The following is a 56,044-nucleotide window of genomic DNA, read 5'->3' on the forward strand; positions in this document are numbered from 1 at the left end:
ACGTCAGCCGCCGCAGGAGGCGAGGTGGGTGCCGAAGCCGCCGCGTTCGGGCAGCGCGGAGGTCGTCGGGAACGCCTCGCCGCGCGCGCCGGTGGTGGCCGTCGCCGCCGGTACGCGCTGGGCGACGGCGACGACGTCGCCGCCCCCGCCGGCGGGGCCGAGCGCGCAGTCGTCATCGTCGTCGTCGTAACCGTTGTTGCAGCCGGAGAGCGCGAGGGCCAGCGCGGTCAGCGCGCCGAGCTGCACGGAGGCCGAGCGGAGCCGGCGCCGGGGGTGTCGTCGATCCACGTGAACGTTGTAGCCGATCCGCGCCAGCCGGGGGTGCCCGGCCCAGGTCGGAGGAGGGTGCGGGCGGGCCTCGGACGTACCCGGCGGGGGTCCGGTGGTGAGCGTTACGCTCGGCTCATGCTCCGTTCCGTCATCCTCGCCGCCTCCCGGTCTTCCCAGGTGGAGCGGCTCGTCGCGACGGCCCCGTTCACCCGGGACGTCGTCCGCCGGTTCGTCGCCGGCGCCGCCACCGACGACGCGCTGCGCGCCACCCGCGAGCTGGTCGCCGACGGCCAAGCGGTCACCCTCGACTACCTGGGCGAGGACACCACCACCCCGGAGCAGGCGAACGCCACCCGGGACGAATACCTCACGCTGCTGAGTCGCCTCGCCGCCGCCGGGCTCACCCCGGGCGCCGAGGTCAGTGTGAAGCTGTCCGCGCTGGGCCAGATGTTCGACGAGCAGTTGGCGTACGACAACGCGCGGGCGATCTGCGCGGCGGCCGACGCGGCGGGCACCACAGTCACGCTGGACATGGAGGACCACACCACCACCGACTCGACGCTGGACATCCTGGCGAAGCTGCGCAAGGACCACCCGTCGACGGGCGCGGTGCTCCAGGCGTACCTGCGTCGGACCGAGTCGGACTGCCGGGAGCTGGCCTCGGCCGGGTCGCGGGTGCGGTTGTGCAAGGGCGCGTACAAGGAGCCGGAGTCGGTGGCCTACCAGTCCGCCCGCGAGGTGGACAAGTCGTACGTGCGCTGCATGAACGTGCTGATGTCCGGCGACGGCTACCCGATGCTGGCCACGCACGACCCGCGGCTGATCGCGATCGGGGAGGACCGGGCCCGCTGGTTCGACCGCGACCCGGCCCGGTTCGAGTTCCAGATGCTCTACGGCATCCGCCCGGAGGAGCAGCAGCGCCTGGTCGGCGAGGGTTACACGGTGCGGACCTACGTCCCCTACGGCGACCAGTGGTACGGCTACCTGATGCGCCGGCTCGCGGAGCGCCCGGCCAACCTGGCGTTCTTCGGCCGCGCGGTGCTGTCGAAGAAGTGAACCGGGCCTGACACCCTCGTCTGTCCCGAGACAGGCCGGCGGAGACCTCTGGTCCCGCCGGCCTGTCTTCGTCTCGGGACGGCTTCTTGACGGCTCAAGCTAATGGCATTAGCTTAATGGCTATGACAGTTAGCCAAGTGGCGCGGGACGGCGGCATCATCGCGTTCGAGGTGCACGGATCGGGGCCGCTCGTGGTCCTCGCGCACGGCATGGGGGAGAACCGGGCGGCCTTCCGGCACCTGACACCCCTTCTGGTCGCAGCCGGATACCGGGTCGCGTCGGTCGACGTACGCGGCCACGGCGACTCCAGCCCGCAATGGCCCACGTACGCCCCCGAGCAGGTCGGCGGTGACCTGCTCGCCGTGGTCCAGGCGCTCGGCGGTGAACCCGCCACACTCGTCGGCAGCTCGTCCAGCGCCGCCGCCGTGGTCTTCGCCGCCGCCGAGGCGCCGGAACTGGTCAGCGGCATCGTGCAGATCGGCGCGTTCGTCGGCTCGCCGAAGCCGAACCCCCTCATGCGTGTCGCGCAGGCGGCAGTGCTGCGCAGCCCTCGGCTGTTCGGGCTGTTCCACCGCACGCTGTTCCCGTGCGGGCGGCCGGCGGACGACGCCGCGTACCGGAAGGAACTGGTCGCCAGGCTGCGCGGCCGGATGGCCGCGGTGCGCGGGGTGATCGCACCCGCCGACCCGCACTGGACCGCGCGGGCACCCGAGGTACGCCGGCCGGTGCTGGTGCTGATGGGCACGAAGGACCCGGACTTCCCCGACCCGGGCGCCGAGGCGCGGGCCGCGCGGCGGCTGTTCGCCGTCGCCGAGGCCCGGATGGTCGCCGACTCCGGGCACTACCCGCACGCCGACCAGCCCGACGCCACCGCCACCGACCTGGTCGAGTTCCTGGCGGTGACCGCGCGTGCCTAGGGCCGGCCTGACCCCGGCGACGGTGGTGCGGGAGGCCGCCGCGCTCGCCGACGAGGTCGGCTACGAGAAGCTGACCCTTGCCGCGCTCGCGACCCGGCTCGGCGTCGCGCTGCCGAGCCTCTACAAGCACGTCCGGGGCGCGGACGCGCTGCACCAGAAGCTCGCCGTGCTCGCCACCGCCGAGATCGCCGACGTGCTCACGGCCGCCGCCGCCGGTCGCTCCGGCGGCGACGCGTTGCGCGCCGTCGCCGCCGCCTACCGGGAGTACGCGCGGCGGCACCCCGGCCGCTACCCGGCCGCCCAGCGCGCACCCGACCCGGCCGACCCCGACCACCTGGCCGCCGGGGAGCGCGCGGTCGGCGCGATCCGCGCCATCCTGCTCGGGTACGGCCTCGACGGCGACGCCGCCACCGACGCCATCCGGATGTTCCGGGCCGCCGTGCACGGCTTCGTCGCGCTGGAGGCGGCAGGCGGCTTCGGGCTGCCCCGCGACACCGACCGTTCCTTCGGCGAGCTGGTCTCCGGCCTGGACCGTGCCTACCTGTCCTGGGAGAACCGATGAGGGCGCTGCTCGGCGTGATCTTCCTGCTGGAACTGGCCCTGCTGGGCTCGGTGCCCGACCCGGCCAAGCTCGCCGTCCAGACCGCCTGCTTCCTCGCCGGCGGCGTGCTGCTCACCCTGGCCGGACATGCCGTACCCGCCGTGGCCTCGCCACCACGGCGAAGATCCCGTTGAAGACATCCACGAACAGTGGTGTGACGAGGATCACATGTGCCGGCCATTCATGCAACCTTCTCCGCTTCTGAGATTTGAATCGCTATTTATTGTAGGCAATTTCTAGCCGGGCGTATCTATGATCGACAAGTGCTCCTTGTGCGGCTCCTGAGGGCGGATCTAAATGCTTCGCCGCAGAGGCTTCGTGAGTGTCAGGAAAGGGCGGATGAATGGCGGCGGAAATATGTTCGGAAGCTGTTTCTGGGCGTTTGGTCGAGGGTGTCTTTTCGCGCGTCGGGCTCGCGCACGCGTAGGCGTGCGCGTGCGTGCGCACGCGCGTCGCGCGAGGGGCGGGTGGCATGCGCGTGTCGCGCCGGCGGGACGTTCTTGGGTTGCATTTGCTTGCACCTTGATCCATTGCGTTTCGGAGCGTTTCAGTTCGTTTCAATCGCAGCTCAGCGCTTGTAGTTGAGGGAACCTTGGGGCAAGCTTCGTTGCGGCGGCGGTCGCCTGGGGACGCGCAGGCGTCCGGCCCGCTCCCAGCGCTCAGCGTCCGCTTCAGGCGGATTTCCCGAAGCTTCTTCATTGGTCTTGGCGGCTCGGGAATGAACAAGAAAATGGCTCCCGTTCCAGCGGGGGCCATTTTTATTTGAGGGCTCCTCGTTGCGATCGTGGCCACTCCGAACGCCGGAGGTCTCGCCTTCGCCGGGTTCCCCCCGATTCGATCACTTCCGATCGTAAGAATTGGTTTCCCAAAACGGTCTGCACCGGTTCGTGCTTCAGACCGGCTTCCGTTGGGGTCAATCGTCGTGCACCATGTTCGCCAAGCGAGGTGCGCTCGGCTGGAACCGAGGGCACGGCAATTCGCTCAGGTCCATCCCGGGCCGCCAAGACCGATGGCCCGGGTGTCTCCGTTCGCGGAGGCATCCGGGCGGACATATCTACGCCGAGAAGTGGAGCTAGACATGCACCTGAGGTTTTCCTGCAAGATCCTCTGGCCGCCAGCTACCACCAGGGAGCTGCGCGAGCGCCGTCGGCGCCGGCTCCGGCTGATCGTCCTGGTCGTCGTTGGCATGACGGTCACGACCCTGGTGCTGGCCGGGTACACCGTCGCGGCGGCGGTAAGCGCCATCCTGGCGGTCGTCGGGGCCGCCACGGCCGTCAGCGTGTATCTGGGCGGTCACCGCCGCGCTGGCACGGCATGAGCGCCGCCGCCGTGACCCGGGCCCAACTCGACCAGCTGGCCGGCCGGCTCATGCTGGAGTACCGCGAGGCCGGTGAGCCACCGTACAAACTACTTACGGACAGCATGGGCGTCTCCAAGTCCACGGTATCGCGGCTGCTCAACGGCACCGGCAGGACCTTGCCGCGCTGGTGGAAGGTGGAGGCGCTGCTAACGGCGTGCGAGGTCCAGGCCGCCACGATTGAGGAGATCAAGCGCGTGTGGATCGCCATCCGCAACGTGCAGAAGCCGATCTTCCTCGACACCGAGGCGATCTGGAGCGACTGAGGCGCCAGGCGACGAGGCCCGCATCCCGTCCGCCGGGGTGTGGGCCTTGCCCGGTGGCCCTCTGGGCAGCGGACAAGACCGCGCTGACGGTGAGCCGTACCCGATCTGAGAGAAGATCTCTGACTGGAGCGGAACTGCGGCGGGATTCTTTCCCGGAACGCCCGATTGGTCGTACCCTTCGCCGGTGACCGACGGCGACGAGCAGCCTCCCGGCCGGACGACGGACGGCGACGAGCCTCGTCCCACCGACAGCAGTACCACGGGCGCTGCCCTCGTCGCCGACGTGGATGCCGCCGACGTAGACCCGCCGTCGGCGAACCGCGCCGACGCCGCACCCCCGCCCCCTGCCTCCGTTCCGGCGGGCGACGGCGACTCCGCACCTGTGCCGAGCGAGAACGCCGACAGCGCGCCCGATCTCGGCGACCCGGCAGCGGACACAAGCCCGCCGCCGCACCCCGTCGCGGACACGAGTCCCTCGCAGCCCGTCGCCGTCGTGGCGCCGTACCCCGTACCGCCGGCGCAGCCGGACCCGGCGCGAACGGTGCGGGGACGACGGCGGTGGGCGCTCTGGACCGCGCTCGGACTCGCGCTCGGCCTGGTGGCGGGCGCGGTGCCCGGCGTACTCCTGCGGGAGCCGCCACCGGACGCGGCCGGGCGGACGGCCGCGAAGGACGACCCGGGCACGGCGGCGCAGCGGCGGCTCGGCGAGCGGATGCTCGCGCTGCTGGACCGGCAGGCCACCGCCCTCGTCCGCGCGGACCGGGCCGGCTTCCTCGCGGTCGCCGAACCGGCGGCCCGGGCGGGGCTGACCCGCCGGTACGAGGCGCTGCGGGCGCTGCGCGTCACCACCTGGCGGTCGACGGCCGACGGGGTGCCGGCGGCGGTCGACGGCAAGCCGGGGGAGTGGCGGTTCGTGGTCACAGTCGGCTACTGCTTCGTGGTGCCCGACTGCGCGCCGAGCACAGTGGAACTCGGCACGCGCTGGCGGCTGACGGGGGAGGAGCCCCGGCTGGCCGCCGTGGACCCGTCGGCCACGGACCCGGCGGGCGTGCGCCCGTGGCAGGTGAGCGACCTCGCGGTGGCGGTCGGCAAGCGGGTCGTCGTGGCCACCACGCCCGCCCAGCGGCGCCGGCTGCCCGGCCTGCTCGCCCAGGCCGAGACCGCCGCCCTGGCCGCCGACCGGTACGCGATCGGCGGGACGCCGCCGGACCGGTATCTCGTCTACTACGCCGGGAAGGGCGAGTGGCAGCGCTGGTACGGCGGCGGCCGGCCGAAGTGGACCGCCGGGTACGCGGTGGGCGTCGGCGGGGGACGGCACGACGTTGTGCTCAACGCCCAGATCGTCACCCCGGCCGGCATCGACGACCTGCTCCGCCACGAGCTGACCCATGCCGCCTCGCTGCCCGACCGGGGCTACGCCGACCGCGCGGACTGGTGGCTGGTGGAAGGGCTGGCCGAGTACGCCGGGGCCGACGGCCAGCCCGTGCACCGCTACGACGGCCTGGCCGAGGTGCGGAAGCTGCTGCGCGGCGGGTGGTCCGGGCGGCTGGACGCGGTGGCGCCCGCCGACGACGCCGGCGACGACCGGGTCGGCGGTGCCTACGGCGTCAGCTACCTGGCCGTACGCCATCTGGTCGACAGGTACGGCGAACAGCGGATGCTGGACTTCTACCGGGCCGTCGTGCACCAGGGCCGGTCCCCGGCGCAGGCCGCCGACGAGGTGTTCGGCGACCCGTGGTCGATGCTGCACGACGACTGCGTGGCCTATGTGCGTGGCGTGGTCGGCTGACACGTCGACGTCTGTCGACGGGTCGTAGCATGGGCCGGGTGGCCCGCACCTCCTCGCCGCGGCTGCCCGCGGCCCGCCGCCCCCGTCTCGTCACCGCGGTGCTCGCCGTCGTCGCGCTGACCGGCACGACCGCCGCGTCCTGCGGCGACGACGCCCCGGCGGTGACAGTCGCCCAGGTCTCCCGCGCGCCGGTGAGCGAGGTGATCGACGCTCCGGCCACCGTCACCGCGCGAGCCGCGGCCACCCTCACCGCACCCGCCGACGGCACGCTGTCCCGCCTGCGGGTGCAGCCGGGACAGCGGGTGGCCCGGGGGCAGGTGCTCGCGGTGATCGACTCGCCGTCGGCCCGGGACCGCCTGGCGAAGGCGCGGGACGCGCTGCGCGCGGCGAAGCGGGCCGGGCGGGGCACCGGCACCGGCGACCTGGGCGGCAGCCGGCGCGGCACCGACCGGGCCGCCGACGAGGCGTTCGCCGCCGCCCGCACCGCCGCCGGCAGGGTCGGCGACCCGCGGGTACGCGCGGCGCTGCTGCTCCAGGTCCAGTCGGCGCAGCGACAGTACGAGTCGGCTGCCCGCGCCGCCGACCGGGCCGTCGCGCAGGTGCAGCGCGGGGTGGCCGGCCTGAACAGCGCCGTCGGCGCGCTGTCGGCCGCGCAACGACTCCAGGCCCAGCAGGCGTACGACCTGGCGAAGGCGACTGTGGACGCGCTGACGTTACGCGCCCCGATCGCCGGTGTGGTGCAGCCGGGCGGCACCCGGTCGGCGGCGCCGGCCGACCTGGCCGGGCTGCTCGGTGCGGCGGGTGGCGCCGGGGTGCCCGGTCTCGACCCGTCGGCGCTGGGCGGTGGCGGGCAGGGCGGTCCGCCGCCGGGCGTTGACGACGCGATTCCGGCCGGGGGCCGGGTCACCGCCGGCACCCCGGTGCTCACCGTCGTGGACATCGGCCGGCTCGGCCTGCTCGCCGAGGTGGACGAGACCGACGTGCTGCTGGTCCGGGCCGGGGTGCCCGCGTCGGTCGAGCTGGACGCGGTGACCGGCGCGACGTACGAGGCGACGGTGCGGTCGGTCGACGTGCTGCCGAGCAGTTCGGCCCGGGGTGGCGTCACCTACCGGGTCCGGCTCGACCTGGGCGCCGGCCGCCTCGGTGAGGCCGAGGCCGCGCCGGCGCCCCGCCCCGGCATGAACGCCGTGGTGCGGCTGCGGGTGCGGGAGGCGGCCGACGCGGTGGCGGTGCCGGCGTCGGCGGTGTTCTCCGCCGACGGGCGGGACGCGGTCTGGGTGCTGCGCGACGGCCGGGCCGACCGGGTGCCGGTGACGGTCGGCGTGCAGGGGCAGGACCTGGTGCAGATCGTCGACGGCGTACGGGCCGGTGACCGGGTGGTGGTGCGCGGCGCCGACCAGGTGCGCGACGGCCAGGAGCTGCCGTGACCGTACCGGCGGTCGAGGCGGTCGACGTCTGGCGCACGTACGAGCTGGACGGGGTGTCGGTGTCCGCGCTGCGCGGGGTGTCGCTCACCATCGACCAGGGCGAGTACGTGGCGGTGATCGGGCCGTCCGGCTCGGGTAAGTCGACGCTGATGCACCTGCTCGGCGGGCTGGACCGGCCCAGCGGCGGCCGGCTGGTGATCGGCGGGCGGGACGTGACCACGCTCACCGCGCCGGAGCTGGCGACGCTGCGCAACGAGACGATCGGCTTCGTGTTCCAGGCGTTCCACCTGCTGGCCCGTACGTCGGCAGTGGACAACGTGGCGTTACCCCTGGTCTACCGGGGTGTCGGGGCGCGGCAGCGGCGGGAGCGCGCGGCGGCGATGCTGGGCCGGGTCGGGCTCGGCCACCGGCTGCACCACCGGCCCAACCAGCTCTCCGGCGGTGAGCAGCAGCGGGTGGCGATCGCCCGGGCGCTGGTCACCGAACCGGCGGTGCTGCTCGCCGACGAGCCGACCGGCAACCTGGACAGCGCCACCGGCGAGGCGGTGCTGGAGCTGCTGGAACGGCTGAACGCCGAGTCCGGGGTGGCGCTGGTGATGGTGACCCACGACCAGGAGGTGGCCGCCCGGGCACACCGGCGGATAGCGGTACGGGACGGGCTGATCCGGTCCGACAGCGCTCATGATCGACCGCTGTCGGACGGATCCGGCGGACCTGCGACACTGGACCCCGCTCCCAGCGCGGAGCCCCGGTCCGCGTCCGGAAGCGGCCCGGGGCACCCGTCCGGTGGCCCCGGTGGCGCCATCGGGGCCACCGGGCGCCTTCCGCGGGCCGAGGAGCGCCTACCGGCCGAGGGCCGCCGCCGACAGGGCGGCGCCGGATGAGGCTTGCCGAGGCGTGGCGGGTGGCGTCGGACGCGTTGCGGGCCAACCGGCTGCGCAGCCTGCTCACCATGCTCGGGGTGATCATCGGGGTGGCCTCGGTGGTGATCCTGGTGGCCATCGGCACCGGCACGAAACAGCAGGTCGAGCAGCAGGTCGAAGGACTCGGATCGAATTTGCTGCTGGTGGTGCCGGGCCGCATCGAGGTGGGCAACGCGCCTGTGGTGTCGCCGCTGGACCTCGGCGACGCCGACGCGGTCTCCCGGGTGGTCGGCGACCCCGGCCGGGTCGCCGTCACGGTGGCCTCCGGCGCGACCGCGCGGGCCGGCAACCGGTCCGACTTCACCACGGTGCAGGGCGTGCTGGAGACCACCCCGTCGGTGTTCACCAGGTCGCTGTCGCGGGGCCGCTACCTCACCGGGGCGGACGTGGACACCAGCCGCCGGGTGGCGGTGCTCGGCGACTCGGTGGCCCGGGCGCTCTTTCCCGACCGGGACCCGCTCGGCCAGCAGGTCACGCTGGCCGGTGTGCGGTTCCGGGTGATCGGCGTCTTCGCCCCGCTCGGCCAGAGCCTCGGCGTGGACCGGGACGACGAGGTGCACGTACCGGTGACGGCGGCGCAACGGCTCTGGGGCACGCAGCGCATCGACGGCATCGCGGTCAAGGCACCGGACCGGGAACGGATCGACGAACTCGGCGACCGGATCGTCGCGGAGCTGTCCCGCCGGCACCCGGACACCGAGTTCAGCGCCGTCACCCAGCGGCAGATCCTCGGTGTGCTCGGCGACATCCTGGGCGTCCTGACCGGCGTACTGGCCGCCATCGCGGGCATCTCGCTGCTGGTCGGCGGCGTCGGCGTCTCGAACATCATGCTGGTCTCGGTACGCGAGCGGACCCGCGAGATCGGCCTGCGCAAGGCGGTGGGCGCCCGCCCTCGCGACATCGGCGTGCAGTTCCTGCTGGAGGCGGTGCTGCTCACCTCGGTCGGCGGCCTGGCCGGGATGGCGCTGGGCGTGGGCACCGCGCTGCTCGTGGACGCGTTCTCGCCGATCCCGGCGGCGATCACCTGGTGGTCGCTGGCGCTGGCGTTCGGCGTCTCCGCGGCGGTCGGCATCGTCTTCGGCGTGGTGCCGGCACAGCGGGCCGGACGGCTCGACCCGGTGGTGGCGCTGCGCGCCGAGTGAACACCGGTAGCGGATTCGGACGAGACACCCGTCCGGGCGAAAAAGCCCTGGTGGACATCGGGTGAACGGCTGTCCCGCCATGATCAAAGGGTGGAAGGGATCGCGCAGGTCACAGCCGTCCCGCTACCGTACTGGTAACACGCGCGTCGCTCGTCGAGGCGGAAGCACCTGCCCGGTGACACGCGCCGGGCACGGGAATGGGTCGGTGAGCCATGGCCGGGTCGCAGTCCGACGCACGACTGTCGGATGTCAGGTTCCTGACCGTCGCCGAGGTGGCGACGGTCATGCGGGTCTCCAAGATGACCGTCTACCGTCTCGTGCACAGCGGTGAGCTGACCGCGGTGCGGGTCGGCCGGTCGTTCCGGGTGCCCGAGCACGCCGTGCACGAATACCTCAGGGGCGCCTTCCAGGAGTCCGCCTGAGCCCTCGGCGCCCGGTCCGCCCGAGTGCGACGAAAGGGGCATCGACGGGGGCGCGTTGGTCCTGCTGACGCACTCCGGTTAGGCTGGACCACGACCGTGATCGCCCTCTGGTGTGCCCTGCCCACCACGCTGGTCCGGTCCGTTGTCCGCAAGCGGTCAGGATGCCACCTCGCGGTGGTGTTCTCCGGTCCGCCCCGCACGTTGCATCGAAAGGCTGTCGTATGGGCTCGGTGGTCAAGAAGCGCCGCAAGCGCATGGCTAAGAAGAAGCACCGCAAGCTGCTGCGCAAGACCCGCGTCCAGCGTCGCCGTCTCGGCAAGTGACCGGGCCGGGCTCCGGCCCGGCACCCGGCACCACTTGCCAACTGTCGACCCTCGGAGGCTCAGGTGATCAGGCCGTGGACGTCCCGGCTCGATCCCGCCTGCCGCGCTAGGCGCTCGACATGACCCCCGGTGACACCTCCGGTGCCCCGGGGGTCGTCGTCGTGACCGGGGTCGGTCGCTGGCTCGGCGCCCACGTGGCCGCCCGGCTCGCCGCCGACGAGCGGATCGAGCGCGTCATCGGCGTCGACCCGGCGCCGCCCAACCCCGAGCTGGCCGACCTGCTCTCCGACGTCGAGCGGATCCGCCTGGACCTCGACTCGCTCGGTGGCCTCCTGCTCGACCTCGACGTCGACACGGTGGTGCACCTGGCGCTGGTCAGCGCCCCCGACCCGCAGCAGGGCGGCCGGGCGGGGATGAAGGAACAGAACGTCATCGGCACCATGCAGCTGCTCGCCGCCGCGCAGCGCGCGCCCCGGCTGCGCAAGCTCGTGGTCCGCTCGTCCACCGCCGCGTACGGGGTGTCGTTCCGGGATCCGGCCGTCTTCACCGAGGAGACCGAGCCGCGCGAGGTGCCGCGCGGCGGTTTCGGCCGCGACATACTCGACATCGAGGGGTACGTCCGCGGGTTCCGCCGCCGCCGTCCCGACGTCACCGCGACGGTGCTGCGGTTCGCGCCGTTCATCGGGTACGCCGCCGACACCACGCTCACCCGCTACTTCTCGCAGCCCGTGGTGCCCACCGTCTTCGGCCGCGACCCGCGCCTGCAGTTCGTGCACTTCGACGACGCGCTGGAGGTGCTGCACCGGTCCGTCGCCGAGGACCACCCGGGCACCTACAACGTGGCCGGGCCGGGGGTGCTGTCGCTGTCGCAGGCGATCCGCCGGGCCGGTCGGGTGGCGGTGCCGGTGCTGGAACCGGGGCTGGCCGGGGTCGCCGCAGTGGCCCGCAGTCTGGGCTTCGGCCGGTACGGCTTGGACCAGGTGGACCTCTTCGTGCACGGTCGGGTGGTGGACACCAGCCGACTGGAGCGGGAGTACGGCTTCACGCCCCGCTCGACCGCCGCCGCGTTCGAGGACTTCATCCGCGCCCACCACGGCGGCGTCGTGGTCACCCGCGATCAGTTGGCCGCCGCCGAGCAGTTGGTGCTGGAGAGCATCAGGCAGGTCCGGTCGACCGTACGGGAGCGTTCGTGAGCAGCCCCGACGAGCGGCGTGACGCGCGCTACGACGTACCGCTGGAGTTGCCGGATCCGGGCGCGGAGCCGGCGCGGCGCAACGGGCACCGGCGGGTGACCGCGCCGTCCGCCCGCCCGGCGACGCCGCCGGACGAGCCGGACACCTCCGCCGACGAGCCGGGCGTCGCCGCCGGCGCGGGCATTCCGGGCCCGGCCACGCCGCACCAGGCCGCGAAGAAGACTGTGGCGAAGAAGACGGTCGCCAAGAAGGCCGTGGCGAAGAAGGCCGTCGCGCCGCAGGCACCCGCAGACGAGGCGTCGACCGACGCCGCGCCGTCGGGGCCGGCGGTGGCCGACCGGCCGGGGGACCAGTGGGACCGCCGGGTGGCCAAGGGGCTGGCGTTCCTGCGGCGGCGGCTGGCCGGCGACTACGAGGTGGACGAGTTCGGCTTCGACCCCGACCTGACCGACGCGGTGGTCCACCCGCTGGTCCGGCTGCTCTACCGGGACTGGTTCCGCACCGAGGTCACCGGCCTCGAGCACGTGCCCGCCGACGGCGCCGGCCTGGTCGTCGGCAACCACTCCGGCACTGTGGCGCTCGACGCGCTGATCCTCTCCACCGCACTGCACGACCGGCACCCGGCGCACCGCTACCTGCGGCTGCTCGGCGCCGACCTGGTCTTCCGGATGCCCGTCGTCTCGGAGATAGCGCGCAAGACCGGCGGCACCGTCGCGTGCAACCCGGACGCGGAGCGGCTGCTCGGCAACGGCGAACTGGTGGGCGTGTTCCCGGAGGGCTTCAAGGGCGTCGGCAAGCTCTACGCCGACCGCTACAAGCTCCAGCGCTTCGGCCGGGGCGGGTTCGTCTCCGCCGCGCTGCGCACCGGCACGCCGATCGTGCCGGTGGCGATAGTGGGCGGCGAGGAGATCTATCCGATGCTGGCCGACATCAAGCCGCTGGCCCGGCTGCTCAAACTGCCGTACTTCCCGGTCACGCCGACGTTCCCCTGGCTGGGGCCGCTGGGCATGGTGCCGCTGCCGAGCAAGTGGCTGATCGAGTTCTGCCCGCCGATCCCGACCGCGCACCTGCGGGACGCCGCCGACGACCCGCTTGTGGTGTTCAACCTCGCCGACCAGGTGCGGGAGACGATCCAGCAGACGCTGCACAAGCTGCTCGAACGCCGGCCGGACCCGTTCGGCCCCTGAGCCGGTTCAGGCGTCGCGGTGGCGGCGCCGGTGCAGCGCCAGGCCGGCGGTGACCGCTCCGGCGAGCAGCCCGGCCGCCGCGGTGGAGGGGACGGCGATGCGTGCGGCCCGCCGCCCGGTGCGGAAGTCGCGCACGTCCCAGCCCCGCTCGCGGGCCTGCCGCAGCAGCGCCGGGTCGGGGTTGACCGCCACCGCACGGCCGACGGCGGAGAGCATCGGCAGGTCGTTCGCCGAGTCGCTGTAGGCCGCGCACCGGGCCAGGTCCAGCCCTTCCACGGCGGCGAGCTGGGTGACCGCCTCGGCCTTCGCCGGCCCGTGCATCAGGTCGCCGACCAGCCGCCCGGTGTACGCGCCGTCGACCACCTCGGCCACCGTGCCGATCGCGCCGGTCAGGCCGAGCCGGGCCGCGATCACCCGGCCGATCTCCACCGGGGCGGCGCTGACCAGCCAGACCCGCTCGCCCGCGTCGAGGTGACGCTGGGCCAGGCGGCGCGTGCCGGCCCAGATGCGCGGCGCCATCAGCTCGTCGAAGATCTCGTCGGCGAGGCGTTCGATGTCGTCCACCCGCCAGCCCTGGACGAAGGCGAGCGCCGCCTCCTTGGCCTGCGACATGTCGCCCGCGTGCTCGGTGGCGAGCAGCCGGAACCGCGCCTGCTGCCAGGCGAACCGGGCCAGGTCACCGGTGGTGAAGTACTTCCGGGCGGCCAGCCCGCGGGCGAACCAGTAGATCGAGGCGCCCTGCATCATCGTGTTGTCGACGTCGAAGAACGCGGCGGCGGTCGGGTCCGGCGTGACTGTGGTCGCCGGTGCCGACGGGGTCTCCGACCAGCCCGCGGTGTGCCCGTGCGCGTCGGTGCTGACGGTCACCTTCCGGCTTCCGGCCACGGTGACCTCCCTGCCTCGACGACGGCGTGCGCCCTCCTCGTCGAGCGTATCCGGCACCGTGTGGCGGCCGGGTGCCCGCCGGGAGAAGTGTGGCGCGGTAGGCGTCCGCCGCTCAGCGGTCGGCCGGGCAGGTGGCCGGAGCGGGCCCGAGCGTGTCGCTGGCCCGCGGTGCGGGCAGCCCGCAGGCGATCGCCTCGCGGAGCGCGTCCGCGCGCTTGCCCGCCGCGTCGAGCAGCGCCAGGGAGCGGCGGGTGCGCTCGCGGTCGGCGTGGTCGGGCCGGTCGAGCAGGCCGCTGACGACCCGGCGCTGGCCGGCCAGGAAGGTGTCCACCGCGTCCAGCGCCGTCGGGTCGGAGCGCTGCGCGGCGACAGTGGTCAGCAGGCGTACGCCCTGGCGGGTGTCCGCGTCCATGTCGTCCAGGACGGCACTGAAGCCGACGCGGTCGTCGCGCACCGAGGCGGCCTCGTCGAGCCGGGTGCGGGCGAAGTCGAGGAAGAGCTGCCCACGGCCGATGTCCGAGCTGGCGAGCGCGAGCTGGGCGCGTTCGGTGGAGCGCTTCATGCCGTACAGGGCGTCGCCGGGCAGCGCGTTCTCGCTCGCGGCGGAGATGCCGGAGAGGGCTATCGCCCCGGCGGCCACGCCGACCAGGATCGCTCCCCGGGCCCGCGCCCGGCGGCCGGTGATGGCGGGCAGCAGCGTGCCGCGTACACCGGTGGTGGCGGTCTTGGCCGGGGCACCGACGCCCTCGCGCTCGGCGGTGGCCACGAGCATCGCCCGCAGGCCGGTACGGAACTCGGCGTCCACCTCGACGTCGGGCCGGTCTGCGGTGAGCCGGCGGCTCACCTCGACGAGCGCGGCGAGTTCGTCGTCCGCCCTGGACCGGACGTGGTGCCGGCGCCCGCCGTTGGCCTCGTCGAGGAGTTGCGCGAAGCGCTCGGCTCGCCGACGGGAGAAGAGGTCGCTGTCCACCGCGGCACCCCCTCTCGCTGGTCACGGCCGGACGGCCGTCGTCGTCACCAGCGACCGGTGGCAGCGTGTGGCCCAGGGCCGACCGGGACGGCCGACCTGACCCGCCGGACCGGGTGGCCCGGGGGACGCCGGGACAACCACTGGTCGCACCCGGAGAAACGGACCGCGCCGGTCGCCGGTTACGGCCGGGACGGCGGAAGAAATCACCGGGAGTGAGGGGCGAGCGGGCACGTCGGGCATGCGACACCGCCCGGCGTCCGTGCGCCGGGAGGGTACGACAGGTCAGGAGTGGAAACCGTCGGGCAGCAGCCGGGCCAGCGCCCGGACCGCCCGGTACTGGAGGGCCTTGATGGCGCCCTCGTTCTTGCCCATGGCGCGGGCCGTCTCGGCCACCGAGAAGCCCTGGAGGAAACGCAGCACGATGCACTCCTGCTGCTCCGGGTTGAGCTGCTTGACGGCGGTGAGCAGGGCGACGTTGGTGATGTGCTCCACCACCGCGGCCTCCGGGCTGCCCTCCGGCCCGCGGTCCTCCCGGTCGGCGTCCAGGACGTCACCGGTGGTGACCTCCAGCCGGTAGCGCCCGGACTTGAAGTGGTCGGCGACCAGGTTGCGGGCGATGGTGACCAGCCAGGCGCCGAGGTCGCGCCCCTGCCAGGTGAAGCTGCCGATCCGCTTGAGCGCCCGCAGGAACGTGTCGGAGGTGAGGTCCTCGGCGAGCTGGCGGTTGCCGACCCGGAAGTAGACGAACCGGAAGACGGTGTCCACGTACCTGTCGTAGATCAGCCCGAACGCCTCGGACTCGCCCGCCTGCGCGCGCTCGACGAGCGTCCACACCTCGGTCGCCGGGTCGGACGGGTCGGGGCGGCTGGGGAAGCCGGTGGTGGGCGCGGCGGCCGGCACGGCCGGCAGGACGGCGGTGTCGCCTGTGGTCACCGCCGGCAGGATCGCGGTCTCGGCGGCGGACGGCTCACTCCCGGTCGCCGCGTCGCCGCGTCGCGCCTGGGCGGGCATGGCCGGGCGGGTCGGGCTGCCCAGGCGGCCGGTCGCGGGCTTCGCGTTGCCGCCGGGCGCCGCGGGTCTCGGTGGCGCCTCGTTCGTGTGGTGCGTGCGGCTGCGTGCCCGCCAGCCCTCGCCGCGGACCGCGAGCTGGCCGTCGGCGCCCCGGGGGCCGGGGTCGGCGCGCTCGTTGAGCGGGTTGCGCTGGGCCGGGCCGGTGACACCGGATGGTCGTTCGGCGTACCCGAAGGTGGTCACCGCGCCTCCCCGGTCCGAGCGGACAGTGACCGTGCCGCGGGCCATGGTGGCGCCGGAGGACCGGGTGGCACCCGGTCGGGCACGGCCGGGTCGGGACGTGCCGACGCGCGGCAGATCCCCTTGAGGTGCTGGTCCAATGCGCTCAACGGCACGGGGGCCTCCTCGGGCTGAGGGGTGTCGACTCACGGCAAATGGGGTGAGCCGACCCGAGTGATGATAGGGCCAACGTCACCCACGCGTGGCAAGTCCGTTACACAGAGCGGAAGTATTTCCCGCCAGGTCGCACACATGGCGGACCGGTTGTCCGTCGCGCGTGGTTGACTTTCGCGCCGGAACCTGGTCCGCAGTGGAAAGTCCTGGTCGGAGCCGATTTTCTTTTCGCTCGGCGTGTCGCGGGGGTGGTGCGGTGGGCTCATCTCGGGCTGTCCGCCGGACACCTGTGGAGATCCTCGTCCCGTGGCAGGGAATCCCACGCTACGGCAATTGCAGTCCCGTGCGGGGGACCCGGCGGGCGTGTCCGGCATGGCCCGGCGGACACGGCGCGCCCGCCGCGCGCGTAACCTGGCCCGGTTCGAGTGCCCGACCGCAGTCGAGTTCGTCGGCAGCCCGCCGCACCCGGCGACCGGGAAGGCGCGCAAGGCCGAGCCGCGCCCGGCGCCCGCGTCCCGTCGCCGGCGCCGCCGACCGAGATCCGCACGGAGGTAACCGATGTCCAGTGACCCGAGGCTCATCCTGATCACCCGGCCCGGCTGCCACCTGTGCGACGACGCGAAGGCCGCGCTCGACCGGGTGGTGGCGGTCACCGGCGACCGCTGGGTGGAGCGGGACGTCACCGGCGACCTGGAGATGGAGCGCGACTACGGCGACCGGCTGCCGGTGGTGCTGCTCGACGGCAAGGAGCACGGCTACTGGCGGGTCGAGGAGGACCGGCTGCTGCGCGATCTGACCACGCCGCAGCTCTAGCCTTAGAGTGCTCGGGTGACGGGTATGCGACGCCACCTCGTGTGGGACTGGAACGGAACGCTCCTCGACGACCTCGACCTGGTGGTCCGGGCCACCAACGTCGCCTTCGCCAGCGCCGGCGGGCCGGCGGTCACCGCGGCCGAGCACCGGGTGCGGTTCCGGCGGCCGATCGCCGACTACTACGCCGAGATGCTCGGCCGGGCCGTGGACGCCGAGTCGTTCGGGACGCTGGACCGGGTCTTCCACGACGCGTACCGGGCCGGGCTCACCACCTGCGCCCTGGCCGCCGACGCCACCGCCGCGATCGAGGCGTGGGAGGGCAGCCAGTCCCTGCTGTCCATGTGGTTCCACGACGAGCTGGTGCCGACCGTGCACACGTACGGGCTGACCCCGCACTTCCGCCGGGTGGACGGGCTGCGCGCCACTGTCGGCGGCGGGCACAAGGCCGAGTGGCTGGAGAAGCACCTGGCCGAGCTGGGGCTGGGCGGGCACGAGGTGGTGCTGATCGGTGACTCGCTCGACGACGCCGACGCGGCCGCCTCGGTCGGCGCCCGCTGCGTCCTCTACACCGGCGGCCTCTCCGACCCGGACCGGCTGCGCGACAGCGGCCACCCGGCCGCCGACACGCTCACCGACGCGGTGACACTGGCCCGCACGCTGGCCTGACCGGCCCGGTCAGGCGCGCAGGTGGGCCAGGACGGCCAGGACGCGGCGGTGGTGGGTGGTCGCGTCCGGGGGCAGGTCGAGCTTGGTGAAGATGTTGCGGACGTGCTTCTCGACCGCGCCGTCACTCACCACGAGCGTCCGCGCGATGGCGGTGTTCGAGCGGCCCTCGGCCATCAGCGCCAGCACCTCGCGCTCGCGCGGGGTCAGCGATCCCAGCGGGTCGTCGCGCCGCCGCCGGACCAGCAACTGGCTGATCACCTCCGGGTCGAGCACCGTGCCGCCGGCGGCCACCCGGGCCAGGCCGTCCAGGAACTCGTCGATCGCGGCGACCCGGTCCTTGAGCAGGTAGCCGATCCCGCCGCCGGTCCCGCCCGCGGTGTCCAGCAGGTCGTCGGCGTACGACACCTCGACGTACTGGGACAGCACCAGGATCGGCGTACCCGGCACCCGGCGGCGGGCCTCCACCGCGGCGCGCAGCCCCTCGTCCGTGTGTGACGGCGGCATCCGCACGTCCACCACCGAGACGTCGGGCCGGTGCGCCACCACCGCCTCGACCAGCGCGACACCGTCACCGACGGCCGCCACCACCTCGTGCCCGTACTCGGTCAGCAGCCGGACCAGCCCCTCCCGGAGCAGTACGGCGTCGTCCGCGATCACCACCCGCATGGGTCCGGTGTCTATCACGCCCCGACCCGGCACCCGCCCGGCGGCCCGGATGCCGGGCGCGCGCCGCGTCACGCGCGGCGGCCCGGCTCACCTCGGCAGTTCGGCGTGGATCCGGGTCGGGCCGCCGGCCGGGCTCTCCACCGCCAGCGTGCCGCCCGCCGCCCGGACCCGGTCGGCGATGCCGCTGAGCCCGTGCCCCTTGGCCAGGTGCGCGCCGCCCGCGCCGTCGTCGGCGACGGTGATCTCCAGCCGGCCCACCTTCCGGGTGACCTCCACCCGGCAGGCGGTCGCCCGGCTGTGCTTCGAGACGTTCGTCAGGGCCTCGGCCACCACGAAGTACGCGGTGCTCTCCAGCCCCGGGTCGAGCCGCCCGGCGGCGGTGCCCAGGTCGTCGTCCACGGTCAGCTCGGTGGGCACCAGGGCGCGGGCGGCGAGCGCGGCGAGCGCGCTGGGCAGGCCCCGGTCGACCAGGATCGGCGGCGCGATGCCCCGGGACAGGGCGCGCAGCTCGTCGAGCGTCTCCCGGGTCTGCGCGACCGCCTCGTCGAGCGTCTGCCGGGCCGCCTCCGGGTCGGCGGCGAGCTGGTGGCGGGCCCGGCCGAGGTCCATGGCGAGCCGGACCAGCCGCTGCTGCGGGCCGTCGTGGATGTCGCGTTCCAGGCGGCGCAGCGCGACCGCCTCGGCCGAGGCGGCGGCCCGCTTCTGCTCCTCCAGCGTGATGATCCGCTGCCGCATCTCGGCCACGCCGGTGAGCAGCGAGTACGCCAGCCCGGCCTGGAGCCGGGCGCAGCCGCGCGCCACCAGCGGAAGCGTGAACAGGGCGAACAGCCCGATAGCGGTGTTCAGCGTGATCCGCGCCCCCGCGCCGTCACCCATCCCGAGGAGCTGGCTCAGGTCCTGGTCGTCGACGCCGCGCGGGATGGCCCAGTCGTAGGTGATGTAGAGCGTGCCGCCCAGCGCCAGCACCCACCAGACCACCAGCAGCACGAACGTGGGCACCGCCACCAGCAGCCGGACGAACGCGTGCAGCAGGTCGAGCCACGACTGCGCGTCCCGGATCGGGGTGAACACCCGCCGCCAGAACCGCGCGCCCGGCTCCGGCGTGCGGTAGACCGGGCGTACCCGGGGCCGGTCCAGCACCCCGGCCAGCCGGAGCCGCTCGATGTCGGCCAGTCCCCGGGCCGCGTAGAGGAAGCCGGCGAGGATCGGCAGTCCGAGCGTGGTCACCAGCAGCCCGGCGCTCAGTGCGATCCCCACCACCGCGAGCACGAAGCTGACGATCGCCAGCGGGAAACCCACCAGTACGTAGGTGGAGTCGCGGGCGAGGCGGCGCAGGAGCCCGTGAACGGGGGACAGCGGTGTGGGCGCGGTGGCCAGTGGTACGGCGGTCATGGTTCGAGGCTATGGGCGCGTGCCCCGCCGACCCATCCCGCACGCGGGCCTCTTCGGGGTGGGGTTCTCCCTACTCGAAAACGTGAGACTCGCCTCGCCGCGCCGGTCACGGAGCGCTACGACCCGCGCGCGATTGGTCAGAGAAGTCTGGAATGAGCAATAATCGCCACGCGCCGCCGACGGACGCGGTTGATCGATCTTGCGGGAATGGAGGGGCAGGTGAAGGCGCGTCGCGAGCTTTCAAGATCGCGATTTGTGCACCCCTTCACAAACACCTACTCTGTAGTTCCGACGCGCCCTGCTAGCACAGCCGGCAATCTCGGTCGCCAGCGGGAGTCCCGAAACGACCGGCCCCCGTCGCTGGTCGAGGATCGCACCGCACGGAGTCTCATGAGCCAGCACCGTCAACCAGGCGCGCCCGATCGCACCGGTGCCATACCGGCGCTTCCGGACCTGCCCGAGGCGACCGTGTCCCGGCTCCCGGAATACCTGCGTGCGCTGCACGCGCTCGCCGACTCCGGGCACGAGACGGTGTCCAGTGAGGGCCTCGCGAACGCCGCCGGCGTCAACTCCGCGAAGCTCCGCAAGGACCTGTCCCACCTCGGCTCGTACGGCACCCGGGGGGTCGGCTACGACGTCGCGCTGCTGATCGACCAGATCTCCTCTGTGCTCGGGCTCACCCAGTGCCGGGCCGTCGCGCTCGTCGGCGTGGGTAACCTCGGTCACGCCCTGGCCGGCTACGACGGCTTCGCCAACCGCGGATTCCGCATCGCCGCGCTGGTCGACGCCGACCGGTCCCGCGTCGGCGAGGAGATCAACGGCCTGGTCGTACGGCACGTCGACGAGCTGCCCGACATCGTCGCCGAGGAGTCGATCTCGATCGGCGTCATCGCCACCCCGGCCCCGGCCGCCCAGGCGGTCGCCGACCAGTTGGTCGCCGTCGGCGTGACGAGCATCCTCAACTTCGCGCCCTGCGTACTCTCGGTTCCGGACGGGGTCGACGTGCGCAAGGTCGACCTCGCCATCGAGCTGCAGATCCTGTCCTTCCACGAGCACCGCAAGGCGTCGCTGACCGCGCTCCCCGCCACCGGCGGGTCCGCCCTCACCGCCCTGCCCGGCGGACTCGCGGCAACCGAGACCCAGGAGGCGATCGGCACGTGAAACTGCTCGTCGTCGGCGCGTCCTACCGCACCGCCCCGGTCGCCACCCTGGAACAACTGGCCGTCCCGCCCGCCGATCTCACCCGCACGCTGGACCGCCTGATCGCCCAGCCGTACGTCGCCGAGGCCGTCCTGGTCTCCACCTGCAACCGGGTGGAGGTCTACGCCGCCGTCTCCGGGTTCCACGGCGGGCTCGGCGACATCTGCGCGGTCCTGGCCGACCAGGCCGGCTGCCAGCCGGCGGCGCTCGCCCCGCACCTCTACGTGCACTACGACGCCGCGGCGGTGGACCACGTCTTCCGGGTGGCCGCCGGTCTCGACTCGATGGTGGTGGGCGAGGCGCAGATCCTCGGCCAGCTCCGCGACGCCTACCACTCCGCCGGTGGCGCCGACTCCGCCGGCCGGCTGCTGCACGAGCTGATGCAGCAGGCGCTGCGGGTCGGCAAGCGCGCGCACGCCGAGACCAACATCGACCGGGCCGGGCAGAGCGTCGTCACCGCCGCCCTCGACCTCGCCGCCGAGCTGCTCGACGGCGACCTGACCGGCCGGCCCGCCATGGTGGTCGGCGCCGGTGCGATGGGCTCGCTGGGCGTGGCCACGCTGTCCCGGCTGGGCGCCGGCCCGCTCACCGTGACCAACCGGGGCGCCGCCCGTGCCGTCCGGCTCGCCGAGTCGTACGGCGCGTCCGCCGTGCCGATGGCCGAGCTGATCACCGCGCTCGCCGCCGTCGACGTCGTGGTCGCCGCCACCGCCGCCACCGAGCCGGTGCTCACCCGCGACGTGGTGACCCGGGCGCTGGCCCACCGGGACGCCGACCGGGGCCCGCTGGTCCTGCTCGACCTGGCCGTCCCGCGCGACGTCGAGCCCGGCGTCGCCGAGCTGCCCGGCGTCGAGGTGATCGACATCGACCGGATGGCCGCCGTGCTCGCCGACGGACCGGCCGCCGCCGACGCCGCCGAGGTGGCCCGGATCGTGGCCGGCGAGGTCGAGGCGTTCCTGAGCTGGCTGCGTGGCGCCGACGTCGCGCCGACGGTGGCCGCCCTGCGCGGCCGGGCCGAGGACGTCGTCACCGCCGAGCTGCGCCGGCTCGGCCAGCGCCGTCCCGACCTCAGCGAGGACCAGCGCGCCGAGGTAGCCCGCACCGTGCACCGGGTCGTGCAGCGGCTGCTGCACCAGCCGACCGTACGGGTCCGCCAGCTCGCCGCCGAGCCCGGCGGCGACCAGTACGCGGCGCTGTTGCGCGAACTGTTCGACCTGGACGTCCCGCAGACGTCCCCGGTCGACACCGTCCCCGACGTGGTCACCACCGACCTCGACGGCCGGCCGTCGTTCGACGCCGCCGACGTCCCGCCCACCGGAGGTGCGCGATGACCGCCCCCCTTCGCCTCGGTACCCGGGGCAGCGCCCTGGCGATGGCCCAGTCCGGCCACGTCGCCGAGGCCCTCACCGCGGCCACCGGCCGCCCGGTCGAGCTGGTCGAGGTGGTGACCGCCGGCGACCGGTCCACCGCCCCGGTGCAGCGGCTCGGCGTCGGAGTGTTCGTCTCCGCGCTGCGCGACGCGCTGACCGCCGGTGAGATCGACTTCGCCGTCCACTCGTACAAGGACCTGCCCACCGCGGCGGCACCCGGCCTGCACGTCGCGGCCGTGCCGCCCCGGCAGGACCCGCGCGACGCGCTGGTGGCGACGAACGGCCGTACGCTCGCCGAGCTGCCGCCCGGTGCCCGCGTCGGCACCGGCGCGCTGCGCCGGATCGCCCAGCTGCACGCGCTGGGCATGCAGTTGGAGGTCACCCCGATCCGGGGCAACATCGACACCCGGGTGGCCCGGGTGCTCGGTCCGGACGCCGACCTCGACGCCGTCGTGCTGGCCCGCGCCGGGCTCAACCGGATCGGCCGTGCCGACGTCATCACCGAGACGCTCGACCCGATGCTCATGCTGCCCGCGCCCGCCCAGGGTGCGTTGGCCGTCGAGTGCCGGGCCGACGACCAGGACGTGATCGAGCTGCTCGCGTTGCTCGACCACGCACCGTCCCGCGCCGCGGTCATCGCGGAACGGGCGCTGCTGGCCACCCTGGAGGCAGGGTGCAGCGCACCCGTGGCCGCGTACGCCGTCCTCGCCGAAGGCGAGCCCACCGACGAGGGCGACGTGAATCAGGAGATCTACCTGCGCGGTGCGGTGATCAGCCCGGACGGTACGCGTGACCTCCGGCTGTCCCGCACCGGAACGCCCGCCGACGCGGCGGAGATCGGCAAGGCACTCGCCGCCGAACTCCTCGAACTCGGCGCCGACTCGATCCTCGGCCAGGACGCTCAGGCCGGCCCGAGGACCCAGCAACTTGGGAGCACAGAATGACCCGCACCCGTAAGCCCGTCGGCCAGATCGCATTCGTCGGGGCCGGTCCCGGCGACCCGGGCCTGCTGACCCGCCGGGCGCTGGACGCCCTGGTCGAGGCCGACCAGGTGGTCTACGACCGGGGCGTACCCGAGTCGCTCCTGGCGCACGTCCGCGCCCAGGCCCGGCCCGACGCCGAGTTCAGTCCCGCCGAGGGCGTACCGGGGGACGTGGCGAAGGTGCTGATCTCCGCGGCCCGGTCCGGGCAGAACGCCGTGCACCTCGTCGCCGGTGACCCGTTCGGCCACGACTCGGTGGTCAAGGAGGTGCAGGCGGTCGCCCGTACCGCCGCGCACTTCGAGGTGGTGCCGGGCGTCGGCCAGGCCGAGGGCGTGGCCACCTACGCGGGTGTCCCGCTGCCGGGCGTACGCACCGCCGCCGACATCGAGGACGTCACCGCGCTGGACTTCGAGGCGCTCGCCACCGCCGTCGGGCGGGGTTCGCTGGCGCTCGCCGTGGACGCCGGTGACCTGGCCGCCGTCCGGGACGGCCTGCTGGCCGCCGGGGTCGACGGCACCACGGCGGTCGGGGTGACCGGCGACGGCACCGGTGAGACGCAGTACACCACCACGTCGACTGTCGACTCCTTCGTCGCGGCGGCACTCGGCTTCACCGGCCGGGTGGTGCTCACCGTCGGCGCGGCCGTCACCGACCGCGACAAGCTGAGCTGGTGGGAGAACCGCCCGCTGTACGGCTGGAAGGTGCTGGTGCCCCGCACCAAGGAGCAGGCCGGCGTGATGAGCGCACGGCTGCGCGCGTACGGGGCGATCCCGTGCGAGGTGCCGACCATCGCGGTCGAGCCGCCGCGTACCCCCGCGCAGATGGAGCGGGCGGTGAAGGGCCTGGTCGACGGCCGTTACGCCTGGGTCATCTTCACCTCGGTGAACGCGGTCCGGGCGGTGTGGGAGAAGTTCGCCGAGCACGGCCTTGACGCCCGCCATTTCGGCGGCGTGAAGATCGCCTGCATCGGTGACGCCACCGCCGAGGCGGTCCGCGCCTTCGGTATCCAGCCGGAGCTGATCCCCTCCGGGGAGCAGTCCTCCGAGGGCCTGCTGGCCGAGTTCTCGCCGCACGACGAGATCCTCGACCCGGTCGGCCGGGTGCTGCTGCCGCGCGCCGACATCGCCACCGAGACGCTGGCCGCCGGCCTCACCGAGCGGGGCTGGGAGGTCGACGACGTGACCGCGTACCGGACCGTGCGGGCGGCCCCGCCGCCCGCCGAGATCCGCGACGCGATCAAGTCGGGCGGGTTCGACGCGGTGCTGTTCACCTCGTCCTCCACCGTGCGGAACCTCGTCGGTATCGCCGGGAAGCCGCATGCGCGGACGGTTGTTGCAGTGATCGGGCCCAAGACTGCGGAGACCGCCACCGAGTTCGGCCTGCGCGTCGACGTGCAGCCGCCGCACGCCTCGGTGCCCGACCTGGTGGAGGCGCTCGCCGCCTACGCCGTCGAGCTGCGGGAGAAGCTCGCCGCGATGCCGGCGAAGCAGCGCCGGGGCTCCAAGGTGCAGGGCCCGACCGCCCTGCGGTTCCGCTGACAGGAGGCCCCGTCATGCCGTACCCCGAGATCCGGCCCCGCCGGCTGCGCCGCAACGCGGCCGTGCGGCGGCTGGTCTCCGAGACCCGCGTCGACCCGGCCGAGCTGGTCGTGCCGATGTTCGTCAAGGAGGGGCTGACCGAGCCGAGGGCGATCGCGTCGCTCCCGGGGGTGCTCCAGCACTCCCGGGACTCGCTGCGCAAGGCCGCCGCCGAGGCGGTCCAGGCCGGGGTCGGCGGGATCATGCTGTTCGGGGTGCCGGCGACGCGGGACGAGACCGGCTCCGGTGGCCTCGACCCGGCCGGCGTGCTCAACACGGCGATCCGGGACGTGATCGCCGAGGTCGGCGACTCGACTGTGGTGATGAGCGACCTGTGCCTGGACGAGTTCACCTCGCACGGGCACTGCGGCCTGCTCACCCCCGACGGCGGGGTCGACAACGACGCCACGCTCGCCGCGTACGCCGACATGGCGGTGGCCCAGGCCGCCGCCGGGGTCCACGTGGTCGGGCCGTCCGGGATGATGGACGGCCAGGTCGGCGTGGTCCGCAAGGCGCTCGACGCCGCCGGGCACCAGGACGTCTCGGTGCTCGCGTACGCGGTGAAGTACGCCTCCGCCTTCTACGGCCCGTTCCGCGACGCGGTGGAGTCCGCGCTGGAGGGGGACCGGCGCACCTACCAGCAGGACCCGGCGAACCTGCGCGAGTCGCTGCGCGAGGTCGAGCTGGACGTGGCCGAGGGCGCCGACATGGTGATGGTCAAGCCGGCGCTGCCCTACCTCGACGTGGTGTCGGCGGTCCGGGCCGCCGTGAACGTCCCGGTCGCCGCCTACCAGGTCTCCGGCGAGTACGCGATGGTCGAGGCCGCGGCCGCTAACGGTTGGATCGACCGGGAGCGGGTGATGCTGGAGACGCTCACCTCGATCCGGCGGGCCGGCGCCCAGATCATCCTCACCTACTGGGCCGTCGAGGCCGCCCAGTTGCTGCGCCAGCGCTACTGACCGCCGCTCGGCCGGCGTCGCCCGCCCCTCTGCTGCCGGCACGTGCGGCAGCGGCGGGCTCGCCTCGCCGGTTCTCCGGTTTCACCCCTCGTTGTGGTCGCCGCTGTCCACATCCCAAAGTGGTAACTGAGCGTGTTCTTTCGGGCGGCAGGACACCCAACCCCGCGCCGACTTTGCTCTGCAGCCATGGGCGCAACCGTCACGAATCGTGAGCGCTGCCTCGGTGGCTGCAGAGCAAAGTCTGGTGAAGTGGTCCTATCTCCGGCGGCGAACGCGAGTATTATGTCCGCTCAAGTCTTGTTTGTGCCGCAGCCGGATCGCTCGTTTTGGTGGCGCGCTTAACGCTGAGTGAGCGTTACCCTCTGTGTGTGGCGACGGTCGGCGCCGGAGCGGGTTCGGACGTCGCATCCCGGGTTTTCCACAGGGGCGGGGAGCGGGGTTGCCCGGCCGGTGGGGGAGACGGGACCGTGGGCGGCGTGACAGACATCGCCGACAGCGAGCCGCGGGCGTCCGCCGCTACGGCGGGAGACGGCGGGCCGGCGCTGCTCACCGAGCCGTTCGACGTCCCGTTTCCGGCACCGGGGATCGTCCGGGCGGTACGTCGCCGGGCCGATGCCAGTCAACGCGAGCTGGCCCGGTTCGCCCGGGTGCATCCCAGCACGATCGGGCGGATCGAGGCGGGCAACCTGACGCCCAGCCTGGCCATGCTGTCGCGCATCGTGGGCACGGCCGGCTTCCGGCTCGTGGTCGTCGACGAGGCCGGCCGGGTGCTCAAGCCCATGCGTGACCGGGCCGACCTGCGTGACGGCGCGGACCGGCGGTACCCATCCCACCTCGACGTGGTCACCGACCCGGAGCCGGGAGAGTGGTGGGCCGACCGGTACGGGCTGGCCCGCCCGCCGGAGACCTTCTACCGCAACCGGGAGGTCCGGGACTGGCTGCGCCGCCGCAGCCAGTGGGAGGTACGGGTGGCCAAGTACCGGAACGTGCCGCCCCCGCCCGACCCGCAGCGGTGCGGATACCGCGGCGGCCCGCCGATCCGCCCATGAGGGGATCGACGGGCCGCCGCGCGGAACACCGCTCAGTCGTCGTTCAGGATCGTCCCGACGCCGGACGGGTCGACGAGCCGCAGGCCCGGCACCCCGGTCACGTACAGCGTGAGCTTCTCGTCCGCCTCGCGTTTGCGGTCGCCGCGCACGGTGACCGGGAACTCCAGCGAGGTCCGGCCGGCGGCCAGCAACCGGCAGCCCACGTACGGGTCGTAGTCCGATCCGGCCAGGGCGGTGCTGCCGTAGGTGGCCGCGCAGATCAGGGCCGGTTCGGAGAGCGGGCGGGACACGGTGACGGTGAACGTCATCGCGCGGGTGCCCTTGTCGCCCTCGACGACCGAGGTGTCCGCAACCCGCAGCGAGGCGCGCGACCGGAACCGCGCCACCTGCGGGTCGTGGTCGCTCGCGCCCCGGTCACCCAGCTCCGGCGCGTCGGTGGGGTAGTCGGCGTTGACGTGCGCCGTCCGTACCTGCACCAGGTCCTTGTGCATCGGGTCGTTGACGAAGAGGTTGTCCAGCGTCTGCGCCTGGCCGCTGAAGGTGTACGAGTACGCCGACGCGGGCGCGTCCGCCACCAGGTCGTCCCAGAGGTTGTGCAGCCCGGCCTCGTACAGCGGGGCGAGCTGGTCCGACGGGATCGGGTTCTGTGCGGTGGCGATCGGGTCGTCGGGGCGGGGGAAGACGTTCAGGTCCCCGCCGTAGACCACCCGGGCGTCCGGGTCGCTCGCCTCGACCGCCTGCACGATCGCCGCCCCGTACGCGGCCTGTTCGCGGCGCTGCCCGACCCGGCTGTCCGGCCCGGACGAGAAGTGGTTGGCGACCGCCCAGAGCGTGAACCGCTCGCTCGATCCGGGCGCGGCCTTGACCGTGAACCGGGCCACCTGCGCGGCGCGGGTGTAGACGTTGCTGCCGTCCACCCCGGTCGACCGGTCCACGTCGGCCGGCAGCACCGCGTTGAACGCCTTCGGGTTCTGCACCTCGGCGTTCGCGGGCAGCGCCGCCGAGCGGTACTGGACGGTCGGGGCGGAGCCCAGCAGCGGGTCCGTGGCGGTCGCCTGGGCGAGCGTCAGCCGGTCGGTGCGGTACAGGAACGCCGAGGCGATGCCCCGGGCGTCCGCGCCGGTCCGGTCGTACGCGGCGGCGTAGGCCGGGCCGCCGTTCGCCGCGATGGCCAGCGCGAGCTCCTGCACCGTGTCCGGCGCGCCGTCGGCGTTGTCGGCGTCGCCGCAGGCCAGTGCGCCGTCGACCACCGAGCAGATGTCCTGGTCCTCGGCCTCCTGCACCAGGATCAGATCCGGGCTGTGCAGCGAGTTGACGATCTGCCGGGCCTGCACGGCCAGCTTCGCCGCGTACGCCTCCGGGCTCGCCGGCACGTAGTCGAACGGCGGGTTGACGCCGGGGCAGCCGGTGTTGCCGGCGAAGTCGCAGCCGTCGAACGGGTCGTCCCGGTAGTCGTACAGGTTCTCCACGTTGTAGGTGGCGATCGCCACCTCACTGCCGCGGTCGGCCGGCTGCGGCGGGTGGTTTCCGGCCGGGTCCGTGCCACCGGTCAGGGTGAGCTGCTCGGGCTGCACGCTGTACTTGCTGAACGCGTACGAGACGGAGCCGTAGGCGTCCTCGGTGAGCGTGTCGAAGGTGCGCGCCTCGGGCAGCAGCGCCCGGGAGTCACCGGCGGTCGCCTTCACGCCACCGGCGCCCAGCAGGATCCGCTGGTTGTTGCCGTTGTCGAAGAGCGTGCCGGGGATGTCGTCGAGCGGGTGGGCGTCCCGGAACACCCGGCGGGCGTACGGGTCGGACCGCTTCATGATCGGGTCCTCGCGGTCCAGCACGTAGATCTCGGAGTCGGCGGTGGAGGAGTAGATGTGCCGGGGCGCGGAGACGCCGCTGCCGGCGCGTACCCGCATCCGCTCGCCCTCGTGCCGCTCCCAGAACAGGTCGGCGGCGGCCGCCTCGGCCGGCGGGATCGCGTCGTCGACCCGGACGACGGTGTCCACGTCGAGGCCGGAGTCGAGCTTGCGGACCAGCGAGGCGCCGGAGAGCTGGGTCTGGTTGAAGTACTCGGAGACCCGCCCGCGCAGCACGACCTCGTCACCGACGGTCGGGGCGTACCCGCCGATCAGCGTGGTGAACGAGCCCATGAAGACGAACAGGCCGTCGGAGGTCAGCGGGTCGCCGTCGGAGGTGCCGAGCCGGCTCTGGAGGTAGAAGCCCCACTGGTCGGCTCCGGCGGAACTGCGGGTCAGCGACATGCCGGTGATGACACCGCGTACGTCGTACAGCGTGGAGCTGGTGCCGTTGCCGCTGGCCGGCGCGAGCGGCGACCGGTCGGTGCGGCCGTCCTCGTCGTCGGCGGTGCGGCCCTGCACCTCGCCGATCGACAGCACGCTCGTGGCCTGCACGGTGAGCGTGCAGGTGGCGGTGTCGCCCTCGTCGTCGGTGGAGGTCACGGTGACCGCGTAGCCGCCGGCCGGCAGGCCGGTGGCGGTGAGCGTCGCGGTGGCCGTGCCGCCGTCCCCGGTCGCCGGGGTGAACGCGGTACGGCTGATCGAGCCGCTCGCCGGCACCGGCACGACCGAGGTGACAGCCAGGTCGGTGACCGTGTCGTCGGCGTCGGTAGCGGTCACCTCGCGGGTCGCGGTGGCACCCGCCGACAGCGTCAGCGCGCCGCCGCAGGCCACCGTGGGTGGCTGGTCGGCCGGGCCGCCGCCGACGGTGTGGCTGCCCAGCCCGTCGAAGGTGTCGGTGGCGAAGCCGGCCCACTGCGCGGCCGGGTCGAACGGGTCCGCCGGGTCGGTGTCGCCGGCGGTCACAGAGGGCAGGCGGCGCAGCGTGTTGTCCGCGGTGCTGGTCAGCCCGCTGCCCCACTCGGTGCCCGGGTCGACGCCGACCTGGCCGAGGGAGTCGACCACCGCGTCACCCTTGCGCAGCACTATCGCGTCGTCGCCGTTGAACAGCGAACCGGAGTACGTCTGGTCGGCCTGGGCGAGGATCGCCGGGCCGGCCGACGCGGCGGCGAAGACGAACACGTCACCGGCGGCGACGGTCCCGGTCAGGGCCACGTTCGTCGAGGTGGTGGCGCCGTTGAAGAAGAGCTGGAGCTGGTAGCCGCCGGCGGCCAGGTCGATCGGTGCGCCGGTGCCGTTGTACAGCTCGACGGCCTTGTTGTTGGACGACCCCTCGACATATTCGGAGATGAACAGGTCGGTGGGCGCGGCGCTGGCCGCGGTGGGCGCGACAGCGATCGCCGTGAGGGTGACGGCGGCGGTGGTCGCGAACGCGGCGAGGGTGCGGCGCGGGCGCATGGGGCCTCCACGATGGGTGGACATGAACTAACGAACGTTAAGGCTCTCGTGGGTGCGCCGTCCAGCCCTGTCGATGACCGGCCGATGAACGATCAGCGATGACTGTCCAGCCGGTGCACCAGCTCGGCGACGTCCACACCGTATTCGCACCAGTCGCGGTCGGGGCGGTAGCCCAACTCGGCGTTCACCTTCAGCATCGACTCGTTGTCCTGCGCGTTCCAGGTCTGCACCTCGATCACCTCGGGCTCGGCCGAGCGCAGCTCCAGCAGCATCCGCGCCTTGATGGCCCGGTCGATGCCGTAGCCGCGGTGATCGTGGACGACGATCGTGTCGTACTGGTCGGCCCGGGTCGGGTGCTGCGCCGGCACGACCACCTCGGTCAACCCGGCCACCTCGCCGGTCTGCTCGTGCAGCGCCAGCACGATGTACGGCTTCATGCCGCGCCGGTGCAGCGTGGCGAGGCTGTCGCGCAGCCGGTCCGGGTCGTAGGAGCTGGGCCGCAGCTCCACGTCGTCGGAGTCGCGCACCTCGGCCTTGGCCCGCGCGTACGCCTCGATCAGCTCGTCCGGCGGGCCACCCGGCCAGAACTCCACGCGGTAGCCCGCGCCGAGCCCGGCGGCCATCTCGGTGAGCGCCGGCCAGTCCACCGAATGCAGGTCGAGCACGCTGCGGGTCTCCACGTAGTCCCGGGTGAAGCCCAGCGACTCGTAGAACCCCACGGCCGGGGTGTCGCCGACCACCTCCACGCCGATCGACTGGAAGCCCTCGTCCCAGACCCGGCGGGCGGCCACCCGCACCAGCTCACGGCCGACCCCGCCGCGCCGGATCGCCGGGTGCACCAGCACCTCCAGCACGCCGATCCCGCCGAGCAGCAGCACATGCACATGCCCGAGGATCGCGCCGGGCGTGCCGTCCGGCGCGGTGTCGTCCTGCGCGACCCACGAGATCCGCCGCTCGCCGGGCATCACCTCGGACAGATACTCCCGCAGGGAGCTCTCCCGCCATGGCGGATCCTGCGGCAGATCGGCCGCCAGGACCGCGTTCAGCGTGTCCAGCAGGGATGCGATCTCGGCGGACGACGCGGTCCGGGGATCCCACTCGCGCACCATCACCCGTCTAGCTTGCCGCCAACGGCAGCCGGGGGGAAGGGTTCAGTCCGCGAATGTACGTGAGCCGTCACCTCACGTTGCGGCTGAGCCTGCCGTACTCGTCGGCCTTGTCGAAGACCGCCTGGGCGTACCGACGCACGTCGTTGTAGGAGAGGATGGCGCTCCACCAGTCGCCCGGGATGGTCATGTTCCGACCGCCCTTGCACAGGTAGAGCCCGGCGGCCAGCGCCGCGTCGTCGATGTCGTGCGGGTTCTTCACGCCGTCGCCGTCGGCGTCCCCGCCGATCTCCTGCCAGGTGGTCGGGATGAACTGCATCGGGCCGAGCGCCCGGTCGAAGACGCGGTCGCCGTCGAGCAGCCCCTGGTCGGTGTCGAGGATGCGGGACCGGCCGCCCTGCCCGTCCAGCGGCTGCCCCTTGATCTCCGGCAGGGCCCGTCCGTCGGCTTGCAGCGTGGCGCCGTTCGCCGCACCGTGGCGCGACTCGACGTACCCGATGGCGGCCAGCGTGGTCCAGCTCAGCTGGCAGCCCCGGTTGGTCTGGGCGAGCGCCAGCTCGGCGTAGGCGTACGCCTGGAGCGCCACCACGGGGATGCCGGTCACCGCGCTGACCCGCTGCGCCCAGCCGGCGAGCGCGTCGGCCGGACGGCCGGCGGGCAGAACCGGGGCGGTGGTCGCACCGGGCAGTGGCGTGCCGGGCACTGGCGTGCCGGTCGGTACGGCGCCGCCGGGCAACCCGGTCAGGTCCGGCAACGGTGGTGTGGCGGGCGCGGCGGCGGTCTGCGGCACGCTCTGCGACGGCGTGGCGTCGGCGACCGGCTCCGGCCGGCCGACCGCCGCCGGGACGACCACCGCGCCGGCCGTGGCGGCGGCGGCGACCAGCGCGAGCAGGAACAGCGCGGGCATCGCGGTGCGGCCGCCGGGCCGCCGGGACCAGGCGCGGGTGGCCCGGGCCGCGCCGACAGCGACCTGCCGGGGACGCGCCCGGACAGCGTGCGCGAACGGCATCCGCCGTCGTCGCCCGCCGGCCTCGGCCGCCGTCCCGGCCTTCGCCGCCGCCTCTGCCGTTACCGCCCCGGCCCCGGCCTCGGCCGCCGCTTCGGTGGCCGGCTGCTCACGCTCGTCGTTCGACCCGGGCTCGGCGTCCGCCTTCGCGTGTGGTTCGGGCTGCGGCTTCTCGCCCGGCTTCGCACCGGCCCCCGCGTCGACCGCCGCACCCGTTTCGGCCGCCGTGCTCGTTCCGGCCGCGGCGTCCGCGTCGCGGGCCGGGTCGGCGGGCGGCTCCGGGGGAAGGGGCTTCCGCTCGCGGCGTGGACGCGGGATGGACCGGGTGCCGTCGTCGGGTGGCGCGGCGGGTCGCAGGGGCCGGGCCGTCGCTCGCCGTTCGCCGTCCACCACCCGTCGAGTATCACCCATCGGAGTGACGACGTCAGGCCCGGCCGTACGCTTGGGTCATGCCCCGGTACGAGTTCCGTTGCCGCGCCTGCGGCGACACCTTCGAGGTCAATCGTCCGATGGCGCAGGCCGCACGGCCGGCCACCTGCCCGCAGGGCCACGCCGACACGGTGAAACTGCTGTCCACCGTGGCTGTCACCGGCCGGGGCGGCGCCGCCCCGAGTGGTGGGATTCCCAGCGGTGGTGGTTGCTGCGGCGGCTCCTGCGGTTGCTGACTTTCCGTCGTCCGTCCCGCGTGTCGATCGGGGTCTTGCCGCCGGTGTGATCTTTTGGCACCTTGGGGCGGAATCTGCCCAGCCGTTCTCACGATGCGTGACGGCACGACCATAGGGCAGCATGAACCCGACGTCACCGGGCGGAGGTTCGACGTATGTCCAAAGGACACCACCTCCCCAGCGGGTGGGTGACCTTCGTGTTCACCGACATCGAGGGCTCGACACGGCTGGCCCGGATGCTCGGCCCGGTCTACCGTCCGGTGCTGCACGAGCATCGGCGGTTGCTGCGCGACACCCTGGCCGGCACGGACGGCGCGGAGCTGCTGACCGAGGGGGACTCGTTCTTCCTCGCGTTCCCGGACGCCGCCGCCGCGGTCCGCGCCTGCCTGACCGCGCAGCGGGCGCTCTCCGATCACGACTGGCCCAACCCGGACGCCACCCCACGGGTACGCATGGGGCTGCACACCGGCTACGCCGAGCCCCGCGACGGCGAGTACGCCAGCCCCGAGGTGCACCGGGCCGCCCGCGTGGCCGCCGCCGCACACGGTGGGCAGGTGCTCTGCTCGGCCGCCACCGCCCGGCACGCCGACCCGCTGCCGGACGGGGTGTCCCTGCTGGACCTCGGTCTGCACCGGCTGCGCGGGTTCGACGACCGGGAGCGGCTGTTCCAGCTCGTCGCGCCGGGGCTGGAGCGGCGGTTCCCGCGCCCGCGTACCGCCGACGCGACAGCGCACAACCTGCCCACCCAGGTCACCTCGTTCGTCGGCCGGCAGGCCGAGCGCGCCGAGCTTGGCCGGCTGGTCGAGGCGTACCGGCTGGTGACGGTGCTCGGCGCGGGCGGCGCCGGCAAGACCCGGCTGGCGGTGGAGCTGGCCTCCGGCATCGTCGAGGACTACCCGGACGGCGTCTGGTTCGTCGACATCGCCGCGGTGACCGACCCGGGGCTCGTGGCGTTCGAGATCGCCGCCGTGCTCGGCCTCCGCCCGGAGCCGGGCCGGCCGATGGTCGACACCCTCGTCGAGTACGCGGCGCCGCGCCGGATGCTCGTGCTGCTGGACACCTGCGACGCCCAGACCGCCGCGTCGGCCGACGTGATCAGCCGGCTGCTGGCCGGCGGCCGGGGGGTGCGGGTGCTGGCGACCAGCCGGGAGTCGTTCGGCGTACCCGGCGAGGTGGTGTGGCGGATCCCGCCGCTGTCGGTGGACGAGGGCCCCGACGGCGGGGGGAGCGACGCGGTGGCGCTGCTGCTGGACCGCACCGCCGTGGCCCGGGGCGGACGGGCACCGGAGCCGGCCGAGCAGGCCGACCTGCACCGGGTGGTACGCCGTCTGGACGGGCTGCCGCTGGCCATAGAGCTGGCCGCGGCCCGGCTGCGGGTGCTCTCGGTCGGCCAGCTGGCCGAGCGGCTGGACGACATGCTGGGCACGCTCGACGCCGGCCGGGAGACGGCGGAGCCGCCGCCGGTGGAGGCGGGCTGGAGCGGCAACCAGCAGGACACGGTGGACCTGGTGGCCGCCGCGACCGGCGCCGCCCCGCCCACCCCGGCGAGCCGGGCAGTGCAGCGTTCGGCGAGTGAGCGGCACCTGACCATCCAGGCCACTGTGACCTGGTCGTACCGGACGCTGGGCGCGCGCTCGGCCCGGCTGCTGCGCTGGATGGCGGTGTTCGCCGGCCCGGTGGACCTGCCCACCGTGCAGTGGCTGCTCGACGAGGACCCACTCGACCCGCTCTCGGTGCTGGTGGACAAGTCGATGGTGCTGGCCGAGCCGCACGCCTCCGGCAGCACGTACCGGATGCTCGACCCGATCCGGGCGTACGCGGCCCGGCGGCTGATCGAGGCGGGCGAGGAGCAGAGCGCCCGGGACCGGCACGTCGCCTGGTGCCGGCACGCGCTGGACCGGGCGCACCTGGGGCCGGACGGCCGCCCGGTGACGCTCTCCCTGTACGCGCTCGACCCGCTGGCGAACGAGTTGCGGGCCGCGTTGCGCTGGTGCGCCACCGGCGGCAGCGCGCGGTCGGGCCTGTCGCTCGCGGGTGACCTGGACCAGTGGTGGCGGGAGCGCGGGCTGGCCCGGGAGGGGCGGCTCTGGCTGTTCCGGCTCTACGGCCGGCTGGCCGAGACCGGCGAGGTGATGCCGGACGCCGAACTGGCCGCCGCGTACCACATGCACTCGTTGCACGCGGGCGCGGACGGCGAGTTCGGCGAGGAGCTGCGGTACTCGCAGCGGGCCGAGGCGGCCGCCCGGCAGTCCGGCGACCGGGGGCTGCTGGCCCGGGTGCTGGCCGGACGCGCGGCGCCGCTTGTCGACATGGGGCAGTTCGCCGAGGCGGAGCGGATCTGCCGCGAGGTGATCGACTGGGCGTACGCGCAGGACGTGGTGGGTGACGCGCTGCTGGCCGTCTACAACCTCTCCGAGCTGCTCTGGCGCCGGGGCGCGCTGGACGAGGCGGCCGACCTGCTGGCCGCGGCCCGCCCGGTCGAGGCGTCCCGGCCGGCCGAGCGGGGCGGACGCTCGGTGGACATGCTGCTCGGCATGGTGGCGCTGGCCCGGGGCGATCTGGTCGCCGCGCACGAGCACCTGCTGGTGGCGTTACGGTCCCGGATGAGCCACGGCTACCTGGGCCGGGCATGCGACACGATAAACGCGATAGCGGTGCGCTGCGCGCTCGCCGGGGACGCGTTGTCAGCGGCCCGGCTGTTCGGCGCGGCGCAGGCCACCCGGGCGAACCTGCGGGCCACGCCGGGGATATACGGCCCGTACTGGTCGGCCCGGCAGACGGAGCTGCGGCGGGTGCTCGGTGACGAGGCGTTCGACGCCGCGTACGGCGCCGGTGCGGGGCTGCGGCTGGACGAGGTGGCGGCGCTCGCGCTGCACGTGGAGCACCCGGACATGGCGGCCGACTCGCCGAGGTTCGGCGGGCGGAAGCCGGGTTCGTGGCCGGCGTTCGAGCCGCGCAGCACGGCGGGCTGAGCCGGGCCGCTGAGCGGCCGTGCGGGAGCCCGCCGGGCGGCGGGCTCCCCATCCGTCAGGCGCGTGCGGCGGCGCGGCGCTCGGCCTCGGCCTTCATCCGGGCGGCGCGGTCGAGGTCGGCCCGCGACACGGCGGCGACCGAGCCGAAGACGCTCACCGCCTGGTAGTACGTCCAGGCGAGGCTGTAGCAGGCGGGCCGGACCACCGCGTTGTACGTGGCGCAGACCCGCTTCAGGTCGGCGTAGAAGGCGTTGTCCAACCGGGACTTGCTGGCGGAGAAGACGCCCATGGCCTTGTGGTTGCGGTAGCCGAAGTCGTGGCGGTAGCAGGAGAGCTTGAAGTTGAACCCGATCGGGTTGTCGGGGCTGGACGAGCAGTAGTCGGTGGACCAGTCGAAGCCGTAGTCGGTCCAGGGCGACCGGTTCTGCCGGGCGCTGTTCCAGGCGTTGTAGCTGGACGCGCTGGTCTGCGTCCAGCTGGTCAGGACGGACAGCTTCTGCTCGGTGCTCACCGCGGCGGCGGCCGGTGCGGCCAGGCTGAGTGCCGTGAGCAGGGCGAGTGTTGCGGCGGCGAGGGTGGTGGCGAGGCGACGGGACACGGGAACCTCCGCAGGGGTGGCGTCCGGGATCTCCGGATGTCGACAAGTGTCGATCAAGCCGATGAGCTGCGACGATGTTCCGGGGAACGGCTCGCTGGCATCCGCCCAAACAGACGAATGCCCCCGGGCCGGCGAGGCGGCCCGGGGGCATCCGGTGGAGATCAGCGCACGAAGCGCGGCGGGCTCGCCGGGCTCTCGTTCGCCAGCCGGTCCAGCGCGGTCACGTAGTAGGTGTACTTCGCGCCGTCGGCCGCCGTGGTGTCCACCCAGGACTGCACCGCGTCGTCGGTGGCTCGCACGGTGCCGACCAGGTGCGAGGCGTCCGCGAAGTCGCAGCGCCCGGCCAGGCCGTGCCCGTCGAACCGGTAGATCGCGTACGACGCGGCGGTGCCGAGCGGGCCCTTGCCGTCGGCCGGCTGCCGCCAGCTCAGGCGTACCCCGTCCGCCTCCCGCTGGGCCTTGGTGACCACCGGGAACAGCAGCGGCTTGCGCGGCAGGTGCGTCATGGTGGGCACCAGCGCCGGGCGGGAGTAGTGCTCGGCCGCGTAGATGTCGATGGCGCCGAGCCGGTTGGCCCGGACCTGCACCGCGGAGAAGTGCACGTTGCCGAGCACCTCCGGGTACGACCGGTTGAGTGTCAGGTGGTTCGACAGCTCCTGCGGGTTCATCCAGAACGACCCGTACGCCGGGTCACCGCTCTTGTAGTCGGCCTGGCCGATGTAGAGCTGCACCCGCGTGCCGCGCACCTGCTCGGCCCACCACGGCACCAGACGGGCGTAGTCGGCGGCCGGGTACTGGCCGATGTACCAGTAGAGCTGCGGCACGATGTAGTCGATCCACTCCTCCTTGACCCACTTGCGGGAGTCGGCGGAGATGATGTCGTACGACTGCGAGCCGGTGGTGTCCGAGCCGTTCGGGTCGGCCGACGCGTTGCGCCAGATGCCGAACGGGCTGACGCCGAACTTCACATACGGCTTGACCGCCTTGATCTTGGCGTTCATCTCCTGGATCAGCAGGTTGATGTTGTCCCGCCGCCAGTCGGCCTTGTCGGTGAAGCCCCTGTTGTACGCCGCGAACGTGGCGTCGTCGGGCACCTGGTGGGTGCCGCTCGGGTACGGGTAGAAGTAGTCGTCGAAGTGCACGCCGTCGATGTCGTACCGCTTGACCGCGTCCATCATCGCGGTCTGGACGAACTCGCGGACCTCGGGGACGCCGGGGTTGTAGTAGAGCCGGCTGCCGGCGACGCCGGCGGGCGGGTAGGCGAAGACCCAGTCGGGGTGCTGGCGGGCCGGGCTGTCCGGGGCCAGTTGCGACAGGTCGGCGCCGGCGCCGCCGGGCGCGGGCATGGAGACGCGGTACGGGTTGAACCAGGCGTGGAACTCCAGGTTGCGCTTGTGCGACTCGGCGACCAGGAAGTCCAGCGGATCCCAGCCGGGGTTCTTGCCGCGTACGCCGGTCAGGTACTCCGACCACGGCTCGTACGGCGAGGGCCAGAACGCGTCGGCGGTCGGGCGGACCTGGACCACGACGGCGTTGTGGTTGAGCTTCTGCGCCAGGTCCAGCCAGGCCAGGTATTCGGCCTTCTGCTTGGCCACCTGGTCCGGCGCGGTCCAGGAGCCCTTGCTGGGCCAGTCGATGTTCGTCACCGAGGCGATCCACATGGCCCGGAACTGGCGCTTGGGGGTGGCCGGGTCGGTGACGCAGTCGGTGGAGGGGGAAGTGGCGGTGCCGTTGTCGTCGGGTGCGGCCTGCGCCGGCGTGCCGGCGACCAGCGTGCCGAGCAACGCCGCGGCCAGCGCGGCGGCTCCGAGCCGAGTTGCCTTCATGCGGTGCGGTCCCTTCGTCGGGTCCGGGGGGACAGTCGGGGGCGGGCGTTGCGGCAAGATTCGCCGATACACCCATGCCTCCGGTAGGAAACTTTCATCTATCCGTGCCCGGCGCAAGACCTGGACGGCCGATCGATGTCCGGCTCCGTGCGATCGACCGGATCGTGACGATTCCGATACCTGGCGTACGGGATTGGGGTGGAAAACGGCTGGGTAGCTCCCCCGGTCACAGACCGCCACCGTGGCGGCCACACGGCGGGGGAGGTGATCAGATGTCGGTCCTGCGTACCAAGCCGATCCAGGACGTGCTCGCCCAGGGCGACGCCGACGGCGAGGACGGCAAGCCGGGGCTGCGGCGCCGGCTCGGCGCGGTCGACCTGATGGGCTTCGGCATCGGCATCGTGATCGGCACCGGCATCTTCACGCTCACCGGTGTCGAGGCGCGCAACAGCGCCGGGCCGGGCGTGGTGATCTCGTTCGGCATCGCCGGCCTGGTCGCGCTACTCGCCGCGCTCTGCTACGCCGAACTGGCCAGCAGCGTGCCGACCGCCGGCAGCGCCTACACCTACGCGTACGCGACGATGGGCGAGATCGTCGCCTGGATCATCGGCTGGGACCTGCTCCTGGAGTTCGCGCTCGGCGCGGCGGTGGTGGCCCGCGGCTGGTCCGGCTACCTCGCCGACCTGCTCGGCCTGCCCAGCGCCTGGTTCGCAGAGGAGGGCAGCGTCGTCAACCTCGGCGCCATCGGCATCGTGCTGGTGCTCGGCGTGGTCGCCATCGTCGGCATCCGCGAGTCCGCCCGGGTCACCAACCTGCTCGTGCTGGTCAAGGTGGCGATCTGTGCCTTCGTCGTCATCGCCGGGCTGTTCTTCGTCAAGGCGGCCAACCTCAGCCCGTTCATCCCGGCCGCCGAGCCGGCCGGTGCCGGGGACGACGGCATCAAGCAACCTGTCACCCAGGCCATCTTCGGGCTGGAACCCTCAGTCTTCGGCTTCGCCGGGGTGCTCACCGCCGCCGCCGTGGTGTTCTTCGCGTACACCGGGTTCGAGGCCGTGGCGAACCTGGGTGAGGAGACCCGCAAGCCCAAGCGGGACCTGCCGCTGGGCCTGCTCGGCACGCTGCTCATCTCCACGGTGCTCTACATCGGCGTCTCGCTGGTGGTGGTCGGGATGGTCAAGTACACCGAGATCGACGAGGGCGCGCCGATCGCGTCCGCGTTCCGGGCGGTCGGCGCCGGCTGGGCCGCGGTGCTCGTCTCCATCGCCGCCGTCGCCGGGCTCACCAGCGTGATCCTTGTCGACCTGGTGGCCATGGGCCGGATCGGCTTCGCCATCGCCCGGGACGGGCTCATCCCGCCCGCCATCGCCAAGGTGCACCCGCGCTGGGGCACCCCGTACCGGATCGCCGGGATCATGACCGTCGCGGTGGCGCTACTCGCCGGTTTCCTGCCGCTGTCCGCGCTCGCCGACCTGGTCAGCATCGGCGCGCTCTGCGCGTTCACGCTTGTCGCCATCGCGGTGCCGATCCTGCGCAAGCGCCGCCCCGACCTGGAGCGGCCGTTCAAGGTGCCGTTCTCGCCGGTGCTGCCGATCGTCACCGCGCTGGCCTGCCTCTACCTGAGCCTGAACCTCTCGGTCGAGACCTGGCTGCGGTTCCTCGCGTGGATGCTGATCGGCGCGGTCATCTACTTCGGGTACGGCCACCGCAAGAACCGGCTCGCCCGCAGCGAGCACTCGGACACCCCCGAGCCCGCCCCCACCCCCTGACGCCCGGAAGGAAGGGCCCCTTCTTAACGCCAGGCGTTAAGAAGGGGCCCTTCTACTACCGGAGGCGTTAAAAGGGGGCCCTTCCTTACCCGCTCACCCCTTCAGGCCGCTGCGGGAGACGCCCTGGATGACGTGCCGCTGGGCGAGCACGAACAGGATCAGCACCGGCACGCTCGCCAGCACCGCGCCCGCCATGATGACCGGATAGTCGGTCACGTACGCGCCCTGGAGCAGGCCCAGGCCCGCCGGCAGGGTCAGCCGTTCCGGGCTGAACAGCACGTACACCGGCCAGAGGAAGTCGTTCCAGTTGGTCAGGAACGACAGCACCGCGAGCGTGGCCAGGGCCGGCTTCGACAGCGGCAGCAGCACCCGGCGGAACACCTGCCAGTGGTTCGCGCCGTCCAGCACCGCCGCCTCCTCCAGCTCGGCCGGGATGGAGAGGAAGAACTGCCGCAGGAAGAACACCCCGAACGCGCTCGCCGCGCCCGGCACGATCACCACAGTGAGCGTGTCGATCCAGTCCAGCCGCTCGGCGATGATGAAGTTCGGGATGATCAGCGAGGTGGGTGGCAGGAACAGCGTGCCCACGATCAGCGCGAACAGCACCTTGCGGCCGCGGAACCGCATCCGGGCCAGCGCGTACGCGGCCATCGACGCGGTCACCAGCACCAGCAGCGTGTGCAGGGTGGCCGCGAGCATGCTGTTGACGAACCAGCGCAGCACCGGGTTCGCCGCGTTGTCGACTATCTGCTGGTAGCCGTAGGTGGAGAACGGGTCCGGCAGCCAGCCGGGCGGCACCCGCTGCGCGTCGTCGTACGTCTTCACCGACGTCAGCAGCATCCACACCAGAGGGGTCACGAAGATCGCGGTGACCAGGAGCAGGACGCCGTACCGCGCCACCGCGCGCGTGTTCCTCATGTCGTAGCCCTCAGTCTTCCCGGTAGCGGAACAGCCGGAAGTTGGCGACGCTCACCACCGCCAGCATCAGCGCGAAGAACACGCTCATCGCGGCGGCCCGTCCGGCGTCGTAGTCGCGCAGCCCCTCGTCGACGATCCGCCAGACCACGGTCCGGGTCTGCTCGCCCGGCGCGCCCTGGGTGATCAGGAACGCCTGCCCGAACACGTTCGCCGAGGCGAGGATCGTGGTGGTGAAGACGAACAGCATCACCGGGCGCAGGCCGGGGATCGTGACGTGGCGGAACCGGTCCCAGCCGCCGGCGCCGTCCACCTTGGCCGCCTCGTACAGCTCGGCCGGGATGTCCTGGAGACCGGCCAGGTAGATCACCGCGTTGAAGCCGCAGGTCCACCACACGGTCACGCCGACGAGCGACACCCAGGCCCACGGCACGTCGGTCACCCACGGCGTGTCCGAGGGGAGCCCGACCACACCGAGCAGCCGGTTGACCAGGCCCAGGTTGGCATCCAGCAGGAACCGCCAGAGCAGGCCGATCACCGCGACGCCCAGCACGTACGGCGCGAAGAACGCGGCCCGGAAGAACGTCCGGCCGGGGAACGAGCGGTTGAGCAGCAGCGCCAGCCCGAGCGGGACGACCACCAGCAGCGGTACGGAGAACAGCGTGAAGACCCCGGTCGCCCGGACGCTCGACCACCAGTCCCCGAAGATCGCCGAGTCGCTGGAGAACAGATCCCGGTAGTTGCCGAGCCCGACGAACGGCCGGTTTGGCAGTTGCAGGTCCCACTGGTGCAGGCTGATCCAGACCCCGAACAGGATCGGCGCCAGGCCGAAGACCCCGAACAGGATCAGGTACGGCGCGAGGAAGAGGTACGGGGTCGCGCGGTTGCCGCGTTCCGTCGCGCCCCGGCGGCGGGTGCGCGCCGGGGGCGGCACGCCGTCGCGCGCCGCCCCGACCTCGATCACGTCCGCCACGGCGGATCAGTTCCCGTACTTCTTGCGGCTGTCCTCCAGCTGCTTGTTCGCCTTCGCCGCGCCGTCGTCGAGCGCCTGCTTCGGCGGCTTCTTGCCCAGCGCCGCCTCGTTGAACGCGTTGTAGAAGGTCAGCATGGCCTCGTTCAGGCCCGGCACGGACGGCGGGAACGCGGCGTACTCCAGCTCCGGTGCGAGCGCGTTGACCTCGGTGAGCGCGGTGAACTCACTGCTCTCCCGCACCGCCTTGCGGGCCGGCACCTGGCCGCCCTTGGCCCAGTCCAGGGAGTGCTGGCTCAGCCAGTTGATGAAAACCTTCGCCCCGGCGGTCTTGTCGGCGTTCGCGGAGCGCTGCTTGACGATGGTGAAGTTGTGCGAGTTCGCCCAGGCGGCTTTCTGGCTGCCGATCTGCGGCAGGGGCGCGACGCCCCACTGCACGTTCGCGCTCTTCTTCAGGTCGTTGATCTGCCAGATGCCGTTCCAGTTGAACGCGTTCTTGCCGCTCTTGAACGCCAGGTAGTCGGCGTCCTGGCCGACGTTCGCGGGGGAGTGGCCCTGCTTGATCAGGTCGACCAGCCAGGTGCACGCCTCGACCGCCGGGTCGGAGTTGAACGTCGCCTTCGCCACCTCGGCGTCGAAGAGCGTGCCGCCCCACTGGTGCAGCAGGCTGTAGAACGTCATGCCGCCGGTGAACTGGAACGGGCTGACCCAGAAGCCCTGCACGCCCGACTTCTTCAGCTCGGTGAGCGCGGCCGTGTACTCCTCCCTGGTGGCCGGTGGCTTCTCCGGGTCCAGGCCGGCCTTCCGCATGACCGCCTTGTTGTAGTAGAAGCCCAGCGGGTGCATGTCCAGCGGGATGCCGTACCGCTTGTCGCCGTAGAGGCCGCCCTTCCAGACCGTCGGGGCGAAGTCGCCCTCGCTCAGCTCCAGCGCCTTCGCCACGTCGTCCAGTTCGGTGATCACGCCCCGGGCGGCGAACGTGGCGAGCTGGTCCATGTGCATGACAGCGATGTCCGGGCCGTTGCCGCTGGAGACCGCGCCGGGAAGCTTGCTGTAGTAGTCCTCCCACTGGTACGTGATCACGCTGACCGCGATGTTCTTGTGCTCGCCGTTGAACTGCTCGACGAGCGTCTTGAAGATGTCACCGTCACCGCCGGTGAAGCCGTTCCACAGCTTCAGGTCCACCTTCGGGCCGGTGTAGTCCTTGCCGCCGTTGCCGGCCGCGCCGGAACTGTCGGAGCTGCTGCCGCCGCCGCAGCCGCTGAGCGTCAGCGTGGCCGCCGCGCCGAGCCCGACGCCGAGGCCGAGCAGACGCCGCCGGCTCATCTCGTTCTGGATCATGCGTACTCCTTGGGGGACGGAATGGAGTATTGCCTGGTCACGACGCCGGCACGAAGCGCAGCAGGTTCCAGGAGGTGGCCGGCAGCAGCACGGAGGCGCGGCCGCCGTCGACTGTGGGCGTGGTGAGGTCCCGGGGCGCGACCCGCTCCGGGTCTTCTTCGGTGTTCGTGGCGTCCGGGTCGGTTCCGGCCGCCACCGTGGTGTGCGCCTCGGCCCGCAGGCCGGGCAGGCCGCGCAGGTCCAGGTCGAGCGGGAGGTCCTGCGGACCCCTGTTGACCGCGAAGACGGCCAGCTCGCCGGTCTCCTCGTCGTGCACGGCGACGGTGTCCAGCGCGGGCACGTCGCCGTAGCGCCGGGTCTCGTAGGTCGGGCCGGTGGGCTCGGTCCGCAGCACGGTGCCGCGGGCGTACCGGGCGGTCAGGGCGAACGGGTGGAAGATGCTCTGCCGCCAGGCCGGGCCGCCGTCGCGGGTACGGATCGGGGCGATCACGTTGGCGAGCTGCGCCTGGCAGGCCACGCCGATGCGGTCGGCGTGCCGGAGCAGGGTGATCAGCAGGTCGCCCACCACCACCGCGTCGACGGCCGTGTAGTCGTCCTCGATCAGTGCCGGCGCCTCGACCCAGCCGCGCCGGTCCAGGTCGGACTGGAGGCGGGACTGGTACCAGACGTTCCACTCGTCGAAGGAGATCTTCAGCTTGCGCCTCTGCCGCAGCTTGGCGCCCACGTGGTCGGCGGTGGCGACGACCTCGGTGATGAAGGCGTCCATGTCGACGGCGGAGGCGAGCAGGCTGGCCCGGTCACCGTCGGAGGGGTCGTAGTAGGTGTGGGCGGAGATGTAGTCGACGTGCTCGTACGCGTGCTCCAGCACTGTCGCCTCCCACGCGCCGAACGTGGGCATGCCCCGGTTGGAGCTTCCGCAGGCGACCAGGCTGATCGAGGGGTCGACCATCTTCATCGCGCGGGCGGTCTCGGCGGCGAGCCGGCCGTACTCGTCGGCGGTCTTGTGCCCGACCTGCCACGGCCCGTCCATCTCGTTGCCGAGGCACCACAGCCGCACCCCGTACGGCTGCTCGGCGCCGTGCTTGCGGCGCAGGTCGGATAGTTGGGTGCCGCCCGGGTGGTTGGTGTACTCAAGCAGGTCGAGCGCCTCGGTCACGCCGCGGGTGCCGAGGTTGACGGCCATCATCGGCTCGACCCCGGCCTCGGCCGCCCAGGTCATGAACTCGTCCAGGCCGAACTCGTTGGTCTCGATCGTCTTCCAGGCCAGGTCGAGCCGGCGCGGCCGGTCGCCGACCGGGCCGATGCCGTCCTCCCACCGGTAGCTGGAGACGAAGTTGCCGCCCGGGTAGCGCACCACCGAGACGCCCAGCTCACGGGTCAGGTCCAGCACGTCGCGCCGCAGCCCCCGCCGGTCGGCTGTGGGGTGGCCGGGCTCGTACACCCCGCCGTAGACGCAGCGCCCCATGTGCTCGACGAAGGAACCGAAGATCCGGCGGTCCGCCGGCGCGACCCGGAACGCCGGATCGATAGTGAGCTGCGCGTTCGGCACTGTGCCAACCTCTTCCTCGTGGCGATGGCGAGTGACGGCTGTCACTCCGTTGTCAGTGGTTTCTACAACGTTGTAAGCACCTGTGTAAAGAGGCAGTCGTGTCGTCGCGACGCGGTACGCTGCGGCCAGCGTTCACCGGGAGGAAGTTCAGTGCGGCACAGGCTCAAGGACGTCGCCGAGCGGGCCGGAGTGTCGGTGAAGACCGTCTCCAACGTCGTCAACGGCTACCAGCACGTGCGCGCCGACACCCGGGCCCGGGTCGAGGAGGCCATCGCCGCGCTCAACTACCGGCCCAACCTGTCGGCCCGCAACCTGCGCAAGGGGCGTACCGGGGTGATCGCGCTGGCCGTGCCCGAGCTGGACATCCCCTACTTCGCCGAGCTGGCCCGGCACGTCGTCACCGCCGCCGCCGACCACGACTGGACAGTGCTGATCGACCAGACCGGCGGCCGCTCCGAGCAGGAACGCAAGGCCGCCAGCGGTATCGGCGACCACATGATCGACGGCCTGATCCTGAGCCCGCTCGCGCTCACCGCAGACGACCTCGCCGCCCTGGCCGGCCTGCCCATGGTGCTGCTCGGCGAACGGGTCGACCACGGCCCCGCCGACCACGTCATGACCGACAACGTGGCCGCCGCCCGCGAGATCACCACCCACCTGATCGGGCTCGGCCGCCGCCGGATCGCCGCGATCGGCTCCCAGCGGACCCCCGAGGGCGCCAGCGCCCGGCTCCGCCTGGCCGGCTACACCGCCGCGCTGGCCGAGGCCGGCATCGCCTACGACGACCGCCTGGTGGCGCCCGCGCCGGCCTGGCACCGCGCGGACGGCGCCGCCGCCATGCGGCAACTTCTCTCCACCGGGGTACGCCCCGACGCCGCCTTCTGCTTCAACGACACGCTCGCGCTCGGCGCGCTGCGGGCGCTGCACGAGGAGGGCCTGCGCGTGCCCGAGGACGTCGCGGTGGCCGGCTTCGACGACATCGAGGACGGCCGCTTCTCGATCCCGACGCTGACCACAGTCGCCCCGGACAAGGAGCGCATCGCCCGCCTCGCGGTCGAGCTGCTGGCCGGTCGCCTGGGCCAGGACCGCGACGCACCGCCCCGAGAGCTGGTGGTCTCCCACCAGCTGGCCCTGAGAGAGTCCGCCCCACCCCGCCCCGCCTAGCCCTCCGGTGCCGTGGTCAGTCGAAGAAGCGGGCCAGGTGGGCCGACGAGGGAGCTGGGGCGTCCGCGGGCAGGGGAGTCAGGTCGGCGAAGATCGAGGCGCCGTCGCAGCCGACGTGCAGCGGATACCAGCGCGGCGTACCCGGTGGGCGCTGACCGCAGATCCCCTTGAACGTCTGGACGTCGAGCAGCCGTACGTGGGTCGGGTCGGCCACCGCGTTGACGTGCCGCCACCAGGGGCTCATCACGTGCAGCACCCCGCCGGGACGCAGCACCCGGTGGCACTCGTCGAACAGCGGCAGGAAGTCGATCAGGTGCTCGACGATGTGCACCGCGAAGAACACGTCCACCGAGTCGTCGCGCAGCGGCAGCGAGCCGGCCAGGTTGGCGACCGCGTTCACCCCCGGCGCCGGATAGATGTCCAGTCCCAGGTTGCCCGGCCACTGTTTGGTCGCGCCGCAGCCCAGGTCGACCACCACCGGCGCCCGCCCGGCCACGGTGACCCGGCACCAGACCCCGAGTACGCCGGAGAGCCGGCCGATCAGCTCCCGTACCAGCCGCAACTGTTCAGGGTCGGCGACCTCGCCGGTCAGGTGCGCCACCCCCCGGTCGAAGCGCACCTCGACTGCCGTCCCGCGCAGCCGCTCGTCGTGCCGGACCATGTCGGCCCACGCCTCGGCGAGGAAGCCGTCGGTCTGCCGGAGCCGCTCACCCGAGAGCGCGGTCTGCCCCATCGCCACCATGCGCCACCTCCGGCGGCCCGTTACCCCCGTTTCGCCCCGATATGCCCCCCGTCACGAACCGATCCCACAGGATCAACGTCCTCGTGCTGGCGTGACACCGACGGCGGATCACGTGGTACGGTAGTCACGTTGCAGTTTTGATTTCCGTAGACGTTTTCCGGCGCCTGATGGGGCATCTGAAACCCATCAAGGCGCTTTTCGTTTTTCGTGTCGTTTCGACGCGGGTGATCAACGCGGCGGCGTAAGGGTCCGCACAGTGCGGCCTCTGACAGCCTGCGAAGGAGCAGACATGACTACAGGCACCGTGAAGTGGTTCAACGCCGACAAGGGCTTCGGCTTCATCAGCCCGGACGACGGCGGCGCTGACGTCTTCGCCCACTTCTCCGCGATCTCGGCGAGCGGCTTCCGCAGCCTCGACGAGAACCAGAAGGTGGAGTTCGACATCACCCAGGGCCAGAAGGGCCCGCAGGCGGAGAACATTCGCCCGCTCTGATCCACACTCGCCGAACGGCGGCCCGACTGGTTCAGCGGGCCGCCGTTCGGCGTTTCACGCGCTCACCAGGGCATCGCGGCACTCGTCTGGTCTGCGGAAGGCCGACGCCGGGCGCTGATCTTAAGCATCGGTTCCTATCGCTAACGCACAGAATGCCGCCTCGCGGGCCAGCCTGACGGCGGAGGCACGTACGGTCGCGGTCAGGTGGAGCACACCATGGTCGGACTCCACGCGTTACCTCCTGATGACTGGCAGCCCGCCTGGACCCTGGTGTGTGCGGCGTACATCTTGAAAGGTTGGTGACTATGACGACGACCTACTCCGGTCCTGCGAAGCTGATCCTGGTCGACGGCGCCTGCATCTCCGGCATGGCCTCTCTCAGTACCAACCAGCGCGGAGGGCTCAACGGCTGGGGCGGCACGTTCCGGCCGGACGAGATCACGTCGGAGCTTCGCGACGCAGTCGAGGGCCTGCAACTGGAGTTGCCCTACGATCGGGTGGGGACAGTCGCCGTCACCGGCATTCGCAAGCTACTCGCGACGCAGGTGTTGATGTCGCTGGCAGGCCGCGGACCCGCACCATTCTGATCGTGCGCCGCCTGCCTGGAACCGTGCAGCGAACGGCAGTTCCTTCCGAGGAGAGTGCCCGCACCTGACTCGGGGCCGTCTTCCGGCACACCGACTTCAGCTATGAAGCGGCGGGCATCCAGGTGCCCGGCGGCAGCGTCCGCCCCGGTGAGGACCCGGCGGACGCGGTGCTGCGCGAGGCCCGCGAAGAGACCGGACTGACCGGCTTCACCGTCGTGCGCAAGCTGAGGGCGATCGAGTACGACATCAGCCCGCTCCGCTTCGAGATCCAACGTCGGCACGTCTTCGAGTTGGCGCTGCGCGGTCCGACGCCCGAGCGATGGGCGAGCCAGGAAGACAGAGGTAACCGGGGAGACGATGCGCGAGGACGAACTGCGGGGCCTCGTCGAGCGCAGCCAGTGGCTGATCCGGGCGCTGGGCGTCGTCCGGGACTCCGGCCTGCCGGACGCCTGGATCGGCGCGGGCGCCATCCGCGACCTGGTCTGGAGCGAGCGCTACGGCGACGGCTTCGACCCGTCGTCGGTGCGGGACGTCGATGTCGTCTTCCTCGACCCGGCGGACCTGAGCCGCGACAACGACGACCGGGCCACCCGCCGGCTGGTGACGGCCTGGCCGGAGCCGCCGTGGGAGGCGAAGAACCAGGCCGCCGTGCACACCTGGTACCCGGCGAAGTTCGGCGGCGGTCCGGTGGCGCCGTTGCGGACGATCGCCGATGCCGTTGCCACCTGGCCCGAGTACGCCACCGCCGTGGCGGTACGCCTCGACGCGGACGGCCGGATCGCGGTCTGCGCGCCGCACGGCCTCGACGACCTGCTCGACGGGGTGTGGCGGCGCAACCCGACCCGGGTCGGCCCGGAGATCTCCCGGCAGCGACTCGCCCGTCACCGCCCAGCCGAACGCTGGCCCGGTGTCCGCGTCGTGGTCTGAGCCGGCGCTCGAAGCCATGGGCTCCGGACCAACCTGAGGACTCTTCTTATTTGCATCGATAGGGATTACTCTCTGGGCCAGTCCTGGTGGATCACATCGGAGGTTCGTATGAGGAAGATGACCATCCGTCGCACGACCGCGCTCCGCCTGGTGTCCGGTGCCCGTCGGCTGTGGATCGAGTGGTGCTGGTAGCTGCCAGCCGGGCGGGCGCTCCCGGGCGCCCGCCTCAGCGGCGGTGGGCCCTGCGGTGACCGGCGTGGCGGAGCGCTACGACTGCCATCGTGACCACGGGCCGTACGCCGGGGTCTCGACCTTCCTCGGCCGGGTCGCCGCCGATCGGCCCCGCCTGGCGGCGCGGCACGCCGTCGAGCTGTACGCGATCGCCCCTCAGCTCGATCCGGCGGCCCGGCCGGCCGCCGAGGAGGAGCCGATCCGTTTCCACCCGGCCCGCCGGACCGCCTGCCTGGCCTACGGCGCGGCGGAGCTGGTGGCGGCCTGGGCCGGCACGCTCCGGCGGCCGGTGACCGTCCGGTTCGATCACGTCGCCAGCGCCGACGAGACGACAGCCGAGTTGCTGGACGCGCTGGTCCGCCGGCTCGGGCCGGCCCCGGTGCGCCTCGACCTGCGCGATGGCGGGGCCCCCGACCCGGCGCCCGACGAGCGCACCCCGCAGGCGTTGCGGCGGGCCCTGGGCGACAGCCTGGCCGGCGGCTTCTACCACCACGCGGCCCGGGTCGCCCGGCGCGGGCGGGCGGTGGTCACCCCCGGCGGCGACCTGCCGCACTGGTGGGCGTTCACCACCGGCCTGGCCACCGCGCTGGCGGCCCTGGACCGGGCCGCGGAGGCGCTCGACCTCTACGACGAGGCGCGGGCCGTCACCGACGACCCGAAGATCACCATGTCGGCGGCGTACGCCACCGCCATGCTGCACGCCCGGCACCTGCCGGCCGCCGACCAGGACCCGGAACAGGCCCGACTCTGGCTGGATCGGGCCCTGCACCTCGCCGCCGGGCTGACCGACCCACGCCGGCGGCTGCTGTCGACGGTCTTCTACGAACAGGGCCTGGCGCTGCTGGACAGCCGGGCCGGCCGGCCCGACCGCGCGCTGCGGGTCGTCGACGACGGGCTGGCCCGGCTGACGGCCGCACTCGGACCCGGCGAACGCCCGCAGCACCTGGCCCGGTTGCGCCACAACCGGGCGCAGGTCCACCTCGCGCTGGGCGACCCGGCCCGGGCGCTGGCCGACCTGGACACCGTGATCGCCCACGACCCCGACAACTGCGAGTACTACGTGGACCGCGCCGCCCTGTACCGGGCGGCGGGCCGGACCCGAGCCGCGATCAGGGACTACGACGCCGCCATCCGGCTGGGACCGCACCTGCCCGAGGCGTACTACAACCGGGCCATGCTCCACCAGGAGCGGGGCCGCCCCGGGCGGGCGCACGCCGACCTGGAGCGGGTGCTCGCCATCGACCCCGGGCACCTCGATGCCCGGATCGCCCTGGTCAACCTGCACGTGGCGCGCGGCGCGCTGGACGCCGCCGAGGCCGGCGCGCGGGCCGGGCTGGCCGGCGCCGCGCAGGAGCCCGCGCTGCTGTGCACACTGGGCCTGATCCTCGCCGAGCGTGGCCGGCCCGCCGAGGCCGACCAGCTGCTCACCCGGGCCCTGAGCGGGGACCCCGAGCTGGTGGAGGCGTGGACGAACCGGGCCGCCGTCCGGTTCGAGCGCGGCGACGTGACCGCCGCGCTCGCCGACCTGGACCGGGCGGTGGCGCTGTCGGCGGCCCCCGTGCCGCGTTACAACCGGGGCACCGCCCTGGCCCGGCTGGGCCGGTGGGGCGACGCGGCCCGTGACTTCACCGAGGCGCTCGCCCAACCCGGCCTGGACCGGGCCCTGCGCCGGGACCTGCGCGCGGAACTCGCCCGGTGCCGCCGGGAGCTGGCCGGCCCGCAACCGCTGTCACCCAGCCAGGAATCGGGACGGACGTCCTGACCGTCACCGGGTCGTGCTTCGACGACACGGCCGCGCCGGCCGGAGCCGGACCGCCGGGTCAGCCGGTGCCGACGGATGTCCGCCGGGGCAGGCCGAGCCGCTCGACCGCCGCGACGACCAGTTCCTCCGGTGCGGCGGCCACGTCCAGCACCACCCCGGGTTCGTCGGGCGCCAGATCCTCAAGGGTGGCCCGCTGGGAGTCGAGCAGACTGGCCGGCATGTAGTGCCCGACCCGCCGGGTCATCCGGTCCCGGATCAGCCCGGCCGTGCCGGCCAGGTGCACGAACTCCACGCCGGGCGGTCCCTGGCGCAGCACGTCCCGGTAGGAGCGTTTCAACGCCGAGCAGGCCAGCACCGTGGACACGCCCTCGGCGTGCCGGCCGGCCATCCAGGCCGCGAGGTCGCGCAGCCAGGGCCAGCGTGCCGCGTCGTCCAGCGGGACGCCGGCGCGCATCCGGGCCACGTTGGCCGGCGGGTGGAACTCGTCCGCCTCGGCGAACACCAGCTCGGTGAGCTCGCTGATCCCCCGCGCCACCGTCGTCTTGCCCGCCCCGGACACGCCCATCACCACCACGTGCCGGGTGGGTGGGCGGCGGTCACCAGTCATGGACCGTGCCGTCCTTGAGCCGGTTGAACGGCAGGTACGCCGGCTGGTACGGGAACCGGGCCGCGGCCTCCTCGTCGAGTTCCACGCCGAGGCCGGGCTGCTGTCCCGGGTGCAGGTACCCGTCGGCGAAGGTGAACGACTGCCGGAACACCTCGTCGGTGAGCGCCCCGTGCCGCATGTACTCCTGGATGCCGAAGTTGTGGATGGCCAGGTCGAGGTGGAGCGCGGCGGCCATGCCGACCGGGGAGATGTCGGTCGGGCCGTGGATGCCGGACTTGATCTGGTACTGGGCGGCGTAGTCGAGCAGCTTCCGCATGGCGGTGATGCCGCCGGTGTGGGTGACGGCGGAGCGCACGTAGTCGATGAGCTGTTCACGGATCAGCGTCTGGTAGTCCCAGACGGTGTTGAAGACCTCGCCGATGGCCAACGGGGTGGTGGTGTGCTGCCGGACCAGCCGCAGCGCCTCCTGGTTCTCCGCCGGGGTGCAGTCCTCCAGCCAGAACAGGTCGTACGGCTCGAGCGCCTTGCCCAGCTTGGCGGCCTGGATGGGGGTCATCCGGTGGTGCCCGTCGTGCAGCAGGGGCAGCTCGGGGCCGAACTCGTTGCGAACGGCCTCGAAGACCTCCGGCAGGTGCCGCAGGTACGAGCGGGTGTCCCAGTCCTCCTCGGCGGGCAGCGGCGTGCGCTGGGCCGGCTCGTAGTCGTAGCGCTTGCCGTCGACGCTGGGCTGGGCGGCCACGCCGTAGACGGCGTTGATGCCGGGCACCGAGGTCTGCACCCGGATGGCGCGGAAGCCCTGCTCCAGGTGGTGGCGGATGGAGTCGAACAGCTCGGGCAGGTCCCGCCCGGAGGCGTGCCCGTAGGCCAGGATCCCGGTCCGGGAGGCCCCGCCCAGGAGCTGGTAGAGCGGCATCCCGGCGGCCTTGGCCTTGATGTCCCAGAGGGCGACGTCCACGGCCGCGATGGCGGCCATGGTGACCGGTCCGCGCCGCCAGTAGGCCGAGCGGTAGAGGAACTGCCAGGTGTCCTCGATCTGATGCGGGTCGCGCCCGATCAGCAGCGGGACGACGTGGTCGGCCAGGTACGACGCGACGGCCAGTTCGCGCCCGTTGAGGGTGCCGTCGCCCAGCCCGGTGAGCCCCTCGTCAGTTGTGATCTTGAGGGTGACGAAGTTGCGGTCGGGGCTGGAGACGATGACGTCCGCGGCGACGATCTTCATGCCGATGCCTTTCTCAGGGGTGATGTCAGCGCAGCGTGCTGCCGGGCTGCACGTCGTTCAGGAGGGACAGTTCGTCGCGGCGGGGCAGCGACTCCCAGTCGCCGTTGCCGCCGACGGCGAAGGCGCCCAGGGTGACCGCGCGGCGCAGCCGCCCGGCCAGGTCGAGACCGTCGAGGTGGCCGGAGAGGTAGCCGGCGGTGAAGGCGTCCCCCGCGCCGACGGTGTCCACCGCCGTCACGGGCACCGCCGCCGCGTGCCGCACGCCCTCCCGGGTGTACGCGCGGGCGCCGTCGCCGCCGAGCTTCACCAGCACCGTCGACACGCCCCGGTCCAGCAACTCGGCGACCGCCGTCGGCTCGTCCGCGCCCGGCGTGCCGACCAGGTCCAGTTCGTCGGCGGAGGCGACCACGACCGTGGCGTGGCCGACGATGTCGGCGAGCGCGGCCCGCGCCGCGTCCCGGCTCCACAGTTTCGTCCGGTGGTTGACGTCGAGGCAGACCAGCGTCCCGGCCCGGGCGGCGGTCTCGGCCGCCCACCGGGTGGCCTCCCGGGCGCCGTCGGAGAGCGCCGCGGTGATCCCGGTCAGGTGCAGCACCCGGGCGCCGGCGGCCAGGGCGGGCCGCAGGTCCTCGACGGTCACCGCCGAGCCGGCCGAGCCGGCCCGCTGGTAGATCACCCGGGTCAGGTCGGCGGTCCGCCGTTCCAGGAACATCAGTCCGGCCGGGCGGTCCGGGTCGCGGACCACGTGCTCGAGGCGTACCCCCTCGGCGCGCAGCTGCCGGAGCAGGAACTCGCCGAGTTCGTCGGCGCTGACCCGCCCGGCGAAGGCCGCGCGGTGGCCGAGCCGGGCCACCCCGACGGCCACGTTGGCCTCCGCCCCGGCCAGGTGCGGGGTGAGCGCGCCACCGGTGACGATGGGCCCGGCCGTGCGCAGCGACACCAGGGCCTCGCCGAAGGTGAGCAGGTCGACGGCGGTCATGACGCGGTGGCCGGGTAGCCGCCGGCGCGCGGACGCGTGGCGGACGGGCGGGTGCCGCGCGGCCGCGCGGCGGGCAGGCCGGCGGCGCTCATGCGACGGCGGCGAGGTAGGCGCGGGCGCGCTGGCGCAGGGCGTCGAGGTCGCCGCCGGAGGCGGCGTCACCGACCAGCGGGCCGCCGACGCCGACCGCGATCGCGCCGGCGGCGAAGTAGCCGGGCAGGTCGGCCAGGCCGACACCGCCGACCGCCACGAACGGGATGTCCGGGAACGGGTCGCGCACCGCCTTGAGGTACGCGGGGCCACCCACCGACGCCGGGAACAGCTTGATCGCCGACGCGCCCAGCCGCATCGCCGTGTACGCCTCGGTCGGGGTGAACGCCCCGGCGGCGACGGGCAGGCCGAGCCGCGCCGCCTCGGCGATCGACTCGACCACAGCGGGCGTCACCACGAACTGCGCGCCGGCCGCCGCCACCTCGGCGACGTCCGCGGCGGTGAGCACCGTGCCGGCGCCGACCAGGGAGCCGGCCGGCGCGACAGCGCGCAGCGCCTCGACGGCCCGAGCCGCGTCCGGCGTGGTGAGGGCCACCTCCACGACCCGTACGCCCTCCTCCAGCAGGGCGGTGCCGGCGGCGATCGCGCCGGCGGTGTCGGTGCCCCGGATGACCGCGAGGATCCGGGCGGCGGCGAGTTCGGTGACGAGATCGACAGTCATGTTCTTCACCATTCCGCGTAGGAGCCGTCGGCGTGCCGCCAGGTGGGGCTGCGCCAGGCGTGGCCGCGCTTGTCCGCCGTCCGCACCGCGTGTTCGTCGATCTCGATGCCGAGGCCGGGCGCGGTGAGGCGCTCGACATACCCGTCGACGAAGGTCAGTGGGGTCTTGTCGAGGCAGTAGTCGAGCACCTCGGCGCCGAGGTTGTAGTGGATGCCGATGCTCTGTTCCTGGATCAGGTAGTTGGGCGTGGCGAAACCGACCTGCAGGCAGGACGCCAGGGCGATCGGGCCGAGCGGGCAGTGCGGGGCGAGCTGGACGTCGTACACCTCGGCCAGCGCGGCGATCTTGCGGACCTCGGTGATGCCGCCGGCGTGCGACAGGTCCGGCTGGGCGACCGCGATGCCGGCCTGCAGCACCGGCAGGAACTCCTGCCGGTTGTAGAGCCGTTCCCCGGTGGACACCGGGGTGGTCGTGGCGCGCACGAACTCGCCGATCAGGTGCGAGTTCTCCGGCACCACCGGCTCCTCCAGGAAGAACGGCCGATACGGCTCGAGCAGCGGGGCGACCCGCCGGGCGGTGGCCAGGCTGAACCGGCCGTGGAAGTCGACGGCGACGTCCCGCTCGTCGCCGAGCACCTCCCGGGCGGCGGCCACCCGCTGGACCACGCCGTCGAGCTCGGCGACCGAGGCGACCGGGCTCATCCGCCCGGACGCGTTCATCTTCACGGCGGTCAGGCCCGTCTCGACGGCGGCGCTGATCTGGTCGCGCACCTCGGCGGGCTCGTCGCCGCCGACCCAGCCGTAGACCCGGATCCGGTCGCGGACCGGTCCGCCGAGCAGCTGGTGCACCGGGGCGCCGAAGTGCTTGCCGGCGATGTCCCACAGTGCCTGGTCGAGCCCGGCGACGGCGCTGGCCAGGATCGGTCCGCCCCGGTAGAACGAGGACTTCGTCAGCACCTGCCAGTGGTCCTCGATCCGCAGCGCGTCCCGGCCGACCAGCAGCTCGCTGAGCTGCTCGACGGCGGTGCGGACGGTCTCGGAGCGGCCCTCGCAGGTCGCCTCGCCCCAGCCGACGATCCCGTCGACCGTTTCGACCCGGACGAACAGCCACCGCGGCGCGACGAGGAACGTCTCCACCCGTGCGATCGTTGTCATGGCGTCCTCAGCCCTTCGTGGCGCCGGCGGTGAGACCGGAGACGATGTACTTCTGCACGAACAGGGCGATCACCATGATCGGCAGAGTGACCACGGTGGCCGCGGCCATCAGGCCGCCCCAGTCGATGCTGGCGTAGCCGACGAAGTCGAAGATCGCCACGGGCAGGGTCTTCGTGTCCGCACCGGAGAGCACCAGGGCGAACATGAAGTTGTTCCAGGAGAAGATGAAGGACAGGATGCCGGCGGTGGCGACGCCGGGCACGGACAGCGGCAGGGTGATCCGCCGGAACGCGCCGATGTGGGTCAGCCCGTCGACAAGCGCCGCCTCTTCCAGGTCCTCCGGCAGGCTGTCGAAGAAGCCCATCATGATGTAGACGATCAGCGGCAGCGACACGAACATGTGGCTGAGGATCAGCACGGTGTACCCGCCGACCATCTGCAGGTTCGAGAAGACGTAGTACCAGGGCACCAGGAGCGACACGCCCGGGATGATCCGGGCCATGAGCACCACGAGCGCGGACTTCTTCATGTTGAACCGGCTCATCGAGTAGGCGGCCGGCACCCCGAGGACGAGCGAGAGCAGCGTGGCGGCGAACGCCACCCACAGGCTGTTGCCGATGAACTGGACGTAGTTGGCCTGCTGG

53 protein-coding genes and 1 pseudogene (2 of these 54 only partly in view) are annotated in these 56,044 nt (G+C 72.9%); 31 read left to right on the top strand and 23 right to left on the bottom strand.

Annotated elements, in window-relative coordinates:
- Both ACGFIA_RS14035 and ACGFIA_RS14040 read right to left on the bottom strand, forming a co-directional pair.
- A protein-coding gene (locus ACGFIA_RS14035; protein WP_393260168.1) for a glutathionylspermidine synthase family protein crosses the window boundary here: on the bottom strand, positions 1-2 show a 2-nt sliver of it. It extends 1,165 nt beyond the left edge of the window; only 2 of the gene's 1,167 nt are visible here; its start codon straddles the left edge of the window (only 2 of its three bases are visible, at positions 1-2); its stop codon lies beyond the left edge, outside the window.
- Position 3: 1 nt separating this feature from the next.
- The gene (locus tag ACGFIA_RS14040; protein ID WP_357389676.1) at positions 4-288 is read right to left on the bottom strand and encodes a hypothetical protein; all 285 of its coding nucleotides are present in this window, start codon (positions 286-288) and stop codon (positions 4-6) included.
- A 117-nt stretch (positions 289-405) separates the two neighbouring features.
- Between ACGFIA_RS14040 and ACGFIA_RS14045 the strand changes: the two genes are divergently transcribed.
- The 14 genes from ACGFIA_RS14045 to ACGFIA_RS14110 all read left to right on the top strand — a co-directional run bounded on the left by ACGFIA_RS14045 (position 406) and on the right by ACGFIA_RS14110 (position 12,873).
- Positions 406-1,326 (top strand): proline dehydrogenase family protein, encoded by a 921-nt coding sequence (locus ACGFIA_RS14045; RefSeq protein ID WP_357389678.1) that lies wholly within the window; start codon positions 406-408, stop codon positions 1,324-1,326.
- A gap of 122 nt (positions 1,327-1,448) precedes the next feature.
- Positions 1,449-2,243 carry an alpha/beta fold hydrolase gene (locus ACGFIA_RS14050; RefSeq protein WP_393260171.1) on the top strand — a complete coding sequence of 265 codons (795 nt, stop codon included), beginning with the start codon at positions 1,449-1,451 and terminating at the stop codon, positions 2,241-2,243.
- A complete protein-coding gene (locus ACGFIA_RS14055; protein WP_393260173.1) occupies positions 2,236-2,805 on the top strand; it encodes a TetR/AcrR family transcriptional regulator in 570 nt (189 codons plus the stop codon). The genes ACGFIA_RS14050 and ACGFIA_RS14055 overlap by 8 nt, the downstream gene beginning before the upstream one ends.
- Entirely contained in the window at positions 2,802-2,978 is a 177-nt protein-coding gene (locus ACGFIA_RS14060; RefSeq protein ID WP_393260176.1) for a hypothetical protein, read from the top strand. Before ACGFIA_RS14055 ends, ACGFIA_RS14060 begins: the two co-directional genes overlap by 4 nt.
- A gap of 944 nt (positions 2,979-3,922) precedes the next feature.
- Complete coding sequence (locus tag ACGFIA_RS14065; RefSeq protein WP_393260179.1) at positions 3,923-4,162, top strand: hypothetical protein; 240 nt, start codon at positions 3,923-3,925, stop codon at positions 4,160-4,162.
- Positions 4,159-4,467, top strand: coding sequence for a helix-turn-helix domain-containing protein (locus ACGFIA_RS14070; RefSeq protein ID WP_393260182.1), 309 nt, complete (start codon positions 4,159-4,161; stop codon positions 4,465-4,467). Before ACGFIA_RS14065 ends, ACGFIA_RS14070 begins: the two co-directional genes overlap by 4 nt.
- A gap of 184 nt (positions 4,468-4,651) precedes the next feature.
- Positions 4,652-6,256, top strand: coding sequence for a hypothetical protein (locus ACGFIA_RS14075; protein ID WP_393260185.1), 1,605 nt, complete (start codon positions 4,652-4,654; stop codon positions 6,254-6,256).
- A 29-nt stretch (positions 6,257-6,285) separates the two neighbouring features.
- Positions 6,286-7,683 (top strand): efflux RND transporter periplasmic adaptor subunit, encoded by a 1,398-nt coding sequence (locus ACGFIA_RS14080; protein WP_357471772.1) that lies wholly within the window; start codon positions 6,286-6,288, stop codon positions 7,681-7,683.
- The gene (locus ACGFIA_RS14085; RefSeq protein ID WP_357389692.1) at positions 7,680-8,567 is read left to right on the top strand and encodes an ABC transporter ATP-binding protein; all 888 of its coding nucleotides are present in this window, start codon (positions 7,680-7,682) and stop codon (positions 8,565-8,567) included. Before ACGFIA_RS14080 ends, ACGFIA_RS14085 begins: the two co-directional genes overlap by 4 nt.
- Positions 8,564-9,748 carry an ABC transporter permease gene (locus tag ACGFIA_RS14090; protein ID WP_357389694.1) on the top strand — a complete coding sequence of 395 codons (1,185 nt, stop codon included), beginning with the start codon at positions 8,564-8,566 and terminating at the stop codon, positions 9,746-9,748. Before ACGFIA_RS14085 ends, ACGFIA_RS14090 begins: the two co-directional genes overlap by 4 nt.
- Positions 9,749-9,960: 212 nt before the next feature.
- Positions 9,961-10,170 (top strand): helix-turn-helix domain-containing protein, encoded by a 210-nt coding sequence (locus tag ACGFIA_RS14095; RefSeq protein ID WP_013288759.1) that lies wholly within the window; start codon positions 9,961-9,963, stop codon positions 10,168-10,170.
- Between the two features lie 221 nt (positions 10,171-10,391).
- The gene (locus tag ACGFIA_RS14100) at positions 10,392-10,493 is read left to right on the top strand and encodes a 30S ribosomal protein bS22 (RefSeq protein WP_007465623.1); all 102 of its coding nucleotides are present in this window, start codon (positions 10,392-10,394) and stop codon (positions 10,491-10,493) included.
- 119 nt (positions 10,494-10,612) lie between these two features.
- Positions 10,613-11,686 (top strand): NAD-dependent epimerase/dehydratase family protein, encoded by a 1,074-nt coding sequence (locus ACGFIA_RS14105; RefSeq protein WP_357389696.1) that lies wholly within the window; start codon positions 10,613-10,615, stop codon positions 11,684-11,686.
- A 329-nt stretch (positions 11,687-12,015) separates the two neighbouring features.
- On the top strand, positions 12,016-12,873 hold the full coding sequence (locus ACGFIA_RS14110) for a lysophospholipid acyltransferase family protein (RefSeq protein ID WP_357389735.1): 858 nt from the start codon (positions 12,016-12,018) through the stop codon (positions 12,871-12,873).
- Between the two features lie 6 nt (positions 12,874-12,879).
- Here ACGFIA_RS14110 and ACGFIA_RS14115 read toward each other — a convergent pair whose 3' ends face one another.
- The 3 genes from ACGFIA_RS14115 to ACGFIA_RS14125 all read right to left on the bottom strand — a co-directional run bounded on the left by ACGFIA_RS14115 (position 12,880) and on the right by ACGFIA_RS14125 (position 15,982).
- Complete coding sequence (locus ACGFIA_RS14115) at positions 12,880-13,758, bottom strand: HAD-IB family hydrolase (protein ID WP_357471778.1); 879 nt, start codon at positions 13,756-13,758, stop codon at positions 12,880-12,882.
- 112 nt (positions 13,759-13,870) lie between these two features.
- Entirely contained in the window at positions 13,871-14,728 is an 858-nt protein-coding gene (locus ACGFIA_RS14120) for a DUF5667 domain-containing protein (protein ID WP_357389700.1), read from the bottom strand.
- A gap of 282 nt (positions 14,729-15,010) precedes the next feature.
- Positions 15,011-15,982 carry an ECF subfamily RNA polymerase sigma factor, BldN family gene (locus ACGFIA_RS14125; protein WP_357389702.1) on the bottom strand — a complete coding sequence of 324 codons (972 nt, stop codon included), beginning with the start codon at positions 15,980-15,982 and terminating at the stop codon, positions 15,011-15,013.
- 708 nt (positions 15,983-16,690) lie between these two features.
- On the opposite strand from ACGFIA_RS14125, the gene ACGFIA_RS14130 reads away from it, so the two are divergent.
- Together ACGFIA_RS14130 and ACGFIA_RS14135 are read left to right on the top strand one after the other, a co-directional pair.
- Positions 16,691-16,945 carry a glutaredoxin family protein gene (locus ACGFIA_RS14130; RefSeq protein WP_013288752.1) on the top strand — a complete coding sequence of 85 codons (255 nt, stop codon included), beginning with the start codon at positions 16,691-16,693 and terminating at the stop codon, positions 16,943-16,945.
- Between the two features lie 24 nt (positions 16,946-16,969).
- Positions 16,970-17,611 (top strand): HAD hydrolase-like protein, encoded by a 642-nt coding sequence (locus tag ACGFIA_RS14135; protein WP_357389737.1) that lies wholly within the window; start codon positions 16,970-16,972, stop codon positions 17,609-17,611.
- Between the two features lie 9 nt (positions 17,612-17,620).
- Here ACGFIA_RS14135 and ACGFIA_RS14140 read toward each other — a convergent pair whose 3' ends face one another.
- Positions 17,621-18,277, bottom strand: a complete 657-nt coding sequence (locus tag ACGFIA_RS14140) for a response regulator transcription factor (RefSeq protein ID WP_357389704.1) — start codon at positions 18,275-18,277, stop codon at positions 17,621-17,623.
- 87 nt (positions 18,278-18,364) lie between these two features.
- Positions 18,365-19,669: a sensor histidine kinase gene (locus ACGFIA_RS14145; RefSeq protein ID WP_357389706.1), complete on the bottom strand. Its 1,305-nt coding sequence runs from the start codon at positions 19,667-19,669 to the stop codon at positions 18,365-18,367.
- 390 nt (positions 19,670-20,059) lie between these two features.
- Here ACGFIA_RS14145 and ACGFIA_RS14150 point away from each other — a divergent pair, with 390 nt between their 5' ends.
- The 6 genes from ACGFIA_RS14150 (at position 20,060) to ACGFIA_RS14175 (ending at position 26,807) form a co-directional block, all read left to right on the top strand.
- The gene (locus ACGFIA_RS14150; protein WP_357389708.1) at positions 20,060-20,830 is read left to right on the top strand and encodes a redox-sensing transcriptional repressor Rex; all 771 of its coding nucleotides are present in this window, start codon (positions 20,060-20,062) and stop codon (positions 20,828-20,830) included.
- A complete protein-coding gene (locus ACGFIA_RS14155; protein WP_357389710.1) occupies positions 20,827-22,200 on the top strand; it encodes a glutamyl-tRNA reductase in 1,374 nt (457 codons plus the stop codon). The genes ACGFIA_RS14150 and ACGFIA_RS14155 overlap by 4 nt, the downstream gene beginning before the upstream one ends.
- Positions 22,197-23,183 carry a hydroxymethylbilane synthase gene (gene hemC, locus ACGFIA_RS14160; RefSeq protein WP_357389712.1) on the top strand — a complete coding sequence of 329 codons (987 nt, stop codon included), beginning with the start codon at positions 22,197-22,199 and terminating at the stop codon, positions 23,181-23,183. The genes ACGFIA_RS14155 and hemC overlap by 4 nt, the downstream gene beginning before the upstream one ends.
- Positions 23,180-24,760, top strand: a complete 1,581-nt coding sequence (locus tag ACGFIA_RS14165) for a uroporphyrinogen-III synthase (protein ID WP_357389715.1) — start codon at positions 23,180-23,182, stop codon at positions 24,758-24,760. Before hemC ends, ACGFIA_RS14165 begins: the two co-directional genes overlap by 4 nt.
- A 14-nt stretch (positions 24,761-24,774) precedes the next feature.
- On the top strand, positions 24,775-25,758 hold the full coding sequence (gene hemB, locus ACGFIA_RS14170) for a porphobilinogen synthase (RefSeq protein WP_357389717.1): 984 nt from the start codon (positions 24,775-24,777) through the stop codon (positions 25,756-25,758).
- 476 nt (positions 25,759-26,234) lie between these two features.
- Positions 26,235-26,807, top strand: a complete 573-nt coding sequence (locus ACGFIA_RS14175) for a helix-turn-helix transcriptional regulator (RefSeq protein ID WP_357389719.1) — start codon at positions 26,235-26,237, stop codon at positions 26,805-26,807.
- A 32-nt stretch (positions 26,808-26,839) separates the two neighbouring features.
- On the opposite strand, the gene ACGFIA_RS14180 is transcribed toward ACGFIA_RS14175, so the two are convergent.
- From ACGFIA_RS14180 to ACGFIA_RS14190, 3 genes are all read right to left on the bottom strand, one after another.
- The gene (locus tag ACGFIA_RS14180) at positions 26,840-30,109 is read right to left on the bottom strand and encodes a lamin tail domain-containing protein (RefSeq protein ID WP_393260195.1); all 3,270 of its coding nucleotides are present in this window, start codon (positions 30,107-30,109) and stop codon (positions 26,840-26,842) included.
- A 92-nt stretch (positions 30,110-30,201) separates the two neighbouring features.
- On the bottom strand, positions 30,202-31,218 hold the full coding sequence (locus tag ACGFIA_RS14185; protein WP_357389739.1) for a GNAT family N-acetyltransferase: 1,017 nt from the start codon (positions 31,216-31,218) through the stop codon (positions 30,202-30,204).
- Between the two features lie 67 nt (positions 31,219-31,285).
- The gene (locus tag ACGFIA_RS14190; protein WP_393260459.1) at positions 31,286-32,614 is read right to left on the bottom strand and encodes a murein transglycosylase; all 1,329 of its coding nucleotides are present in this window, start codon (positions 32,612-32,614) and stop codon (positions 31,286-31,288) included.
- 56 nt (positions 32,615-32,670) lie between these two features.
- On the opposite strand from ACGFIA_RS14190, the gene ACGFIA_RS14195 reads away from it, so the two are divergent.
- Positions 32,671-32,886 (top strand): zinc ribbon domain-containing protein, encoded by a 216-nt coding sequence (locus tag ACGFIA_RS14195; protein WP_357389725.1) that lies wholly within the window; start codon positions 32,671-32,673, stop codon positions 32,884-32,886.
- Positions 32,887-33,041: 155 nt separating this feature from the next.
- Entirely contained in the window at positions 33,042-35,858 is a 2,817-nt protein-coding gene (locus tag ACGFIA_RS14200; RefSeq protein ID WP_357389727.1) for an adenylate/guanylate cyclase domain-containing protein, read from the top strand.
- A gap of 55 nt (positions 35,859-35,913) precedes the next feature.
- Here the strand turns inward: ACGFIA_RS14200 and ACGFIA_RS14205 are convergent, their stop codons facing one another.
- The gene (locus ACGFIA_RS14205; RefSeq protein WP_357389729.1) at positions 35,914-36,456 is read right to left on the bottom strand and encodes a phospholipase; all 543 of its coding nucleotides are present in this window, start codon (positions 36,454-36,456) and stop codon (positions 35,914-35,916) included.
- A 161-nt stretch (positions 36,457-36,617) separates the two neighbouring features.
- A complete protein-coding gene (locus ACGFIA_RS14210) occupies positions 36,618-38,282 on the bottom strand; it encodes a glycoside hydrolase family 10 protein (protein ID WP_393260200.1) in 1,665 nt (554 codons plus the stop codon).
- A 272-nt stretch (positions 38,283-38,554) separates the two neighbouring features.
- On the opposite strand from ACGFIA_RS14210, the gene ACGFIA_RS14215 reads away from it, so the two are divergent.
- The gene (locus ACGFIA_RS14215; RefSeq protein WP_357389733.1) at positions 38,555-40,048 is read left to right on the top strand and encodes an amino acid permease; all 1,494 of its coding nucleotides are present in this window, start codon (positions 38,555-38,557) and stop codon (positions 40,046-40,048) included.
- A 93-nt stretch (positions 40,049-40,141) separates the two neighbouring features.
- Here the strand turns inward: ACGFIA_RS14215 and ACGFIA_RS14220 are convergent, their stop codons facing one another.
- Genes ACGFIA_RS14220 through ACGFIA_RS14235 form a run of 4 tightly spaced genes read right to left on the bottom strand, consistent with a single transcriptional unit; the run spans position 40,142 to position 44,823 of the window.
- Positions 40,142-40,966, bottom strand: coding sequence for a carbohydrate ABC transporter permease (locus tag ACGFIA_RS14220; protein WP_357390638.1), 825 nt, complete (start codon positions 40,964-40,966; stop codon positions 40,142-40,144).
- A gap of 10 nt (positions 40,967-40,976) precedes the next feature.
- Positions 40,977-41,936 (bottom strand): sugar ABC transporter permease, encoded by a 960-nt coding sequence (locus tag ACGFIA_RS14225; protein WP_357390640.1) that lies wholly within the window; start codon positions 41,934-41,936, stop codon positions 40,977-40,979.
- Between the two features lie 6 nt (positions 41,937-41,942).
- A complete protein-coding gene (locus ACGFIA_RS14230) occupies positions 41,943-43,274 on the bottom strand; it encodes an ABC transporter substrate-binding protein (RefSeq protein WP_393260205.1) in 1,332 nt (443 codons plus the stop codon).
- A gap of 37 nt (positions 43,275-43,311) precedes the next feature.
- A complete protein-coding gene (locus ACGFIA_RS14235) occupies positions 43,312-44,823 on the bottom strand; it encodes an alpha-N-arabinofuranosidase (RefSeq protein ID WP_357390644.1) in 1,512 nt (503 codons plus the stop codon).
- 150 nt (positions 44,824-44,973) lie between these two features.
- Between ACGFIA_RS14235 and ACGFIA_RS14240 the strand changes: the two genes are divergently transcribed.
- Entirely contained in the window at positions 44,974-45,987 is a 1,014-nt protein-coding gene (locus ACGFIA_RS14240) for a LacI family DNA-binding transcriptional regulator (protein ID WP_357390646.1), read from the top strand.
- Positions 45,988-46,003: 16 nt separating this feature from the next.
- Here the strand turns inward: ACGFIA_RS14240 and ACGFIA_RS14245 are convergent, their stop codons facing one another.
- Positions 46,004-46,729: a methyltransferase domain-containing protein gene (locus ACGFIA_RS14245; RefSeq protein WP_357390648.1), complete on the bottom strand. Its 726-nt coding sequence runs from the start codon at positions 46,727-46,729 to the stop codon at positions 46,004-46,006.
- Positions 46,730-47,018: 289 nt separating this feature from the next.
- Here ACGFIA_RS14245 and ACGFIA_RS14250 point away from each other — a divergent pair, with 289 nt between their 5' ends.
- The 5 genes and pseudogenes from ACGFIA_RS14250 (at position 47,019) to ACGFIA_RS14270 (ending at position 50,729) form a co-directional block, all read left to right on the top strand.
- Complete coding sequence (locus ACGFIA_RS14250; RefSeq protein ID WP_013283833.1) at positions 47,019-47,222, top strand: cold-shock protein; 204 nt, start codon at positions 47,019-47,021, stop codon at positions 47,220-47,222.
- Between the two features lie 305 nt (positions 47,223-47,527).
- Positions 47,528-47,809 carry a hypothetical protein gene (locus tag ACGFIA_RS14255; protein WP_357390650.1) on the top strand — a complete coding sequence of 94 codons (282 nt, stop codon included), beginning with the start codon at positions 47,528-47,530 and terminating at the stop codon, positions 47,807-47,809.
- A 167-nt stretch (positions 47,810-47,976) separates the two neighbouring features.
- Positions 47,977-48,066 (top strand): annotated as a pseudogene (locus ACGFIA_RS14260) (NUDIX hydrolase); the annotation flags it as partial.
- A gap of 100 nt (positions 48,067-48,166) precedes the next feature.
- Positions 48,167-48,736, top strand: coding sequence for a nucleotidyltransferase family protein (locus ACGFIA_RS14265; protein WP_357390652.1), 570 nt, complete (start codon positions 48,167-48,169; stop codon positions 48,734-48,736).
- A gap of 256 nt (positions 48,737-48,992) precedes the next feature.
- Positions 48,993-50,729, top strand: a complete 1,737-nt coding sequence (locus ACGFIA_RS14270; RefSeq protein WP_357390654.1) for a tetratricopeptide repeat protein — start codon at positions 48,993-48,995, stop codon at positions 50,727-50,729.
- A gap of 58 nt (positions 50,730-50,787) precedes the next feature.
- Here the strand turns inward: ACGFIA_RS14270 and ACGFIA_RS14275 are convergent, their stop codons facing one another.
- The 6 genes from ACGFIA_RS14275 to ACGFIA_RS14300 all read right to left on the bottom strand — a co-directional run.
- The gene (locus ACGFIA_RS14275; protein WP_357390656.1) at positions 50,788-51,336 is read right to left on the bottom strand and encodes a gluconokinase; all 549 of its coding nucleotides are present in this window, start codon (positions 51,334-51,336) and stop codon (positions 50,788-50,790) included.
- Positions 51,326-52,555, bottom strand: a complete 1,230-nt coding sequence (gene manD, locus ACGFIA_RS14280) for a D-mannonate dehydratase ManD (protein WP_357390658.1) — start codon at positions 52,553-52,555, stop codon at positions 51,326-51,328. The genes ACGFIA_RS14275 and manD overlap by 11 nt, the downstream gene beginning before the upstream one ends.
- A gap of 25 nt (positions 52,556-52,580) precedes the next feature.
- Positions 52,581-53,534, bottom strand: a complete 954-nt coding sequence (locus ACGFIA_RS14285; protein WP_357390660.1) for a sugar kinase — start codon at positions 53,532-53,534, stop codon at positions 52,581-52,583.
- 88 nt (positions 53,535-53,622) lie between these two features.
- Complete coding sequence (locus ACGFIA_RS14290) at positions 53,623-54,246, bottom strand: bifunctional 4-hydroxy-2-oxoglutarate aldolase/2-dehydro-3-deoxy-phosphogluconate aldolase (protein ID WP_357471795.1); 624 nt, start codon at positions 54,244-54,246, stop codon at positions 53,623-53,625.
- Between the two features lie 5 nt (positions 54,247-54,251).
- Positions 54,252-55,400, bottom strand: a complete 1,149-nt coding sequence (dgoD, locus tag ACGFIA_RS14295) for a galactonate dehydratase (protein ID WP_357390664.1) — start codon at positions 55,398-55,400, stop codon at positions 54,252-54,254.
- 7 nt (positions 55,401-55,407) lie between these two features.
- Positions 55,408-56,044 carry the 3' portion of a carbohydrate ABC transporter permease gene (locus ACGFIA_RS14300; protein WP_357390666.1) on the bottom strand. The gene runs 179 nt beyond the window's last position, so only the last 637 of its 816 coding nucleotides appear in the window; the start codon falls outside the window, past its right edge; it ends in the stop codon at positions 55,408-55,410.

The sequence above is a fragment of the Micromonospora sp. NPDC049203 genome, assembly GCF_043197215.1.
GTDB lineage: Bacteria > Actinomycetota > Actinomycetes > Mycobacteriales > Micromonosporaceae > Micromonospora.

Coding starts and splice junctions, on each gene's coding strand:
- hemB (WP_357389717.1), top strand. CDS start 24,775: ATGCCGTACCCCGAGATCCGGCCCCGCCGGCTGCGCCGCAACGCGGCC.
- ACGFIA_RS14060 (WP_393260176.1), top strand. CDS start 2,802: ATGAGGGCGCTGCTCGGCGTGATCTTCCTGCTGGAACTGGCCCTGCTG.
- ACGFIA_RS14285 (WP_357390660.1), bottom strand. CDS start 53,534: ATGACCGCCGTCGACCTGCTCACCTTCGGCGAGGCCCTGGTGTCGCTG.
- ACGFIA_RS14180 (WP_393260195.1), bottom strand. CDS start 30,109: ATGCGCCCGCGCCGCACCCTCGCCGCGTTCGCGACCACCGCCGCCGTC.
- ACGFIA_RS14105 (WP_357389696.1), top strand. CDS start 10,613: ATGACCCCCGGTGACACCTCCGGTGCCCCGGGGGTCGTCGTCGTGACC.
- ACGFIA_RS14165 (WP_357389715.1), top strand. CDS start 23,180: ATGACCCGCACCCGTAAGCCCGTCGGCCAGATCGCATTCGTCGGGGCC.
- ACGFIA_RS14095 (WP_013288759.1), top strand. CDS start 9,961: ATGGCCGGGTCGCAGTCCGACGCACGACTGTCGGATGTCAGGTTCCTG.
- ACGFIA_RS14130 (WP_013288752.1), top strand. CDS start 16,691: ATGTCCAGTGACCCGAGGCTCATCCTGATCACCCGGCCCGGCTGCCAC.
- ACGFIA_RS14290 (WP_357471795.1), bottom strand. CDS start 54,246: ATGACTGTCGATCTCGTCACCGAACTCGCCGCCGCCCGGATCCTCGCG.
- ACGFIA_RS14195 (WP_357389725.1), top strand. CDS start 32,671: ATGCCCCGGTACGAGTTCCGTTGCCGCGCCTGCGGCGACACCTTCGAG.
- ACGFIA_RS14080 (WP_357471772.1), top strand. CDS start 6,286: ATGGGCCGGGTGGCCCGCACCTCCTCGCCGCGGCTGCCCGCGGCCCGC.
- ACGFIA_RS14245 (WP_357390648.1), bottom strand. CDS start 46,729: ATGGTGGCGATGGGGCAGACCGCGCTCTCGGGTGAGCGGCTCCGGCAG.
- ACGFIA_RS14210 (WP_393260200.1), bottom strand. CDS start 38,282: ATGAAGGCAACTCGGCTCGGAGCCGCCGCGCTGGCCGCGGCGTTGCTC.
- ACGFIA_RS14275 (WP_357390656.1), bottom strand. CDS start 51,336: ATGACTGGTGACCGCCGCCCACCCACCCGGCACGTGGTGGTGATGGGC.
- ACGFIA_RS14065 (WP_393260179.1), top strand. CDS start 3,923: ATGCACCTGAGGTTTTCCTGCAAGATCCTCTGGCCGCCAGCTACCACC.
- manD (WP_357390658.1), bottom strand. CDS start 52,555: ATGAAGATCGTCGCCGCGGACGTCATCGTCTCCAGCCCCGACCGCAAC.
- ACGFIA_RS14230 (WP_393260205.1), bottom strand. CDS start 43,274: ATGATCCAGAACGAGATGAGCCGGCGGCGTCTGCTCGGCCTCGGCGTC.
- ACGFIA_RS14220 (WP_357390638.1), bottom strand. CDS start 40,966: ATGAGGAACACGCGCGCGGTGGCGCGGTACGGCGTCCTGCTCCTGGTC.
- ACGFIA_RS14145 (WP_357389706.1), bottom strand. CDS start 19,669: ATGACCGCCGTACCACTGGCCACCGCGCCCACACCGCTGTCCCCCGTT.
- ACGFIA_RS14185 (WP_357389739.1), bottom strand. CDS start 31,218: ATGGTGCGCGAGTGGGATCCCCGGACCGCGTCGTCCGCCGAGATCGCA.
- ACGFIA_RS14150 (WP_357389708.1), top strand. CDS start 20,060: ATGAGCCAGCACCGTCAACCAGGCGCGCCCGATCGCACCGGTGCCATA.
- ACGFIA_RS14250 (WP_013283833.1), top strand. CDS start 47,019: ATGACTACAGGCACCGTGAAGTGGTTCAACGCCGACAAGGGCTTCGGC.
- ACGFIA_RS14215 (WP_357389733.1), top strand. CDS start 38,555: ATGTCGGTCCTGCGTACCAAGCCGATCCAGGACGTGCTCGCCCAGGGC.
- ACGFIA_RS14140 (WP_357389704.1), bottom strand. CDS start 18,277: ATGCGGGTGGTGATCGCGGACGACGCCGTACTGCTCCGGGAGGGGCTG.
- ACGFIA_RS14045 (WP_357389678.1), top strand. CDS start 406: ATGCTCCGTTCCGTCATCCTCGCCGCCTCCCGGTCTTCCCAGGTGGAG.
- ACGFIA_RS14100 (WP_007465623.1), top strand. CDS start 10,392: ATGGGCTCGGTGGTCAAGAAGCGCCGCAAGCGCATGGCTAAGAAGAAG.
- ACGFIA_RS14070 (WP_393260182.1), top strand. CDS start 4,159: ATGAGCGCCGCCGCCGTGACCCGGGCCCAACTCGACCAGCTGGCCGGC.
- ACGFIA_RS14265 (WP_357390652.1), top strand. CDS start 48,167: ATGCGCGAGGACGAACTGCGGGGCCTCGTCGAGCGCAGCCAGTGGCTG.
- ACGFIA_RS14200 (WP_357389727.1), top strand. CDS start 33,042: ATGTCCAAAGGACACCACCTCCCCAGCGGGTGGGTGACCTTCGTGTTC.
- ACGFIA_RS14135 (WP_357389737.1), top strand. CDS start 16,970: ATGCGACGCCACCTCGTGTGGGACTGGAACGGAACGCTCCTCGACGAC.
- dgoD (WP_357390664.1), bottom strand. CDS start 55,400: ATGACAACGATCGCACGGGTGGAGACGTTCCTCGTCGCGCCGCGGTGG.
- ACGFIA_RS14090 (WP_357389694.1), top strand. CDS start 8,564: ATGAGGCTTGCCGAGGCGTGGCGGGTGGCGTCGGACGCGTTGCGGGCC.
- ACGFIA_RS14050 (WP_393260171.1), top strand. CDS start 1,449: ATGACAGTTAGCCAAGTGGCGCGGGACGGCGGCATCATCGCGTTCGAG.
- hemC (WP_357389712.1), top strand. CDS start 22,197: ATGACCGCCCCCCTTCGCCTCGGTACCCGGGGCAGCGCCCTGGCGATG.
- ACGFIA_RS14255 (WP_357390650.1), top strand. CDS start 47,528: ATGACGACGACCTACTCCGGTCCTGCGAAGCTGATCCTGGTCGACGGC.